Source organism: Flavobacterium cutihirudinis (genome assembly GCF_003385895.1).
Classification (GTDB): domain Bacteria; phylum Bacteroidota; class Bacteroidia; order Flavobacteriales; family Flavobacteriaceae; genus Flavobacterium; species Flavobacterium cutihirudinis.
In genome coordinates, this window is record NZ_QRDQ01000007.1 from 1 (window position 1) to 57,671 (window position 57,671).

At 33.7% G+C, this 57,671-nt stretch carries 43 protein-coding genes and 1 tRNA gene (1 of these 44 running past the window's edge); 12 read left to right on the forward strand and 32 right to left on the reverse strand.

Annotation, left to right across the window (positions count from 1 at the left end):
- Positions 1-94: 94 nt before the first annotated feature.
- From BD847_RS00040 to BD847_RS00050, 3 genes are all read left to right on the forward strand, one after another.
- Positions 95-2,137 carry a DUF5977 domain-containing protein gene (locus BD847_RS00040; RefSeq protein WP_115886240.1) on the forward strand — a complete coding sequence of 681 codons (2,043 nt, stop codon included), beginning with the start codon at positions 95-97 and terminating at the stop codon, positions 2,135-2,137.
- An 84-nt stretch (positions 2,138-2,221) separates the two neighbouring features.
- Complete coding sequence (locus BD847_RS00045; protein WP_115886241.1) at positions 2,222-5,866, forward strand: DUF6443 domain-containing protein; 3,645 nt, start codon at positions 2,222-2,224, stop codon at positions 5,864-5,866.
- Between the two features lie 3 nt (positions 5,867-5,869).
- A complete protein-coding gene (locus BD847_RS00050; protein WP_115886242.1) occupies positions 5,870-6,235 on the forward strand; it encodes a hypothetical protein in 366 nt (121 codons plus the stop codon).
- Between the two features lie 764 nt (positions 6,236-6,999).
- On the opposite strand, the gene BD847_RS00055 is transcribed toward BD847_RS00050, so the two are convergent.
- The 13 genes from BD847_RS00055 to BD847_RS00115 all read right to left on the reverse strand — a co-directional run bounded on the left by BD847_RS00055 (position 7,000) and on the right by BD847_RS00115 (position 18,847).
- Positions 7,000-8,136: a type II secretion system F family protein gene (locus BD847_RS00055; protein WP_115886243.1), complete on the reverse strand. Its 1,137-nt coding sequence runs from the start codon at positions 8,134-8,136 to the stop codon at positions 7,000-7,002.
- Positions 8,126-8,602: a PulJ/GspJ family protein gene (locus tag BD847_RS00060; protein ID WP_115886244.1), complete on the reverse strand. Its 477-nt coding sequence runs from the start codon at positions 8,600-8,602 to the stop codon at positions 8,126-8,128. The genes BD847_RS00055 and BD847_RS00060 overlap by 11 nt, the downstream gene beginning before the upstream one ends.
- On the reverse strand, positions 8,584-8,928 hold the full coding sequence (locus BD847_RS00065; RefSeq protein ID WP_115886245.1) for a hypothetical protein: 345 nt from the start codon (positions 8,926-8,928) through the stop codon (positions 8,584-8,586). Before BD847_RS00065 ends, BD847_RS00060 begins: the two co-directional genes overlap by 19 nt.
- Positions 8,916-10,202, reverse strand: coding sequence for a hypothetical protein (locus tag BD847_RS00070; RefSeq protein WP_115886246.1), 1,287 nt, complete (start codon positions 10,200-10,202; stop codon positions 8,916-8,918). Before BD847_RS00070 ends, BD847_RS00065 begins: the two co-directional genes overlap by 13 nt.
- Positions 10,199-10,684, reverse strand: a complete 486-nt coding sequence (locus BD847_RS00075; RefSeq protein WP_115886247.1) for a hypothetical protein — start codon at positions 10,682-10,684, stop codon at positions 10,199-10,201. The genes BD847_RS00070 and BD847_RS00075 overlap by 4 nt, the downstream gene beginning before the upstream one ends.
- A 3-nt stretch (positions 10,685-10,687) precedes the next feature.
- A complete protein-coding gene (locus tag BD847_RS00080) occupies positions 10,688-11,626 on the reverse strand; it encodes a phage tail protein (protein WP_115886248.1) in 939 nt (312 codons plus the stop codon).
- A gap of 48 nt (positions 11,627-11,674) precedes the next feature.
- On the reverse strand, positions 11,675-12,403 hold the full coding sequence (locus BD847_RS00085) for a hypothetical protein (protein WP_115886249.1): 729 nt from the start codon (positions 12,401-12,403) through the stop codon (positions 11,675-11,677).
- A 210-nt stretch (positions 12,404-12,613) separates the two neighbouring features.
- Entirely contained in the window at positions 12,614-13,135 is a 522-nt protein-coding gene (locus BD847_RS00090; RefSeq protein ID WP_115886250.1) for a general secretion pathway protein, read from the reverse strand.
- A 1-nt stretch (position 13,136) separates the two neighbouring features.
- Complete coding sequence (locus BD847_RS00095) at positions 13,137-14,267, reverse strand: general secretion pathway protein (RefSeq protein ID WP_244201529.1); 1,131 nt, start codon at positions 14,265-14,267, stop codon at positions 13,137-13,139.
- 65 nt (positions 14,268-14,332) lie between these two features.
- The gene (locus BD847_RS00100; protein ID WP_115886252.1) at positions 14,333-16,516 is read right to left on the reverse strand and encodes a type II secretion system protein GspD; all 2,184 of its coding nucleotides are present in this window, start codon (positions 16,514-16,516) and stop codon (positions 14,333-14,335) included.
- 35 nt (positions 16,517-16,551) lie between these two features.
- Positions 16,552-17,955, reverse strand: a complete 1,404-nt coding sequence (locus BD847_RS00105; RefSeq protein WP_115886253.1) for a GspE/PulE family protein — start codon at positions 17,953-17,955, stop codon at positions 16,552-16,554.
- Position 17,956: 1 nt separating this feature from the next.
- Positions 17,957-18,364: a general secretion pathway protein gene (locus BD847_RS00110; protein WP_244201530.1), complete on the reverse strand. Its 408-nt coding sequence runs from the start codon at positions 18,362-18,364 to the stop codon at positions 17,957-17,959.
- 72 nt (positions 18,365-18,436) lie between these two features.
- Positions 18,437-18,847, reverse strand: coding sequence for a type IV pilin protein (locus BD847_RS00115; protein WP_394336437.1), 411 nt, complete (start codon positions 18,845-18,847; stop codon positions 18,437-18,439).
- Between the two features lie 436 nt (positions 18,848-19,283).
- Here BD847_RS00115 and BD847_RS00120 point away from each other — a divergent pair, with 436 nt between their 5' ends.
- From BD847_RS00120 to BD847_RS21020, 8 genes are all read left to right on the forward strand, one after another.
- Entirely contained in the window at positions 19,284-23,237 is a 3,954-nt protein-coding gene (locus BD847_RS00120) for a DUF5977 domain-containing protein (protein WP_147298484.1), read from the forward strand.
- Between the two features lie 134 nt (positions 23,238-23,371).
- The gene (locus BD847_RS00125) at positions 23,372-27,511 is read left to right on the forward strand and encodes a DUF6443 domain-containing protein (protein WP_115886256.1); all 4,140 of its coding nucleotides are present in this window, start codon (positions 23,372-23,374) and stop codon (positions 27,509-27,511) included.
- A 7-nt stretch (positions 27,512-27,518) separates the two neighbouring features.
- A complete protein-coding gene (locus BD847_RS00130; RefSeq protein ID WP_115886257.1) occupies positions 27,519-28,019 on the forward strand; it encodes a hypothetical protein in 501 nt (166 codons plus the stop codon).
- 511 nt (positions 28,020-28,530) lie between these two features.
- Positions 28,531-28,803, forward strand: coding sequence for a hypothetical protein (locus BD847_RS00135; RefSeq protein ID WP_244201531.1), 273 nt, complete (start codon positions 28,531-28,533; stop codon positions 28,801-28,803).
- An 832-nt stretch (positions 28,804-29,635) separates the two neighbouring features.
- The gene (locus tag BD847_RS00145) at positions 29,636-33,487 is read left to right on the forward strand and encodes a DUF5977 domain-containing protein (RefSeq protein ID WP_115886259.1); all 3,852 of its coding nucleotides are present in this window, start codon (positions 29,636-29,638) and stop codon (positions 33,485-33,487) included.
- Positions 33,488-33,621: 134 nt separating this feature from the next.
- Positions 33,622-37,650, forward strand: coding sequence for a DUF6443 domain-containing protein (locus BD847_RS20915; protein WP_244201532.1), 4,029 nt, complete (start codon positions 33,622-33,624; stop codon positions 37,648-37,650).
- Entirely contained in the window at positions 37,651-38,289 is a 639-nt protein-coding gene (locus BD847_RS00155) for a hypothetical protein (RefSeq protein WP_115886260.1), read from the forward strand.
- 72 nt (positions 38,290-38,361) lie between these two features.
- A complete protein-coding gene (locus BD847_RS21020; RefSeq protein ID WP_115886261.1) occupies positions 38,362-38,610 on the forward strand; it encodes an RHS repeat domain-containing protein in 249 nt (82 codons plus the stop codon).
- Positions 38,611-38,920: 310 nt separating this feature from the next.
- On the opposite strand, the gene BD847_RS21080 is transcribed toward BD847_RS21020, so the two are convergent.
- The 19 genes from BD847_RS21080 to BD847_RS00255 all read right to left on the reverse strand — a co-directional run bounded on the left by BD847_RS21080 (position 38,921) and on the right by BD847_RS00255 (position 57,008).
- Complete coding sequence (locus tag BD847_RS21080) at positions 38,921-39,622, reverse strand: phage integrase SAM-like domain-containing protein (RefSeq protein WP_394336438.1); 702 nt, start codon at positions 39,620-39,622, stop codon at positions 38,921-38,923.
- Positions 39,623-39,658: 36 nt separating this feature from the next.
- Positions 39,659-40,129 (reverse strand): hypothetical protein, encoded by a 471-nt coding sequence (locus tag BD847_RS00170; RefSeq protein WP_115886262.1) that lies wholly within the window; start codon positions 40,127-40,129, stop codon positions 39,659-39,661.
- A gap of 335 nt (positions 40,130-40,464) precedes the next feature.
- Positions 40,465-40,549 (reverse strand) — tRNA-Ser (locus tag BD847_RS00175).
- Positions 40,550-40,689: 140 nt separating this feature from the next.
- Positions 40,690-41,088, reverse strand: a complete 399-nt coding sequence (locus BD847_RS00180) for an acyl-CoA thioesterase (RefSeq protein WP_115886263.1) — start codon at positions 41,086-41,088, stop codon at positions 40,690-40,692.
- Position 41,089: 1 nt separating this feature from the next.
- Positions 41,090-42,223, reverse strand: coding sequence for a 3,4-dihydroxy-2-butanone-4-phosphate synthase (gene ribB / locus BD847_RS00185; protein ID WP_167443805.1), 1,134 nt, complete (start codon positions 42,221-42,223; stop codon positions 41,090-41,092).
- A gap of 2 nt (positions 42,224-42,225) precedes the next feature.
- Complete coding sequence (locus tag BD847_RS00190; protein WP_115886265.1) at positions 42,226-43,680, reverse strand: LptF/LptG family permease; 1,455 nt, start codon at positions 43,678-43,680, stop codon at positions 42,226-42,228.
- Positions 43,681-43,687: 7 nt separating this feature from the next.
- Positions 43,688-44,380 carry a LolA family protein gene (locus BD847_RS00195; RefSeq protein WP_244201534.1) on the reverse strand — a complete coding sequence of 231 codons (693 nt, stop codon included), beginning with the start codon at positions 44,378-44,380 and terminating at the stop codon, positions 43,688-43,690.
- Between the two features lie 7 nt (positions 44,381-44,387).
- Complete coding sequence (locus BD847_RS00200; RefSeq protein WP_115886267.1) at positions 44,388-46,847, reverse strand: DNA translocase FtsK; 2,460 nt, start codon at positions 46,845-46,847, stop codon at positions 44,388-44,390.
- A 13-nt stretch (positions 46,848-46,860) separates the two neighbouring features.
- Positions 46,861-47,235, reverse strand: a complete 375-nt coding sequence (locus BD847_RS00205) for a diacylglycerol kinase (protein WP_115886268.1) — start codon at positions 47,233-47,235, stop codon at positions 46,861-46,863.
- A gap of 13 nt (positions 47,236-47,248) precedes the next feature.
- Positions 47,249-47,746 (reverse strand): thiol peroxidase, encoded by a 498-nt coding sequence (gene tpx / locus BD847_RS00210; protein WP_115886269.1) that lies wholly within the window; start codon positions 47,744-47,746, stop codon positions 47,249-47,251.
- A gap of 349 nt (positions 47,747-48,095) precedes the next feature.
- Complete coding sequence (locus BD847_RS00215) at positions 48,096-48,353, reverse strand: DUF6952 family protein (protein ID WP_008462029.1); 258 nt, start codon at positions 48,351-48,353, stop codon at positions 48,096-48,098.
- A gap of 110 nt (positions 48,354-48,463) precedes the next feature.
- Entirely contained in the window at positions 48,464-48,772 is a 309-nt protein-coding gene (locus BD847_RS00220; RefSeq protein WP_007805605.1) for a thioredoxin family protein, read from the reverse strand.
- Positions 48,773-48,998: 226 nt separating this feature from the next.
- Positions 48,999-49,637, reverse strand: coding sequence for a peroxiredoxin (locus tag BD847_RS00225; RefSeq protein WP_026985957.1), 639 nt, complete (start codon positions 49,635-49,637; stop codon positions 48,999-49,001).
- A gap of 125 nt (positions 49,638-49,762) precedes the next feature.
- A complete protein-coding gene (locus tag BD847_RS00230) occupies positions 49,763-51,376 on the reverse strand; it encodes a glycoside hydrolase family 3 protein (protein WP_115886270.1) in 1,614 nt (537 codons plus the stop codon).
- A 2-nt stretch (positions 51,377-51,378) separates the two neighbouring features.
- Entirely contained in the window at positions 51,379-51,825 is a 447-nt protein-coding gene (locus tag BD847_RS00235) for a GNAT family N-acetyltransferase (protein WP_115886271.1), read from the reverse strand.
- A 205-nt stretch (positions 51,826-52,030) separates the two neighbouring features.
- Positions 52,031-52,372: a hypothetical protein gene (locus BD847_RS00240; RefSeq protein WP_115886272.1), complete on the reverse strand. Its 342-nt coding sequence runs from the start codon at positions 52,370-52,372 to the stop codon at positions 52,031-52,033.
- Positions 52,373-52,394: 22 nt separating this feature from the next.
- Complete coding sequence (locus tag BD847_RS00245) at positions 52,395-53,936, reverse strand: MFS transporter (protein WP_115886273.1); 1,542 nt, start codon at positions 53,934-53,936, stop codon at positions 52,395-52,397.
- Positions 53,923-55,494, reverse strand: a complete 1,572-nt coding sequence (locus BD847_RS00250) for a glycoside hydrolase family 10 protein (protein WP_115886274.1) — start codon at positions 55,492-55,494, stop codon at positions 53,923-53,925. The genes BD847_RS00245 and BD847_RS00250 overlap by 14 nt, the downstream gene beginning before the upstream one ends.
- 305 nt (positions 55,495-55,799) lie before the next feature.
- Positions 55,800-57,008 carry an anhydro-N-acetylmuramic acid kinase gene (locus BD847_RS00255; protein ID WP_115886275.1) on the reverse strand — a complete coding sequence of 403 codons (1,209 nt, stop codon included), beginning with the start codon at positions 57,006-57,008 and terminating at the stop codon, positions 55,800-55,802.
- Positions 57,009-57,292: 284 nt separating this feature from the next.
- Here BD847_RS00255 and BD847_RS00260 point away from each other — a divergent pair, with 284 nt between their 5' ends.
- Positions 57,293-57,671, forward strand: the 5' end (the start) of a protein-coding gene (locus BD847_RS00260; protein WP_244201535.1) for a hypothetical protein. The gene runs 482 nt beyond the window's last position; the window shows 379 of its 861 coding nt (coding positions 1-379); it begins with the start codon at positions 57,293-57,295; its stop codon lies off the right edge, out of view.

Sequence of the window (57,671 nt, forward strand, 5' to 3'; positions counted from 1 at the left end):
TGGTCAGTTTAAATTGAAAAGTGGTGGTCAGTTTAATCCGAAAGCGGTGGTCACTTTATGCTGAAAAAGCGTGGTCAATTTGACCGTTTTTTCCATGCACACTACCTTATCAACGATATTACCAGAAGTTCTAACTTCAGTTGTTAATTTTTCAAATAAATCTGCTGTTGTTTATTCAAATGTAACAGATTTCGATATAGACCCAATTACTTTGAAAAAAAACGGAAAAAAAGAATTTATTTACAATCAAAAAAATACAAATGAAACTGTTCCTTTAGTTCCTAAAAACCCAACCTTTTATAACAACCCATTGTATACATCTTATGACTGGAGTGATTTGAATAACCTGACTAAAATAGTTAACTATAATTATGTAAATAACTTTTTTTCAATTGGAGGAGAAATTCAATCAACAAAAACATACAAAAGGGATGTTTCCACTGATGAATTAAAGTTAATTAGTAGTACCGATTATACGTATTCAGTCTTAAAATACTATACAAGACCAGAAAATTATGTATTTAATATAAACAAATCCCCCTTTTCACCCTATCCTCCTTTAGCAGGTTATTTACTATCGTCTTATTATACAGCCACAACGAATCCTGCATATAATAAAAACTCAGATAGTAACAGTATGCAATTTATATATTACGGAGGTAAATCAGTATTGAGTAAAACGGTGCTAAAAACTGTTACCAATAAGGAATATGATATAGCAGAAAATGTAACATCAAATGCAGTGACAAATTATTTTTATGATAACCTTCAGCATTGCTATCTTACTAGGACAGAAACTCTAAATAGCAAGAATGAATTAATTAAAAGCAAATTGTATTATCCCGCAGATTTGTTGTCTGCTGGTATACAACAGCCAATTGAAATGCAAAAATTGATAGATAAAAACATAATCGACGAACCTATCAAAACTGAAACTTATTTAAATACTGTTAAAACATCAGAATCAAATACTAAATACGAAGAAAGTACAAGTACAGGGATGGTTTTACAGCCGAAAGAAATTCACGTAACAAAAGGAATTACAAATACCTACCCTTTTAGTGATCAAAACAAGAAAATAACATACACCTTATACGATTCAGATTTAACTAATGGAAAAGGAAATGTTCTAGAAATTAAAAAACCGAACGGAGTTTATAGTTCAACTATTTGGGGATATAATAAAGCACAACCAATAGCTCAAATAGAGAATATAACCTACAATAGTATTCCATCAAGTTTAATTACAAATGCACAAACAGCCTCAAATACTGGAACAGAATCTGATTTGTTAAGTGCATTAACAGCACTACGAAATGATCCTGCTTTATCTAGTGCTATGATAACCACTTATACATACAAGCCTCTTGTAGGAATAAGCACAATCACTGATCCCAATGGAATAACTATATATAATGAATATGATAGTGCCAATAGGTTAGTATATGTAAAAGATAATAATAAGAATATAATAAAAAGTTTTTGCTATAATTTTCAAGGACAGATTGCAGATTGCGGTATCACTATCAGTCCATATACTTATACATATATGAACAAAGAAAAAAAGGTGACTTTTATAAAAAATAATTGCGCTTCTGGTTCAATAGGGACTTCAGTAACATACACAGTTCCTTTGGGGAAATATACTTCAAATATCTCACAAGCCGCAGCAGATGCCCAAGCCCAAAATGAAATCGACCTTAATGGACAAAACAATGCCAATTCATTAGGTACTTGTACTTTTTCAAATACACAACTAACGGTTTATTTTTATAAAAACAATTGTACAACAGGAAAATATGGTTCAAGAGTTGCTTACACAGTGGCCGCAGGAAAATACACTTCTACAAATTCACAAGCTAATGCAGATTCTCAAGCTCAAGCAGAAGCTAACACAAACGGTCAAGCCAATGCAAATTCAGTAGGAACTTGCGATACTTACCGCAGTGTGGCTAAGAGTGGAACTTTTACCCGAAATAATTGCCCTGATGGATCAGGTACTTCAGTAATTTATACCGTGCCAGCAGGCAAATATACTTCTAATGTATCACAAGCAAATGCAGATTCACAGGCACAAGGGGATGTTGCTACTAATGGGCAAGCTTATGCCAATATTAATGGGATTTGTACTGAATAACTTAATCCAATAATAGTTGTAATAAAAACAAAAGAATTAGAAGTAATCGAATTTATACTGGATTTCTCAAAAAAAATATGAACAATGAAAAAAATAATATATCTCTTAGTTTTGTTTCCAATTATAGCCATAGGCCAAGTAGGAAGTCTTATTAGGGAAACGACTTATAAGCAAGCTACATTAATTCCTATTTCGACTCCAACAACTAGTCAGGCTTCAGTAACTATATCCTATTTTGATGGACTAAACAGACCTATACAAGAAATTGCACTTGGACTATCTGGAACTGGAAAAGATATTGTCATACATAAAGAGTATGATGGGTTTGGACGTGAAAGTAGAAAGTATTTGCCTTATGCATCAACGCTTTCCGGGAATACTTCATTTAGGACAAATGCTTTAAGCGAAACAAATGGTTTTTACAATATCGCAAAATATGAAAACACACTCAATCCATATACCGAATTTTTGTTTGAGAATTCCCCGTCGAATAAGGTATTAAAAGTAGCCGCTGCGGGGAATGATTGGAAATTGGATTCTGGGCATGAAATAAAAATGGATTACCAGTACAATATAGTGGGTGAAGTAAAGAAGCATCTCGTTACAACAACTTGGATCGATAGTTTAAAAATATATGTCCCTGCTATATCTCAAACACTGAACTACGACATTAATCAATTAACCAAAACGGTTACTAAAGATGAGAACTGGATATCTACGGATCTTAAGAATCGCACGATTGAGGAGTTTAAAGATAAAGAAGGTAAATTGATTCTGAAAAGAACTTACGACCTGAGCCAAGCACTCGACACTTATTATGCTTATGACGAATATGGTAATTTATCATATGTAATACCACCGCTGGGTAATAGTGCAGTAGATCAGACAACCCTAAATAATTTGTGTTTCCAATATAGATATGATAACTATAATCGTTTAGTTGAGAAAAAAATACCAGGAAAAGACTGGGAATATATTGTTTATGATAAAGCGAATAGAGTAATAATGACTCAAGACTCTAATTTAAGAGTTTCAAACAAATGGTTGTTTATCAAATACGATGCGCTTGACAGACCTGTTTACACGGGTGATTATAAAAACATAACACAAAAGACAAGAATTGCCATACAAAATTTGGCAGACTTGAACACTACTTTATATGAAATCAGACAAGTAACAGAACGTATTATCAATGGAACCAGTATCAATTACAGTAATAATGCTTTTCCAAATCTGCCAGATAGTGACATAAATACTAATATTTTAACCATTAATTATTATGATAATTATAATAATTTCAATTTAAGCGGTGGAGTTTCCGAAACTGCTTATGGAACTACTCCCAATACCAATGTTAAAGGTTTATCTACAGGGAGTAAAATAAGAATTTTAGGAACAACCAATTGGATCACAAATATAAGTTACTATGATGCAAAATACAGACCTATTTACTTATACAGCTATAACGATTATTTAAAAACAACAGATAAAGTTAAAAATAATTTTGACTTTGAAGGCAAGACTATAGCTACGACTTCAACTCACTTAAGAACTAATATAACACCAAATACAAATGTTCAAATAACAAATTCATTCACTTATGATAATGCAGGTAGGCTATTAACTCAAAAACAAATCATCAACAATCAGGCGGAAGAGACAATTGTATCTAATACCTATGATGAATTAGGTCAATTAACAAGTAAGGGAGTCGGCGGAAAAACAACGCAAACTCGTTTACAGAATGTAAATTATACCTATAATATAAGAGGTTGGTTAAAAGGGATAAACGATATAAATACAATGGGAACTGATTTGTTTGCTTTTCAAATCAGTTATAACACTCCAACTTCGGGAACTCCGTTGTTTAATGGAAACATCAGTCAGACCTTTTGGAAAACAGCAAATACTAATACGAGTTTAAGAAATTATAATTATACCTATGATGCCCTTAATCGACTGACCAACGCTATAGATAGCGAAGGATTCTTCACTGAAGGCAATATAGTATACGACAAAAATGGAAATATTATCAATCTAAAACGAAAAGGGGCAATAGTTGCCGTGCCATCCGTTTCTACTCCAGCTAATTTTGGATTTATGGATGATCTGACTTATACCTATACCGGAAACAGGTTGATGAAAGTGGCTGATGCTTCTGCAACGGATCAGTATGGCTTTAAGGATGATGCGGTAAATACAGCGGCTGATACTGTAGATGATTATGCATATGATAATAATGGCAATATGAAATCGGATGCCAATAAAGCTATAACGGCTATAAGTTACAACCATCTGAATCTACCCACACAGATAACTTTGGCTTCAGGCACAATCAATTATGTTTATGATGCTACAGGTGTTAAACAAAGCAAAGTAGTTGGGGCAATCACTACTGATTATGCAGGAGGATTCCAATATGAGAATAACGTATTGCAGTTTTTTCCTCAGCCCGAAGGCTATGTTGCTAATAATTCAGGAACTTTTAACTATATTTACCAGTACAAAGATCATTTGGGGAATGTACGCCTAAGTTATGGAGATAATAACAATGACGGGAGCGTTACAACTACAGAAATTGTAGAAGAAAGTAACTACTACCCGTTTGGTTTAAAGCAGTCAGGATACAATAATGCAATTGTACTGGGAAAAGGAAACAGTACTGGACAAAAGTATAAGTACAACGGAAAGGAACTGCAAGATGAGCTAGGCTTGAATATTACGGCAATGGATTTCAGAATGTACGACAATGCCCTTGGACGATTTTCTGCTCCTGATCCTTTGACCGATCTTTTTACTGGCATTTCTCCGTATGCATTTGCAGAAAATAATCCAATCGTTTTTAGTGACCCATCCGGTTTGTGCCCAGAATGTGAGGAATATTATAAAAACCACAATGAGAAACCTACAAACGGTACTACATATACGAGTGTTGGAGGTGGGGTTTATAAATATTCAAATGGGAACTGGACTAGGCAAGATGGTGAACTGCGTGAAGTTGTAATTGGGGGTAAGAAGAACAATTCTTTTCCTGATTCTTTTCCTGATCGTTATAATGTTTGGTCAGGTTTTAGAATTTTTGGTCCTAAAGTTGTTATAAATTCAGGTGGTTCAAATGGTTCAAGACGTCAAACTGATAGACCAGTTCTTAATTATAAAGAAGATCCTAGATTTATTGCAAAAAAGCATGTTGACTATGTCCCTTCTGTTTCAACTCAAATACTAAATAATGTATCAGATTTATGGAACAGTACTTCAGTTAGATTAATGATTCCGGATAGAATATATTTTAGTGTATCATATAATGCTAATCCATATATAGGTAACTCTACAGAATTTTCTTTGAATTGGATTACTAGAGGTAATGATGCAAGTTTAATTCCATATTCTATAACTACAGTAGCTGGTACAGTTGGAATGATGAATGGTGGTATTGGAATCGGTGCAGGTGGAGGTTACTTCCTTACAACAGATATGAGATCCTTATCCGCAGGTACAGCTTCAAATGCAATGTTAGGCTGGTCTTACACAGGAACTGCTTTTAATGCTGTTGATGGAGGAAGAGTTTCATTAACAGGATCAATAGGAATCAAGGGTACACCTTTTAGTTCAGATGTCATTACTTCTGTAACTGGAGGAGCTTCGGTTGGATTTGGCACACCAGGAGCTGGAGTCTATGGTGGAGTATCTTATTCAACTCCTTCATTTGGAAATAAAACTAAATTTTAAATTATGGATAGAAGAAAAACAGTTTTTTCATTAATGATTTTTTTTGTAACTATTCTTGTTTTCATTTTTATAAATGCATTTATAAAATCACGTCAAGAATATACGAATAAATATGATTTTATTATAGATAAAATAGAAACAGATGCAAAAGGTTATCTAATATTTTCCGATAGCTTGAATAATCAATATTCTTTTGCTAGTTATAATTTTACAGAATTTGACAAATTAGGCATTTCAGTTGGTGATAGAGTTTTTAAAGATAGTTATTCAAAAAATATGACTATTAACAGAAAAATGAAAAATGAGTATAAAACCTATTACATACAAAAGCCAAATGGTATGATTCCTTTTTTACTTTATAGTTATTAACAAATCTAAGGATATTGGTTGTGCTAACGAAAATTAGAATCAAAGTTAAGGGTGGGTATGCCAACTAAAATGGAGACATAGTTGAGGAGGCAAAGAGGTTCTCGCTTGTTATCATAAATCCCAGTAAATACTGGGTATTTCAGCTTTTCAATTCTATGGGTCAACTAACAGGTCAACTTTATTAAGAACCTGCTCGCCGCACGATTACAAATGTACTAAAAATTAGTTTTTAAATTATTTTTATTACTGCAAAAGTAAGGTCAGTAATAAGAGGTTCTGCACTTTTTACTTAGAAATAGAGAGCTTCCTCGTCCAATACAAGAAAATCAGTTAAAGGATAAAAAATTGTAGAGAAAAAAGTCAATTGAAATATTTAAATTGTTTGTGGCGACAGTGTTTAAATTGCAAGAAAATCAACTTAATTTATTAATTGAAGTGAAGCAGATTTTCTCTTTTGTTTGGTAACAATTTATATTATCTCAATGGGAATTATCTTGCTCACAATATTGTAAAACCATTAAATTATAATTTGTCATTAATGGAAGAAAGAGGCTTTATAATTTAAAGATAAAAGATTATTGGAAAGATTGATCAGTCAGATTGTGTTGTTTTGAGTTAATAGCTTATTTGCATTGAATTGTCCCCTATGATTCAATCTGGATTGATCATCTTTCATAATTAACATGTCTTTTTAAAATAAAGGGGCTCATATACAATACTAATTTTAAGCGATAAAATAACTCTAATCATCAATTAGTATATTTTTACCCAATTGCACTACTTAACTGAAACATTGGTAAATACATTGCAACCAATAAAACGGCAACTAAAACTCCAACAAAAAGAATAATAAAAGGTTCAAGAACAGTAGTCATAACTTTAGATTGCTGAATGACTTCCTGATTGTATTGTTCGCTTAGTTGTTTGAAAACGTATTCCGTTTGATTGGTTTCTTCGGCAACTTTTACAAGAGATATAATTCGGTTATCAAAAAGAGGCGTGTTTTTGAGACTATTGCTAAGACTATTTCCTTTTAATACGCTATTTTCCACTTGCTCTAAAGCTTCCTGAAGCGGTACAAAACGAATCATTTTTTTTACCATTTGTATACTATTCAATAATGGCACTTTTGCGGTGGTAAGTAAAGTTACAGCCTGAGTAAATTGTGCCAGATATACTTTTGTCATAAAAGCTCCTAAGACAGGGATTTTTATTAGAAAATAATGAAGAGCCCTTTTATATTTATGATTGTCTTTGAAAAATTGAGTTGAAAAAATAAAAATTAGTATTCCAATAAAAAAATAGAGCCCGTACGTCTTTGTCCATACTGACAACTTTACAATAAATTGCGTTAAAACAGGAAGCTCCATATTGTTTTGTTTGAAAATATCCTGAAACATTGGTACGACATAACTTAACATAAAAATCACAACCAAAACAGCAGTACTTAACACAATAGAAGGATAGGTGAGAGCAGCTATTATAATTCTCTTCTGTTCGTTTTTACGCTCAAAAAAATGGCCTAGTTCTTCGCAAACTTGCGATGTAGTCCCTGTTTCCTCTCCAATTTGAATGGAATAAAATTCGTATTCAGTAAATGATTTTGATTTTTGTAACGCTTCTGAAAAAGGCTTCCCATTTACAACATCAGTTAAGATACTCTGAATTAAATCTTTGTCGTTTTTTTTCTTTAATGATTCAATAATTAATGAAAGTCCTTCTTTAAAACTTACACCTGCTTTTAGTAATACAGCTAGTTCAAGATAGAATGCTTGCTTTTTTTTATTATTAAAGCTCTCACCAAAAAGAGTTATTTCTTTTTTTAAAAGACTTTCTATACTATTCTGATTTTGAGACTGAATAGTTTTTTTAGTGGGTGTGTTTTCTAATTTAAATGCCATTTTCCTGATTCATAAAAAAGGTTAAATCATTTTTTTTTGAAACAAAAATTCGGTAATCCGGTAATTCTGTTTCTGCGTAGATTGATAAAGCATCAATTTGTCCGTTGCTAATTTCTTTTCCTCTCAAAAATGCTTTGTTTGGAGTAATTTTAAGTTTGATTGTATCAAGGTTTCTCAAACTGAAGTTCTCCTGAAAAGAATAGGTTATGGTGTCAATTTCTGAAGTCATGATTAATAACTGTTTAGCTTTGTCATATATTATCATATGTGGCTCATTAAAATCCTGCCAAAGTTTTTGTTCAAAAAGTGCCAGCGTACTGGTTTTTTCAAAATTGCTTTGAATGGTATGAATTTGTTTTTGTACAATACGTAAAACACTAAAAGCCATGCCTACAACTATAGCAGTTATAATCATAACGACAATCATTTCTGATAATGTAAACGATTTTAATTTTCCTGCTGCCATATTATTTGCTGTTTTGCCATTTCTTTTTTTGAAACGTTATTAACTGCCGAAATTGAAAATGTTTTTAATGAAGCGTCAGATTCTAATTCAATTTTGATATCCCAGTTTTTATAATTTTCCCGATAGGGTAATTTAATATTCTTATTTTGCACTTCATATTCCAGTTCGTTTATTCGAGTTTCGACATCGTGGGTGTTTTTTGAAAAGGTATTAAAAACCAGATTGTTCAGTATCAAACTCGCAATAATAAATATGATTACAACCAAAACAGTTGCAACAATTGCTTCAACCAATGTTGCTGACTTTAGTTTTTTTAGTATAACCATTTCAGAACAGTTTTAGGTTGTTTCTCTAAAATTATACCTCCGTATAATTCTGGTATGTTTTCATTTTCAATAGTTGCATTAAAGACATGATTAATAAAAATTGAACCTGATTGGTTTGCTACAAATTGTTTGGTAATTACTGATCCGGAGACAATTCCTTTTATTTCAAAATTTCCATTGCAATAAACTTGGCCTTTAATTCGGGCGTTTTTTTCCAATGTTATTTGAGATCGAAAGTCTGACGATTCTTTAGTTTGATAATAAACAACACTACCTTTAATAGTAGTTCCGGTATTGATAAAGATGTCATTATTTGTAGAAATATCATTTGAGATTGGTTTGCTGCTATCTATACTATCTTGAAATAGTAATAGTGCTGACGGAAATTCCAAATTACAATTTTCACCTACAGTAATTTTTTTTGTTGCAATAGCTTGGAAATTTCCGATTGTTTCAGCTTCAATTTCAATTAAAGGTGCTATTAAAATTAAATCTTTCAATTTAGAAGTATTTTTAACAGTAATAGCAGTTTCTGATTTAATTATGATGTTTCCCGAGATTGCTACGTTATCTAGTATTATGGGGTTTTCAGAATAAAATCCCTTTGTCTTTTCGTTAAAAGAATTAGTAATTTTTTTAGCTGAATTCAAATTAATATAATCGTGTTGATTACTTGGCTTGTATTCTTGAAAGTAAAATTTTATTTCATTTTCAAAAGTTTTAGAAAGAGGAGGGAGCTCAGCGGAACTCTTTTCTATTTTGCCGTAAATCAATTGTGAACCATAATAGTTGTTACCAGCAATATAACCTGATTTTGCTTGCTTAAAAGGTAAATAAGCTATCCCTTTAATTGAAGTTGTACCTACAACACTTAAAGTATTATGACTATCTTGTAAGAAAACAGTTGGTGACTTGTTGGCGTTTAAAAGTGTACCAATTAATGCTGTTTTAATGAATTTTTTTTTTCGAAATTGACTATTAGAAATGCCTTTTTGGAATATACCCCATGTAGACAAATTCGTTTTTATTATTTGCTTGTCTTTTTCTATAAAATTTATAGTGGTAGTATCAGTATTTATTTCTTTTTGTTCTAATAATGACTGAATTCCAATATCAGCAATTTGTATATTTTCTATAGCACCTTTTGACTGTTCTTTCATGTAAATAAAAGTATACGCATATAAAACAATACCTGCTAAAAGCAGTGCAATTAATACAGCAATAAAAACTGTAAATTGTAAGGCACCCGACTTAATTCTAAATTTTAATTTCAATCTTGTAGCATTATAATATTTAAATTGCCTTTATACTTAACATATATCGATTCTTGATCGCCGCTTTTAAGAAAAATTTCATTTTCGGTATCTCCAATTTTCATATAATAATTTTTACTATCAATAATTAGCATGAAAATTTTATTTTTTCCCTTTGTATCAGAGATTAAACCTTTGTAAACAATATTTGGCCAAATCAAAGTTTCTGTCTCTTTCGAAACTTTTATTTTTTTTAATGAAGTCCTTTTTGCAGAAGAAGCTGTTTCGGAATTATATAATTTTCCTAAAAATGGATCTCTATAATTTACATTAATTGGAAATGAATCTTTGTTAGAAATCTTCAAAGGTTTAATAGTGAATTCATGATTACTGTCAGGAATCATTTCATCGACTTTTGTAAAGGAGAAAAATTGAAATATAACGGCTCCCCATACTAATAGAACGAGAGGTAAGAGAATGTATATGTTTTTTTTGTTTTTCATTTTTTAATTTATAGTAAAATTAAAAAGAGTACTTCTTATACTTTGATTGCCAGCTTCATCAAATGATTTTATAAACCAATAATAAGTTCCGGTTGTAAGTGTTTTGTTGTAAGGGCTAGTTCCACCATCCTTAAAATTTAAATTGGTTAATGCAGTATCATTATAAACATAAATACTATCTTTTTCTGTGCTTCCAGGAATAGACGTTCTGTTCCATTGAAAATTTATACTCTTGTTAGTTGTAGAACTCGCATTTGCCGGATTGGAAAGAGTAGGTGTATTTGGCGATTTTGTGTCGATCAAAATTGATCTAACAGAATAAAGAGTTTCTAAGCTCCCATTACTAGCTCTTACTCTCCAGGTAAATGTCCCATCTTCAAATGTGAAATTCAGAAATGTTGCTTCTGAATTTTGTTCTTTTATTAAGCTGTTATCTTTATCTAAAATTTGAAGTTGATAATTTGTTGCACCAATAACAGTATTCCACGAAAGTTTTTGAGTCGTGTTTTTTGAAATGAGATTATTAGATGGCGTTATTAAAACAACAGTATTATTTTGAAAATCATCATTGTTCAAAATCTGAAAACCGTTTTTAGAGTATGCGGTTTCATAAGCACTGTTAACTGCTCTTACTCGCCATTCATATTTTCCAATATTTATTTGTTGTTGATAGGAGTTTTTGGTTACTAAGGTATCCAGAATTATTTGTTGTGGTGCTTCAAAGTTAGGAACTGCAATTTGTATTTGATACTTTTCGGCATCTTTTACACTTTCCCAAGAAAAAGTAACTCCGGATGAAGTCAACGCGGCATTATTTACTGGTGCTGTCAATATCACTTCATCTTTAGATATATCAGGTACTAAAAGTATTTCTTCACAAGAAAAAAGACTTAAGAAAATTGGAAAGAAGAGATAGTATTTATTTAATAAAGTTTTATTCATGACAAATTTTATGAGATTTTTTTAAATTTACTACATAATATGATTAGGCTACATATCAAATAAACTTTTAGATTCTTTCTTTTTACTTATTTTAGATTTTGTTACCCCCGAACAACTGTTATGCTCATCTACTATATCAGCTATATACCATTTACCATGGTCGGAGTTCGCCCAACAAAATTTGCTTACTTGATATGCGACAATTGTTTCAGGGTTGATATCAATAAAATCGACTTTTTTACCGCTCTTGAATAAGGAGATTGTGTATTTTTTGTATTGCGAATTAGATAAATAGTACGCATCAGATTGTCTGATTTTGGTTATTTCATCTGTTGATAGGCTTGTAGCCAGACTAGATATGATTTGCAGGTTTTGGGTGTTCAAGAGTAATTTTGAAATATCATTATTGTAATCAGCATTAATTTCATTAATGAGACCTGCAATATCCAATATTTGTATAGTAACTAATTCAGGTTTAACAGGAAGACTATCTATATAAGCTACTTTCGTTTGATTTTGATTGTATTTGGCTTTTGATTTATAGATTTTATTTAATTTTCGATTATAAGGTACAATGCCAATCTCTACTCTAATATTATTTTCGAGTTTAGCTAAAGCTTTAGGTTCAAATGTATTTTGATTGTATGATAATTTTGATTCTCCAATACTACCCAATTCCACTACTGATGTTGAAAATTTATATTCTTCATTTTTTATTTTAGTTGTTTGACACGCATAGCAGAGTGCTAAAGTCAGGATGGCAATTTTTTTTAGCATAACTATATTTTTTTATTGTTTAAAATTTGTTGTCTTTTAGTATTTTTTTAAATTATTAAACATTCGATAAAACTACAAAAATAGAAGTATAGACTGCAAAGAAAGAATTTAGTTTGCCTCCTGAATATAACTTTAATCAATAATCTAAAACGCACTATTTGAATAAAGAATTGTAGCTAAAGATGTTTATAATTTATTATTTAATAAACTTTAATTATCATTATTTTTTTGCATTATAATTTCTACAGACAACTGGTTTATATTTGTATTATAATTTTTCTTTTTCACAAAATTCAAATGTTTAATTACTCCTAGTGAAGGACTGTTTTCTAGCTTATTTAAAACTATTAAGCTATTATTAAAAGAGCCTTCAAGAGAGAACATATAACTAGTTGTACTAATTCCTTTTTGAGATATAATATGTGGCTCCTGAAAATCTACAATTTTCAAATGGTAATTAGTGCTATACGTCGTTAACTGTTTTAGCAGATCCGTTTGAAAGGATTCAGAAATATTAGCATCATATTTAGACAAAACCTGATCTAATTGTTTTTCTTTTTGAATTAACTGTGCTGTCAGTTTAGGCAAATTATGATCTGCTGTAATTTCTTGCTGTTTGGACTTATACTCGCTGTAATAATCTATGGTATTTGAAATCGCAAACGAATAACTAATATAAAGTAATACCAGAAAACCGAGTAAAAGGCCTTTATTTCTTTTGTCAAGTTTCATATTATTTTAAAGCTATTTTAATTGAAAAAGCTGTTTCATTATCTTCATTTTTGCCAAAATATGTTATCAAAACTTTATCAACCCAGTTTATTTTTTCAATACCCTCGACCCATTCTGTAAAGTCTGTATTAGACAAAGTAGTCCCAGAGACAACAATTGTTTTTTCCTGAGCTGTTATTGGTTCATCATTTTTGACTTTTTTCTCCAAGGGATTAAAAGTCATTTCGTTTAATAAAATAGATGATGGAACTTTGTTAGCAATTTCATTAATTATTAAAGAACTTTGCGAAGTTGTTTTTCCAATAATATTTTTAACCTTTTCTTCTTTCTTAACAATTCTTTCTTTCAATTTAGTCACATCTTCCAGCGAAGATTTATTGATTAACAATGTTTCTGAAGTTTCCTGGGCTAATTTATAATAATGAGTAAAAAACATAAAATTAAAAACCAAAATACCAAGCAATATTCCGGTCATTATTTTTAGTCCTTTACTGAAAAAAGCTTTTTGATTATAATTATTATATAAAGTATCACTATACGATATGATAGAACCTGAATTTAGAGTAGAATTCATAATGAGACGCAGAATTCCTGAAAACGCTAATAATTGTCTATTTTCGATCTGAAGGTCATTTATAGAATAAATAATCGCTTCATCTAACTGGCTTGCCGATATAATTTGTTGCTGTTCTTGCCTTACTATTAATTGATTATTTGTGAAAATTTCTTTTTCATTTGTATAATCAATAATGTCGGCAATGGAACAAACACCAAGACTAATTCCGGCAATTACAATTTTTTGATTATTATATATTGAAATTAAGCTATTTATATATGATTTTCTTGTAATTGCAACAATTGATTTTGTTTTGAGTCTCCATATTTCAAAGTAAAATTCATCCCAGTTAGTATTTGGAAAAGCTTTATGAAGTAGTTTTTCATCAGAAGCATCAATGGCAGAAATCTCTTTTTGAATAACCTGATTGGTATTGATTATTAGGACGAAAGGTAATTTATGATCCCATTTTTCGGCAATTATACCTTTGAATGTAATTCTATCTTTTTTAGTAATTACCAGCCCCTCCTTTTCCTTTTCGACTAAAAGCATAGCAACTTTATCTTCATTATTCAAAGTAAAGTGCTCAATGCCAATATGTTTTTTGCCAAGCAGAAAAGAGGTCATAGATGGTAATGCCATTAGTAGATAACAGTAGGTTTAATTAATACGCTTAACTTTTTCTTAGAATCCTCACGCTTTCTTGAACTGAACAACCATTTAATAATTGGTATTCTTGATAATAAAGGTACTCCTGTTCCTGAATCATTTTTTACAGATTCTTCAAGTCCTCCCAAAACAATTAAATCCTGATCTTTTACTCTGATAATAGAAGTAAATTCTCTTGAGTTAATTCCCGGAGGGGCATCTTTATCAACTTTTTGCCCATTAAAACTTGACTGTATTACTTTAATATCCATTGTAATTTGCCCGTTTCCTGAAACCAGTGGCATAATTGTCACGGATAATTCAGCATCAATAGGCTGGTAATTCTTAACTTCTGATGTTTGCGGAATTTGAGAACCATAATAATTTTGATTTGTTACAACATAATAGGTAGTTTCACCAATTGATAAGTAAGCTTTATGGCCGTTAAGAGTTGATAATCTCGGAGATGAACGAACTTTTAAGTTTCCATTTGTTTCCATAGCTTTCAGACTCATATAAAAATTTGGAACTACTTGGCCAATATTTAGAGAACCAAATCCGCTAAAACCATCAATAATTTTGTTAATTGTCGTTGCACCTAAAGTAATGTCGGCATTAGGAAAAACCGTCCCTTTTGTTGTAACAGGTTTATCTCCAATTCCTGCCTGAATGCCGGTTTCAACGGTAGCACTTCGATTTACTTCTAAAAGCATTACTTCAATTAAAATTACCGGAACTGCTTTATCAATATATTGTATAAAAGATTCAAATCGTTCAACATTTGCTGCTGGACCATTTACTAAGAAGCTATTTAATTCTTTATCGATTTTTATATCTAAGTCCTTTTTAATTTCATCGGGAATAATTGCCAGAATAGATTCTGATGGATTATTGCTATTTGAAGAGGCTGAATTGTATGAGTTATTATTGTAATTATTATTTGGATTTTGATAATTAGAATTAGTTCTTGTATCTGATGAGTTAAAAGAATTATAATTAGAATAATTGTTTGTATTATTTAATCTTCCTGCACTTCTACCTTCTTTTGACGGATCGCTTAAAAGTTCTATAGACCGGTGCATTAAGGCAATTGATTTTATGTTTCGAACTATTAATTGGTCTTTTGTTCCAAAATAATAAATAGCACCACTTTTCCTAAAAGTAAAAGAATTTCCTGATGAAGGTGTGATAATTCCGGCAGGATTATTATTGCTAAATTGTTGTGAACTTGTGTTCATAGAAGAATTGTTCTCTGGTTTAGTCTCGAACAATTTTACCAAAAGTGCATCAAAAGTAATATTCTTTGCTTTTACAGTTCCAGTCCCCGCATTCTCTAAAGGAGAGGAGATAAACATGTCAATATCAAGCTCATGCCCTATATCATATATAATACTTGAAATTGGCGTATTTTCGAAATCCACATCAAGAAGTTTTTTATCGGCATCAACCACAGTAAAGAAAAAATTTGATTTTCTTGGTCGTTGCGGTTTATTCTGTCTTATTGCCCCGTTGGGATCTGCAGTTCCTTCTGCTACAAAATTTCCGTCAGCTTTGTCGAAAATGTAAAAATTATCTCTTGATTTAGTAACACTCAAATTATTAGCGAATGCCAACTTATTTAAAGCTGCATCAAAAGGCATATTTTTAATATAAACTGTCAATAATTGATTTTCTAAACCAGGAGCAAAAACTAAATTTTTAGCGCTTTCATCCATAATTTTTCTAAAAACATCATATAATTTATCATCTTTTAAATTTAAAGAAAGTAAATTATTCGATGCATCATAGACCACATCTATGGTTTTTACAGTTGGAGGCTCAACGGGTTTTTCATATGATTTTACAGATAAAATATTTCCAGTAAAATCAATGGTAAGATTATATTCCTTGCAAAGAAAAATAAGCAAATCACCTACGGTAACATCAGAAAAATTATTGACAATATTAACCTGACTTAAATTTGGAGCAACACTAATATTTAATTTATGAACTTGAGAAATTGCCAATAAAAAACTCGACAATGATGCCTCTTTAATGTTAACATTAATTTTTTCATTTAATCCCGGCGCATCTGCAGAAATTGCTTCTATTTGGTTTTTAAGTTGTCCTATTCTATTTTCCTGAGAAAATGAAAAATTAAAGATAAAGATGAAGATTAGGGCAATTATTTTTTTCATGAACTATTTTTCTGTAAGATTTTTATATGTAAATTTTATAAGAGTAGTGAAAAAACTTCATCAACAGAAGTAATCCCCTCTTTAATTAATAACAATGCATTAAGTTTTAATGTGAAAATATTTTTTTCAGTTAAATACGCATCAATATCAAGCTGATTGTTTTTTATTAAACTTGATAATTCACCATCAACAGGCAAAATCTCATAAATAGCTTTTCTACCTGAATACCCTGTATGATAACAATGCTCACATCCTACAGATACATAATGAAAATCTAAATCTTTTGAAGCTGTAGATCCGGATGGAAAGACGGCAGAAGAAATCTCTTCTTTTTTCTTGCAGAAATTACATAGTTGACGAACCAATCGTTGTGCAACACTCATGTTCAAAGTACTGGCTATTAGAAAAGAAGGAATTCCCATATCAATTAATCTTGAAACCGTTGCCCAAGCTGAATTAGTATGTATTGTTGATAAAACCAGGTGTCCAGTTAATGCGGCACGAATTGCCATATTTGCTGTATTTACATCACGAATTTCTCCAACCATAATAATGTCAGGATCCTGCCTTAAAAAGGTCCTCAAAGTTGCTGCAAAATCGAGCCCTATATTTTCTTTTAATTGAACTTGGTTAATTCCTTCCAGTGTATATTCTATAGGGTCTTCAACAGTTAATATATTGGTGTTAGGTACATTTAATTGTTTTAAAGTAGCATATAGAGTTGTTGTTTTACCAGATCCTGTTGGGCCTGATATAAGAACAATTCCGTTTGGTCGCTTTATATTCTCAAGATAAGTTGTTAATTCTTTTTGTGTAAAACCTAGAGAATTAATATCAATATGATTCGTGTCTTTACTCAAAATACGCAATACAACTTTTTCACCATGCAAAGTTGGTAAAATAGAAACGCGTACATCAAAATCCTGATAATCGGTTGCCATGGTTATACGGCCGTCCTGAGGTAAACGTTTTTCTGAAATATCAAGTTGTGCCCTTATTTTAATTTTATTTACTATTACAGGATATTCTTCAACCGAAATATGAAATTGTTCTTTAAGCTTACCATCTAATCGAAAGCGAACTCGGGCATTCTTTTCATACGGTTCAAAATGAATATCACTGCTTCCGATTTCTTTGGCATTCAGAACAATTTTTTCTAAAAAATCTGCCGAATAATGGATCTCTGAAACACTATTGTTATTTGTTTTTCTGTAATTTGTGCTTAAATAACGATTTATGTTTTCTTTTGAATCTGATTGTAGTTCTACTGGAAAACTAAGTAAAATGCCAAGTTCATTTTGCAAGCTTTCAATATCATCAGAATCGGTTTTTAGTAAAACCGTGTTTTGTCTTTTTCCTATAGGAATAATTCTGTAATAATAAGCTTGTTCTGACTTTACAAGCTGTTGAAGCTCTATCTGAATGTCGAATTGTTCCATTTTAAAAGGCGTATAAAAAGGTATCAGTAAGACAAAAAGTAACTGCGTAAATTGCGCCAAAAAAAAGGGACATATAACCTGCTAATGGAACTGTTTGTTTTTCTTCTTTTCTAATGCTTAATATAAAATGAAGAATGAGGGAAAAAACTAACGCAAAAACAAATAAAATAAAAAAAGATAAAATTGAAAAGCTACAGGATATAAAAACAAAAAATAAAATATCACCAATTCCTATAGTATTTTTAAACTCTAAATTTCTATATCTGACATACAAATAACTCACTCCTAAAATAAGAGTAACAAACGTTAAATTAATTCCGGAATTTAAAATGACAACAGTAAACGGCGTATGATATAATTGAATTGTAAACGTCAAAATACCTACTAAAGGATATAAAAACCAAATCACTAAACGATTCTTAAAATCCTGATAAAGTATAATTGCAAAAACAACAATTAATATAGCTTTTAGGTACCACATCTAATCGTTTATCACTTGTTTTGGAACTCCGTTTTGGTCAATTTCCCAAACGTTAAAAACACCATTTCCATTAAAATCGGTAATAGCTGTAGCTTTAACTTTAAATGCGTTATTATCCGATTGGATAATTTCATATACATAGTTAGCACTACCATTATCTTTTGTAGTTTTTGGTGCTTCAAAATCAATTTCTGTGAAATTTGGACTGTACTTAGAATACATGAAATAGTACTGTTTTTCAGCATTATAAATAGCTTTAAGCTGCACTTGTGCCTCTACACTTTTTGCTTTTGTTATTAAAGGCATTAAATTAGGTAAGGCGATTAAAAGCAATATTCCTATGATTGCCAATACAATCAACATTTCCTGAAGATTGAAGGATGGTAGTTTTTTATATGTATTTTTCTTCAAAGTAAAATATAAATTAATTTTTACAAATATATCTTTTTTATTGAAAAAATAAAGAAAAGTTGTACTTAGTAATCTATGTTAATTTCTTTTCAAAAAAAAATCTTTTTTTTTTCTTATGGAAATGAAACACACAGCAAAATATTACGCATCACGTAGAATAAAGATAGTGACCAGGGGTAATAAAGCATATAGTTATCTATTAAAAAGTTATTTATTCCGAAAAAAATAAGATTAAAAAAAAATGATATAATGAGGAAACCCGTAAAAATTTAACAATTGCATACTATATATTTGATTTTAATATTGATCTTATTGTTTAATAAGAAAAAAATTAACTAGTGTTTAATTTTATAAATCGTGTAAGGCTTTTTTAATTTGAAAAGTTTTGGATTATTAAATACACATAATTACTTGCTAAATAAAGTTAAAATCGCATATGAAAAAAGTACATCTACTATTGTTTTTATTTCTACCAACTTTCTTGATAGGACAAATTATTAAACTTCCAGATATTATAAAACCATCACCTCAGGCTGGTGAAATGACGAAATACATTGACTATCCAATGGATTTGTCTTCAGGATTGGCGTCTACAACTATTCCAATATACACCGTTGATTCTGGGAACCTTTCATTTCCAATTACAATTAGTTATCATGGTTCTGGATTTAAACCAAATGATGATGAAAGCGGAGTAATTGGACTTGGGTGGAATTTGAATGCTTTTGGAATTATCAATAGATCTATTAATAAATACCCTGATGAAAATTATTGGAATTTAATGATTCCTTTAAAAGAAAATATTCAAGGCACTTCTACAAGTGTTTTGGTTGAGGATGCTGATGTGCCGCTCTTATCCAGTATCGCTATACACGACAGGGATACCTCTCCCGATATTTTTTCATATAGTTTGCCAAATGGAGAGGGCGGTAAGTTTGTTTATGGAAGAAATACAGTTTTAAGCGAATTTAAAAAAGCGATTTTACTTCCCTATAAACCCATTAAAGTAGTATCTTATCCAATTGATGCAAGTACTTTGGATTATTATGAAATAGTAGACGAAAACGGAACAACTTATCGATTTGGAAAATCTATAGATAATGTTCAAATCGTTAAAGAATATTTTGCGAATGTAAGTAATTCTTCGCAACAAGGATCGGGAATAACTTCTTGGCTATTAACAGAAATAATATCAGCAAATAAGAAAGATGTAATATCATTTGAATATGATGATGTAAAGGGAAAGTTGAATTCTAATTTTATTGAGAAATATAATGTCCAATATAATACAAATGTATCTTTAGGTACTTATCATACTGGGCCAGGAGAGTATCAATGTGTGCAAAATTCAATTCAGGATGGAATAGAGTATAATTGTAATCAGTATACCCAAAAGAAAATAACAAAAATAATATTCAATTCCGGTTATGTGAAGTTCAGTTATAAAAGTAACTTGTATCCGGATCATTTGTTGGATAAAATAGAAGTTTTTAGTAATGGAGCTGTTAATCCGTTGAAAACTTTCAAGTTTAATCAAACAAAATATCAGAATGCATCAACATCAGCGTCAGCTAAATATTGGTATAAACTAGATGAAATCGGTTTTTACGATGCGGGAAATACAAAAGTTAATAAATATAATTTTGAATATAACACTGCTAGTTTTCCTTTTATTGATGTTTCAGGTAATGCCTCTCCAGGATGGTTGGTGAATACATCATCAATTGATTTCTGGGGGTTTTATAATGGAGCAAGCAATAGTAATTTACTACCTAATAACTATATCTGGTCAGGCATGTGGGGTACAAGAAATTTGTTTGGAAATGCCAACAGATCTGGCAATTATCTTTTCGCGCAGCAAGGAGTTTTGAAAAAAATTATTTTCCCTACTGGTGGGGAACGTAGTTTTATTTATGAAGATAATAAAAATTCTAGTGGAGAAATTGTCGGTGGATTGAGAGTAAAATCAATCATAAATAAAACCAATGAAAAAGAAATCAAAAGAACATATAGTTACACAGGAGTTTCAAGAGCTTTAGATGTGTACTATTTTGAAAAGCATTCTATGAATTCCGTGCAGAATCCTATGGGCTGCAATTATAGTACTAATGAATTTATTGCTTCATCTTCGCCTAATGTTGATATAAATATCAATGGCAGACCTATAATTTATTCAAAGGTAGTTGAATACGATGGAGATGCTATACTAAACAACGGAAGAATTGAACACCTATTTGATACCTCTATTCTCCAAATTTATCCCAAACTTTATTTGCGATCACTTTCCCCTCCATATTTTCCATGGAATTATAGTTTCTATTCTAATCCTTTAAGTATATTTTATTATGATGTAATTTTCGGTAATATTTTTGAAAAAGAAACTAATTTTTATAACGTTTCAGGGGACAAAGTCAAGAGCATAATGAAGAGCTACAAACATTCGTTGAAACAAAATTTAAAAGGGTTTTATTGTTCGCCCCTTGTAAATTACAGTTCAAGTGCTAGCAACAGAAAATCCGGTGCTTTTAATTTTTACAATTATGATATCCAACAGTTAAGCCAAAAACTTGATAGTACTGTGACGATTGAATATTCAGGAGCAACAGGAATTAAATCAAAAGAAGAATATGTATACAATGATGATTTATTTGTAACCCAAAAAACAAGTAGCGCCAGTAACGGTAGTATTTCTAACTTTCAATATAAATACCCGAAAGATTTGGCGGCTCAGAGTCCTTATAATCAAATGGTTGTTAAGAATATAATAGCGCCGGTTATCGAAGAAACAAAATCTTTCAAGGAAAATCAGACTCAGCCATTAAAAGTTCTCAGCACCACAAAGAATTTATATAAAGATTGGGGAAATGAGAATATCCTCCCGGAATTTATTCAGTATTCAAAAGGAACAGGTATTTTGGAAAGTCGTATTCAATATTATGGTTATTATGATAATGGCAATGTAAAAGAAATATCGTTAACTGATGGTTCTCATATTGTTTATTTCTGGGGTTATAGCAAAGAACAACCAATAGCAAAGATAGAGAATGCGACCTATTCACAAATTGCGACTGCTTTAGGAGTAACGACTGCTGTATTGGATACTTACAGTGAGACTAATTTGACTACGATAAACAATTTGCGGACCCTTTTAACTAGTGCGATGGTGACAACATATACCTATGTTCCCTTGGTTGGTATAAAAACCATTACAGATCCCAAGGGTTTGGTAACTTATTACGAGTATGACAATTTCAATCGTTTGCAATTTGTAAAGGACCAGAATTCAAATGTGTTGCAAAGATATTGCTATAATTATCTGGGACAACAGACAGACTGCAATATAGGAACCGCTACGGTAACCACTTATAAGAATGTATTTAAGAGCCAGAGTTTTACTAAACAGGCTTGTGCTGCCGGCTCAGTAGGATCATCTGTTGTGTATTCTGTTCCTGCAGGCATTTATTCATCGACTGTTTCGCAAGCAGCTGCAGATGCCCTGGCTTCTGCTGAGATAACGGCCAATGGTCAAAGTTTTGCAAATGCTACAGGGACTTGCAGTACACCGTTGGCCGCTCCGACTGGATTAACCTTTACCAGTGCGACGGCCTCAACGATAAATTTTTCATGGACGGCGGTTCCGGGAGCTACGTCTTACAAAATATATAAAGGTGGAGAGCTTATGGGTTCGGTAACTACCACCACAGGATCATTATCTCAATTAAATGCCTTAACGTCATATTCGGTTCAGGTATCGGCCTCGAACGGCGTTGTAGACAGTGCTCTATGCTCCTCTTTATCTATGAGTACATTGCCGGGTGTTCCGACGGGATTAGTTTTAACCAGTGCCACTGCGTCAACTCTGAATTTTTCATGGACAGCAGTTTCCGGTGTAACTGACTATAAGATCTACCAAAACGGTAATTATATGGGTACTGTGAATACTACATCGGGATCTCTATCAGGATTAGCAGCTTCAACGGCTTATTCCATTCAGGTATTAGCAACCAAAGGCTCGGTAGATGGCGCCCTATGTCTTTCTGTGTCTATGAGTACAACAGCGGCATTAGCAACGGATGCCTGCAGTTTGGTTTTTGACAGGTTATCGGGAAGCTGTACTCTTTATAAAAATAACACATGGTATTTATCAAGATCGACCTCTGGGACATCCACTGGTACTCTAACAGCTGGAGATACGTTTTATGTCGAGATCAATGATGTTATACAACATTCCAGAACTTTAACCATAACAAGTTCAGTGCGAGGCGTCTTAGCCAATATTTATGTTGAATCCAGTACTAATCCTTCGACGCCCACAATAACGCGTTCAGGGACTTTTACAAAAGTAGGCTCTGAAGTGATAACAATACAATGCGCTACACGACAGGACTAATTGATTGATACTTTGACAATGAGTTTTAATGGGGTTTTTGGAGATGCTGGATTATTAAAAAAATAATTTTATTTAGCAATGCAGCACATGTTTTGTAAAAGGCTCCTAAATTAAATATTAATTAATAAGATTTTATGAAAAAATATATATCGATATTGTTATTGTTTGCTGGTTTGTTTACCCGAGCCCAACAGTTCAGCAATGAAAATTTCATTTACACGGAAGTTCCTCAGAGAGCGATTCAGAGTGGCAACTACAATACGCTTTCCAAGATTGATATCCAAAGAAGCATCAATTATTTTGATGGTCTGGGCCGTCCAAAACAGACTGTAGTTATAAATGGCGGTTCCAATAAATTGGACAATAATTTATTGGACTGGAAAAATAACTGGACATTGGGTAGTGGAAGCGTACCTTTTTTTAATGTTAATGGAGGAGCTGTAGAGAATGTTAGAATAGATGGGGTAAATCCGTTTGGAAAGACGGACCGTTTATGGCGTTGTGTCAATGATGCTGCCAGTGATAATGATGGGGGATGGAATACGACGGATATTCCTATTGATAAAACAAAGGCTTATCGATATGCAGTTTGGGTCAAGCGTACTGGTGGTCAAAACGGGATTACCTATCATGGCACAAAAAATGTAGTAAAATTGGATGGTAGCGCTGATAATAATCCATACTTTTGGTATGGCAATCTTCCCGCACTTGACACATGGTATTTAATGGTTGGAATGATTCACCCTTCAACTTATACAGGTGGTGATTCAGGAATAAGTGGCGTTTATGACATGGCAGGGAATAAAGTATCACTACAAGGTCAAGGACAAGGAAAAAGTACTGATTTTAAATGGAGCAGTACTACTGAGAGTGCTTCATTCAGGAGCTATTTATTTTATTCAACCGATGTCAATGTAAGCCAGTATTTTTACAATCCTGTTCTTCAAAAAATGGATGATACTGATCCGAGTACACCAGGACTCGAAGCTTCTATATCAGGACTGATAAAAGGATTTGAATCGGCAGACGTTGTCACCCATGTAGACTATGATGCATTCGGCAGACAGGACAAAGAGTTTCTTCCTTACGCTGCATCCAATACCTCGGGGCTTATACAAGCCAGCCCTCTTACGGCTCTTGCAAGTCTGTATAATACGCCAAAATATGAGAACACAATCAATTATTTCAGCGAGAAAACATTCGAGGCTTCCCCGCTGAACCGCGTGCTGAAACAGGCTGCACCAGGAAACAGCTGGAAAACGGCCGCTTCTTCCGGTCATGAAGTAAAGCTGGAGTATCAGGCCAATGGTGCTACGGAGGTGAAACTGTTTATGGCGGTAAGCGCTGATAATATGTCTACTTTGGGACTTTACCAGCCTTCTATAACACAAACTACCAATTATGGCTTGGGCCAATTATATAAAACAGTAACAAAAGACGAGAACTGGGTATCGGGCCAGGACAGGACAACCGAGGAGTTTAAGGACAAGGAAGGTCGTGTGGTACTAAAGAGAACTTACAACGGCACTCCACACGACACCTATTATGTTTATGATCAGTATGGCAACCTGAGTTATGTACTTCCTCCTTTGGCAAACGGTGCTTTTGACGATACGACCCTCAATAATTTATGTTATCGTTATAAATACGACCATCGCAACCGCTTGGTGGAGAAGAAACTCCCTGGAAAGGAATGGGAATATATAGTTTATGACAAACTGGACAGGCCAATCCTGACCCAGGATGCCAATCAAAGAGCGACTAATAAATGGCTTTTGACCAAGTACGATGCCTTTAGCAGGCCTGTCTATACGGGGGAATATACAAACGCCATCACCCGAAAAGCCCTCCAGGATCTGGCCAACGCAAGCGTGGCTGCTTTGAATGAGCTGCGTCAGGGAGTCACCACAATCGGGGATGCTACGGCTTATTACAGCAATGCTTCTTTTCCTAATTCGGGTTTCAATTTATATACGGTTAACTATTATGATATTTACGGTTTTGATTTGATTGCCCCCCTGCCTTCGGCTGTTGTCTCTTATGGCATTACCCCAATAAGTACAGCAAAAGGGCTTTCTACGGGAAGCAAGGTAAGGGTGTTGGTGTCGGGAGCTGTCAAATGGATAACCAATGTGATTTATTATGATGTAAAGGGCAGACCTGTTTACAATTACAATTACAACGATTATCTGGGGATTACCGGTACTGTAAAGAGCAGTCTTGATTTTACAGGCAAGGTCTTAGAAACAACAAACACACACCTAAGGGCAGGTGTGACCACCACAGTGGTGGATGGTTTTACTTATGACCATGCAGGAAGGCTCCTGGCACAGAAACAGAAAATAAACAGCCAGACAACTGAGATCATCGCCTCGAATACCTATGATGATCTGGGACAGCTTGTGGTTAAATCCGTTGGTGGAAAAACCAGCCAGAACCGTCTGCAGAATATCGATTACAGCTATAATATAAGGGGATGGCTCAAGGGCATCAATGATGTAAATTCAATAGGTACAGATTTGTTTGCCTTTAAGATCAGTTATGATGTTCCTGTTCCCTCTACTGGCGGTATAGGATTATTCAATGGAAACATCAGCCAGACTTTCTGGAGGACAGCCGGCAGTGATACCAGTCTAAGGAACTATAATTATCAGTACGATCCGTTAAACAGGTTGACTTTTGCCACGGATAATGCAGGAAGGTATAACGAGAATCCGACTTATGATAGAAACGGAAATATAAAGGGACTTACCCGAAATGGAAACACAGTTCGTGGTACAGGCACCTTCGGGGCTATTGATAATCTGGTATATATCTATGATACTTCAAGCAACAAACTGATCAAGATGGAAGAGGCCGTGACAACAAGTACCGAAGGATTTAAAAGTGGAAGCACGGCAGCTGTACAATATACTTATGACAGTAACGGCAATATGAAAACCGATCTCAATAAAGGGATAACAACCCCTATAGTCTACAATTACCTGAACCTGCCTACGGATATTACACTTTCTGGCGGTGTGATCAGTTATGTGTATGATGCCACTGGAGTGAAACAGCGCAAAACTGTGGGGACTATCATTACCGATTATGCAAATGGATACCAATACGAGAACAACGACCTGAAATTCTTCCCTCATCCAGAAGGGTATGTGGCCCACAGTTCAGGAATTTTTAGTTATATTTACCAGTACAAAGATCATTTGGGGAATATACGCCTGAGCTATGGCGATGCCAATGATGACGGCAGTGTCACCAATCTGGAGCTTATAGAGGAGAACAACTATTATCCTTTTGGGTTAAAGCAGTATGGTTATAATGAAGGCGTAGCTCTTGGAAAAGGAAACAGTACTGGACAAAAATATAAGTACAATGGGAAAGAGTTCCAAGACGAGAGTGTTGGAGGGAATCAGCTGAATTTGTATGATTATGGAGCACGTAACTATGACCCTGCACTTGGTAGATTTATGAATTTAGACCCAATGGCTGAAGAACGTAATTGGTTATCACCATATAATTATGTACAAAACAATCCTATTCTAAAGATTGACCCTGACGGAATGTTAGATGGTGATTATTATACGAATGATGGTGATTGGTTAGGTAATGACGACGTTGATGATAAAAAAGTACATGTGGTAAATGATGGAGATTACAAACCTATTGGTGGAGGAAAGACAAAAATTTACAAATCTACTGAATTGAAAGGAGTAACAAATGAAATATTACTTGCATTTGCTTCTGTTATTCATGCAGAATCTGGAGGAAGTAAAGATGAATCTTATGCTATTGGTAATGTAACTATGAATTTTATTGATGCAGGAGGCTCAACACAGCTCCCTACCCTAGATGATGTTGTAATGTATGATAATAAATTTGCTCAAGGAGCAACTCAAGATAACTATACATCATTTATGGGCTTAGGAGATAAAAATTCCAAATTTGCCATGGGAGCAGCAATAAATGCTATAGGGAAATCTCAAGGCATTTCTGGATTTAGTGATTATAGTGGGGGGGCTAATAGTTGGGATGGTATTGATTTAATATCTAGTAAATGGGATAATAGTCATAGAAGTTATAGCTGGAGTGAAGGTTCAAAATCATTACTATCAACATATAAAAAAGAAAATAATGGTGGTGTTGATGTTTCTGCATTTACCTATAAAAAATCAGGTTTTCAAATATCAGCAACTAAAATAATTGGTAATACCCTTTACACTAAATTAGCTACTGGTAGAGGAGAAAAAAAACAAAGCGATAAAAGATTTAATTAATAAACTTATGGATATGCTAAAAAAAATAGTAATTGGAGGTGTGTGTATTTTGACTTTTATTAATTGTAAATACAAAGAAGAAAAAAATATCACTCAACAGAATAAAAACGAAATTGTTTTTAAAAGTTGGTTACGAGATACTTTAAATGTGCTTAAAAATCAAGAGAATTTAGATTATAAAAAAGATATATTAGTAAGCTCAGATTCGTTATCACTTGATATTGTGAAAACATTTGATAAAAAAATCAATCCGAAGAACATTGAAAAGATAAAATCTAAAGAATTAATATACGCATTCGATTTACTAGATAGGAGCCATAATATGCCAGAAGAGGAATTTAAATTAAAACTTGTTATTAGCTCCTATTACTCTGTATCGATGGTTGAGCAACTAAAATATGAATATGATAGTGAAATTAAATTATTTGATGTTATTAAAAAAAATAAAATCGAAAAATATAGATTTGTAAAAGGTAATTTTATTGAGAAAAAGATTTCAAGTTATTAAATCCGATAGCATAAACTTTTATAATTTATACTCACAAAGAGAATCAATAAAGCCATTCCATAATTACGGAGTGGCTTTTGATTTTATAGCAATGTTTAGTGTACCAAAAGGTTTAATTTTAAAGGTACATGCTCCTGCTTCCGCTAGATAAGCCATTAAAAAAAAACTAATCCACATTTTTGAATGCTCCCCTCCCTGTATCGGCTATTTCGATGCCAAATACCAAGATTTTTATTGTCAAATTACCTCCCCCGTTACAATTTATGTACCCAACTTCAAATGATACCAGTCGATGTTTCAATCAAAAATTCTGTAAGTTTTGAATCTTCCCAGAACAGTGTTTCATTTTGGAACACTTATTTAATCATCCAAAAAAATATTTTTGAAAAAAAAGTGCCAAAAAGCTACACTTTTGGAGATTCGTTAGTATTTATTGTAAAGATGCTTGACTAACCTCCTTGTATAGAGTTCTTGTATCTACTAAATAACGAGATACTAACAAACCCAAGAAATGAAATATGAGAATTTAAAGAAATTTATTGTAAGCACCAAAGCAAGTAAAAGCACTATGTACAGATTTTACAAAAAGAATGAAGACTTATTCTTGGAAACTAAAATGAATACTGGAAAAAGATTGTTTCCTGTAGACCACACCAGATATTTTGATTCAGAAATCATGTTTGATGAAAATAAAATATTAAGACAGGAAAATCAATCAATGCGAAATCTTATAGACTGTTTAGCAGATAAAGAGAGTTTACAGCATTTTGGTAGATGGATTTGAGTTTCTTCTTTACCTTAGCTTACAAAGCAGACCGCAACAAGGTCAGCTGTTTTTAAGCATATGCACGGACTAGCTGGGGCGAGCATCTTGCTAGTGAGCCAAATCAAATTATAAAAGCCATTCCATATCGGAGTGTTTTTTGTTATTATAACTTATATGATTAATTATCACAGCTTAAACTTAGCACGAATTTGTTCATAAGTAATAGAAATATTGAAAATCAGAATTCCAGACCAATCTCCGCATAAAAGCCAAATATTTTTAACTCTCTTGATATCCTTCGATTGTTATTTTTTTATTCCGGTCGTGTATGTTTTTTTATTTCTTCAATCAAAACAAGTTGATACAGTATTCTTTTGGATGGTTTCCTTTGAATATAAGTTAAGAAATTACTAAACCATATTTATCGTACAATTTTTTTTGTAATTTTTTTTTAAAGAAATCCTATATTTTATTGGACTACTGAAAAAGTTAATTTAAAAATGTGGAAAACCGTAAGGAGATAACTTTTTAACATATTATGTTTGTTTTCAATTATTATTAAAAATAAATCTATAAAATGAATGATAAGTGTAATCTGCTATTTTTTTTCTTTTTTCCTATTTGTTTTACTTCACTTCTTTTCTTTTTGGAGGAAAAATATAAAATTTACTTTTATAGGTTATTTCTTGCTATTTTAAATAAAAGTCTAGTTTGATTTTATTTTTTTGTAAAGATTTTTATTATAGTTATTTATGTAACAATATCTCTACTATGTGACAAAAAAATCAAAAAAAAACTTTAGCGAAACCATTCTGTAAGTTTCTTTTTTTACTACAAATAATAATTTATTATGAGATTTAGAAATACCATAACATTATTTTGTTTTTTATTGTGCTTTGCTGCAAAAGCCCAAAATTCAAATATTTTTCCAGCAAGCCCAAATTCTTCGGCTCTTATGGAGTATATAAATTTACCCGTTAGTCTAGATACTGGTCTCCCTACAATTAATTACCAATTATTTAGTTTAAAAAATAATTCGTTAGAGGTTCCAGTAACTTTATCCTATCATTCGGCTGGTATAAAAGTAAATGAAGTACCGAGTTGGGTAGGAACGGGTTGGAGCTTAAATGCTGGAGGTGCGGTATCAAGAGTAATTGTTGGTATAGCCGACGAGCTTGATAATGGTTTTATAGGAATAAATCAAAAAGGAAAATTGGTTAATCAGACTTGGGATGCAGTATATGTTAGAAATGCAAATAACAAACTTGTTGATACTGAGCCGGACGTGTTTTATTTTAATTTTTTAAATTTTCAAGGAAAGTTTGTATTTAATGCCGATGGTGATATCGTAATGTTGCCACACAATGATTTAAAGATAATTCCTCCAATAGGACCTAAAAAAGTCAATAATTTTTGGACAATAATTGACAATAATGGTACTAAATATAAATTTGGAACTACTATTAGTTCAATTGAGAAAATAGGACAGTTAATAACCTCAGATACTGGAGGAAATGTAACCACATTTACCATTGCACCTCAAATTTCGGCTTGGTATTTATGCGAAATAGAAAGTGCAACTGGCGACAAAATTATATTTGAATATAAGAATGGCAGTGCCTCGTCATTTGATAATAAGTCAGCGGTTAGAAGTATGAAATATTTTCCTGGATATCCTATAATTAATTCAGTAGAATTTAATACGACAACCAGTACGATATCAAACCCTGTCTATTTAGATAAAATAACTGCACCAAATGGCTATATAAAATTTAATTCACCCACTTTAAGAGAAGATTTACTCAATAGCTATAAAATAGATAATATTCAATTAGTAAATAAAAACGCGGCGGTCTTAAAAAAAATTAACTTCAATCATAGTTATTTCTTATCGTCAGGTTGCAGTCTTCCTGAATGTAAACGATTAAGATTGGATGGTGTTTCTCAACAAACAGGTTTAACTATTGAAAATTTATATCAATTTCAATATAATCAAAGTATAAATTTGCCTAGTAGGACATCTCCAGAAATAGACCATTGGGGTTATTATAATCAAAATGGAGAAACTATCTTGAATACAGGAGATATAACTAATAGAGCTCCAAGTTTTGCTGCAACAAAAGCTAATGTGCTCCAGAAAATAATTTACTCTACTGGTGGAGATGTGAGCTTTGATTTTGAATTAAATGATTTTGATGATAATGGAACAAATGCTCTAACAGGTGGTTTAAGAGTAAGTAAAATAACTGAAAATTTTAATTATGGGACACCAGTTATTAAAGAGTATTTATATAAAAAGGGAAATACATCCGTTAGTAGCGGAACCAGTTATTTAAATCCAAAATATTCATCACAGGGCGTTATTATTAGTGATGACAATACTCATAATTGGAATTCATATAAAATGGTTTCTCACTCATTGAGTCAACTATTTGATCTTAATGGTTCAAACGTTAAGTATCAGGAGATAAAAATACAGAATCCCGATAATAGCTCTGAGATTAATTTTTTTACAAACTTTATTTCTAATCCAGATATTAGAAATCAAATCGATTACAAAAGATATATGGCAGATATTAATAATCTGTACGCTGTTTTAAATACAGATCCATTCGAGGAGCCTTTTTCACCTCCCTCTATTACAAATTTTAATGAAAGAGGTTATTTGACAAAAAAAATTTACAAAAATAATTTAGGTCAAACAGTGTATTTGTTAGATAATACTTATAAAAAAGTAATTCCAACCAATCAATATCAATCATTTGGATTTTCTATTTCAAAATTTGCATCAAATACTAGTGGTACTCAACAGGTATTCAATATTGGTAAATATGCATACAAAAATGATATCTATGTTTTGGATACTAAAAAAGAAATAAAATACGACTTAAATAATATTTTAGTTGGAACAGAAACTTTTACACAATATGGATATTCAACTGAGTTTCCAACTTTAAAGACCAGTGAGGTAGTAACAAACAGTGATAATCGAAAACATAAAACTTTATATAAGTACGCATTTGATTTGCTGACAGAGAGTTTTATGCTGACTTTGAAAGAAAAAAATAATATAAGTAATCCAATAATAGAAAGTAGACTTGTCGATGATGTAGAAATTTTCAACAAAAAGTATTTTTTCGATTACTCCAATGGTTATTTAAATAATGGAAGTATGCCATTGCTACGAGAAATAAAAGAGAGTAAGACAAGTAAAGAAAACAATAACATTGTTTTTGAGAAATATGATATTAATGGACATTTATTGCAATTTAGTAAAGCAGACAATGTACATACATCAATTATATGGGGTTATAATTCTGAATTTCCAATAGCAAAACTTGAGAATATAACATATGATGCAATACCAAGTAATCTGATTTCATCAGTTCAATCAGCATCAAATATGATTAATGAAACCAATTTATTAAACGCATTGACAACTTTGCGTTATGACGCTTCATTGACTAATGCTATGGTTACTACTTACACCTATAAACCCTTAGTAGGTGTGAGTTCGATAACAGATCCAAAAGGTTTGGTAACGTATTATGAGTATGACAATTTCAATCGTTTGCAGTTTGTGAAAGACAAAGATTTGAATGTTTTACAAAGATATTGCTATAATTATCTGGGACAGCAGACAGACTGCAATATAGGAACCGCTACGGTAACCACTTATAAGAATGTGTTTAAGAGCCAGACCTTTACTAAACAGGCCTGTTCAGCGGGTTTGACGGGGTCTTCACATGTGTATAGCGTTCCTGCAGGTATTTATTCCTCCACGATATCACAAGCAGATGCAGATGCCAAGGCTTCTGCTGAGATAGCGGCCAATGGCCAGGGTTTTGCAAATACGAATGGAACTTGCAGTACAGCACCAGTCGTGCCAACAGGATTAGCCTTTACCAGTGCGACGGCCTCAACCATAAATTTTTCATGGACAGCGGTTCCAGGAGCTACGTCTTACAAAATATATAAAGGTGGAGAGCTTATGGGTTCGGTAACTACCACCACAGGATCATTATCTCAATTAAATGCCTTAACGTCATATTCGGTTCAGGTATCGGCCTCGAACGGCGTTGTAGACAGTGCTCTATGCTCCTCTTTATCTATGAGTACATTGCCGGGTGTTCCGACGGGATTAGTTTTAACCAGTGCCACTGCGTCAACTCTGAATTTTTCATGGACAGCAGTTTCCGGTGTAACTGACTATAAGATCTACCAAAACGGTAATTATATGGGTACTGTGAATACTACATCGGGATCTCTATCAGGATTAGCAGCTTCAACGGCTTATTCCATTCAGGTATTAGCAACCAAAGGCTCGGTAGATGGCGCCCTATGTCTTTCTGTGTCTATGAGTACAACAGCGGCATTAGCAACGGATGCCTGCAGTTTGGTTTTTGACAGGTTATCGGGAAGCTGTACTCTTTATAAAAATAACACATGGTATTTATCAAGATCGACCTCTGGGACATCCACTGGTACTCTAACAGCTGGAGATACGTTTTATGTCGAGATCAATGATGTTATACAACATTCCAGAACTTTAACCATAACAAGTTCAGTGCGAGGCGTCTTAGCCAATATTTATGTTGAATCCAGTACTAATCCTTCGACGCCCACAATAACGCGTTCAGGGACTTTTACAAAAGTAGGCTCTGAAGTGATAACAATACAATGCGCTACACGACAGGACTAATTGATTGATACTTTGACAATGAGTTTTAATGGGGTTTTTGGAGATGCTGGATTATTAAAAAAATAATTTTATTTAGCAATGCAGCACATGTTTTGTAAAAGGCTCCTAAATTAAATATTAATTAATAAGATTTTATGAAAAAATATATATCGATATTGTTATTGTTTGCTGGTTTGTTTACCCGAGCCCAACAGTTCAGCAATGAAAATTTCATTTACACGGAAGTTCCTCAGAGAGCGATTCAGAGTGGCAACTACAATACGCTTTCCAAGATTGATATCCAAAGAAGCATCAATTATTTTGATGGTCTGGGCCGTCCAAAACAGACTGTAGTTATAAATGGCGGTTCCAATAAATTGGACAATAATTTATTGGACTGGAAAAATAACTGGACATTGGGTAGTGGAAGCGTACCTTTTTTTAATGTTAATGGAGGAGCTGTAGAGAATGTTAGAATAGATGGGGTAAATCCGTTTGGAAAGACGGACCGTTTATGGCGTTGTGTCAATGATGCTGCCAGTGATAATGATGGGGGATGGAATACGACGGATATTCCTATTGATAAAACAAAGGCTTATCGATATGCAGTTTGGGTCAAGCGTACTGGTGGTCAAAACGGGATTACCTATCATGGCACAAAAAATGTAGTAAAATTGGATGGTAGCGCTGATAATAATCCATACTTTTGGTATGGCAATCTTCCCGCACTTGACACATGGTATTTAATGGTTGGAATGATTCACCCTTCAACTTATACAGGTGGTGATTCAGGAATAAGTGGCGTTTATGACATGGCAGGGAATAAAGTATCACTACAAGGTCAAGGACAAGGAAAAAGTACTGATTTTAAATGGAGCAGTACTACTGAGAGTGCTTCATTCAGGAGCTATTTATTTTATTCAACCGATGTCAATGTAAGCCAGTATTTTTACAATCCTGTTCTTCAAAAAATGGATGATACTGATCCGAGTACACCAGGACTCGAAGCTTCTATATCAGGACTGATAAAAGGATTTGAATCGGCAGACGTTGTCACCCATGTAGACTATGATGCATTCGGCAGACAGGACAAAGAGTTTCTTCCTTACGCTGCATCCAATACCTCGGGGCTTATACAAGCCAGCCCTCTTACGGCTCTTGCAAGTCTGTATAATACGCCAAAATATGAGAACACAATCAATTATTTCAGCGAGAAAACATTCGAGGCTTCCCCGCTGAACCGCGTGCTGAAACAGGCTGCACCAGGAAACAGCTGGAAAACGGCCGCTTCTTCCGGTCATGAAGTAAAGCTGGAGTATCAGGCCAATGGTGCTACGGAGGTGAAACTGTTTATGGCGGTAAGCGCTGATAATATGTCTACTTTGGGACTTTACCAGCCTTCTATAACACAAACTACCAATTATGGCTTGGGCCAATTATATAAAACAGTAACAAAAGACGAGAACTGGGTATCGGGCCAGGACAGGACAACCGAGGAGTTTAAGGACAAGGAAGGTCGTGTGGTACTAAAGAGAACTTACAACGGCACTCCACACGACACCTATTATGTTTATGATCAGTATGGCAACCTGAGTTATGTACTTCCTCCTTTGGCAAACGGTGCTTTTGACGATACGACCCTCAATAATTTATGTTATCGTTATAAATACGACCATCGCAACCGCTTGGTGGAGAAGAAACTCCCTGGAAAGGAATGGGAATATATAGTTTATGACAAACTGGACAGGCCAATCCTGACCCAGGATGCCAATCAAAGAGCGACTAATAAATGGCTTTTGACCAAGTACGATGCCTTTAGCAGGCCTGTCTATACGGGGGAATATACAAACGCCATCACCCGAAAAGCCCTCCAGGATCTGGCCAACGCAAGCGTGGCTGCTTTGAATGAGCTGCGTCAGGGAGTCACCACAATCGGGGATGCTACGGCTTATTACAGCAATGCTTCTTTTCCTAATTCGGGTTTCAATTTATATACGGTTAACTATTATGATATTTACGGTTTTGATTTGATTGCCCCCCTGCCTTCGGCTGTTGTCTCTTATGGCATTACCCCAATAAGTACAGCAAAAGGGCTTTCTACGGGAAGCAAGGTAAGGGTGTTGGTGTCGGGAGCTGTCAAATGGATAACCAATGTGATTTATTATGATGTAAAGGGCAGACCTGTTTACAATTACAATTACAACGATTATCTGGGGATTACCGGTACTGTAAAGAGCAGTCTTGATTTTACAGGCAAGGTCTTAGAAACAACAAACACACACCTAAGGGCAGGTGTGACCACCACAGTGGTGGATGGTTTTACTTATGACCATGCAGGAAGGCTCCTGGCACAGAAACAGAAAATAAACAGCCAGACAACTGAGATCATCGCCTCGAATACCTATGATGATCTGGGACAGCTTGTGGTTAAATCCGTTGGTGGAAAAACCAGCCAGAACCGTCTGCAGAATATCGATTACAGCTATAATATAAGGGGATGGCTCAAGGGCATCAATGATGTAAATTCAATAGGTACAGATTTGTTTGCCTTTAAGATCAGTTATGATGTTCCTGTTCCCTCTACTGGCGGTATAGGATTATTCAATGGAAACATCAGCCAGACTTTCTGGAGGACAGCCGGCAGTGATACCAGTCTAAGGAACTATAATTATCAGTACGATCCGTTAAACAGGTTGACTTTTGCCACGGATAATGCAGGAAGGTATAACGAGAATCCGACTTATGATAGAAACGGAAATATAAAGGGACTTACCCGAAATGGAAACACAGTTCGTGGTACAGGCACCTTCGGGGCTATTGATAATCTGGTATATATCTATGATACTTCAAGCAACAAACTGATCAAGATGGAAGAGGCCGTGACAACAAGTACCGAAGGATTTAAAAGTGGAAGCACGGCAGCTGTACAATATACTTATGACAGTAACGGCAATATGAAAACCGATCTCAATAAAGGGATAACAACCCCTATAGTCTACAATTACCTGAACCTGCCTACGGATATTACACTTCCTGGCGGTGTGATCAGTTATGTGTATGATGCCACTGGAGTGAAACAGCGCAAAACTGTGGGGACTATCATTACCGATTATGCAAATGGATACCAATACGAGAACAACGACCTGAAATTCTTCCCTCATCCAGAAGGGTATGTGGCCCACAGTTCAGGAATTTTTAGTTATATTTACCAGTACAAAGATCATTTGGGGAATATACGCCTGAGCTATGGCGATGCCAATGATGACGGCAGTGTCACCAATCTGGAGCTTATAGAGGAGAACAACTATTATCCTTTTGGGTTAAAGCAGTATGGTTATAATGAAGGCGTAGCTCTTGGAAAAGGAAACAGTACTGGACAAAAATATAAATACAACGGCAAAGAGTTCCAAGACGAGAGTGTTGGAGGGAATCAGCTGAATTTGTATGACTATGGAGCACGTAATTATGACCCTGCACTTGGCAGATGGATGAATATTGACCCGCTGGCGGAAAAATCTAGAAGATTTAATCCATATACTTATGCATTGAATAATCCAGTTTACTTTATTGATCCAGATGGGATGATAGCAACTCCTCCTGATTGGTTTGTTAATAATGAAACTGGAGCTGTTGTGCATGTTGAAGGTCAATCAAAACTTACTCAAGCTACTGCGGACAAAATTGGTGCGGGAGATGCAAAAAAATATGACAGGTTAGGTGCTGATGATATGTTTGGTAAACATAATGAAAAAGCAAATAATATTAGAGAACTAGGAGCTAGCGTGGTTGAAAACCCTGAGAAGTTTATGGAAAAACAAGGATATAAAATAGCTGAAAAGGTAGAAATAAAAGAACGAGATATTACTTCAAAGGGGAGTTTCGGAGAAGAAAATATTCCACTTAATGATAATACAGTAACGAAACTTACTGATGTAAAAGTCACATATGCGAAGCCTAATGAATTAAATAAAAAAACAAATTTTTCATCAGAGACTACAACTGGACCCTGGATAGTCACCACTATAAGTACATATACTCTTACAACACCACATGTTAGAGAATCAACATCACCTTCATCATCAAACAAACTAAATTCTATGATTACAAATGTATTAAAAACATTAAGTGGTATTTTAACAGATCATATTCCATATCAATATTATATTGGACGATTTAAAAAATAAATGATGAAAAAAATAATATTAAGATTAGTGATTGTATCATTTATATTTGTTAGTTGCAATGGTCAAGTTGTAACTAAAAAGGATAATGATACCTACAATAACGCAAGAAAAGAGTTTGATCCAATTATAACTTCGCATTTCCCTAAAAATCTAATTAAATATCCATATACTATCGTAAATAATAAAAATATACGCAAAAATGATGTGTGCTTCATGTTGTATAATTATGAGATTGATACTTTAGAAATTGATTCAACAATGAATAAATATAAATTTATTGCGAGTTATGCCTCTACAGATTCATGTATACTAGTGATTAATAAATTTGAAACACAAGATACATATGAAAACAGGAAAGATATTAAAATAGAGGATACACTTTCACTAAATAAAGAATGTTATAAAAATAAATATCCTGTTCCAAATTTTGCAGTTTTTAATCATACAGATGCAGAGGATTTAAAAATTGAAAATAATTTTAAAATCTATGTGATTGATGCAAAACCGGGAAAATACTTTAAAAATTTTGACGTACTACCTAATCCACAAATGCCTTTAAATTGGCAAAACGGCTATTCAAAAGGAATCGCAATTAATAAAAAAAGGAAAATAGTAATATATTGGGGAATAATTTGGTAGTGTTCCTCCCATCCCCGTTCTCCGAAGAGTTCCTTATAAAACGCAGTGCGAAGGTCTTTGAACCACTAGGCTATAGAGAAAAGGACGTTCTTCCTACATGATAGAAACTTTGTAAAAACTTATAAGTATAAATACAATGGCAAAGAGTTCCAGGATGAGAGTGTTGGAGGTAATAAGCTGAATTTGTACGACTATGGGGCACGTAATTATGATCCTGCACTTGGCAGATGGATGAATATTGACCCGCTGGCAGAGAAGTCTAGAAGATGTAGCCTCGATCTCCGAAGGGTTCCTTTTGAAAAGCTGCGCAAATGTCTCTGACTTTGCGCATTTTTTTTTTATATATAAATTGTAAAGGTTATAAAAGTAACCTGTCTTTTTACGATTACTTCTTAAAAAATAAATAAGTAAGAAAAACCATTGTTTTTGAAAGAGAAAATAATTGAAATGAAAGAAGCATATAGGACTAAATCATGAAGGCTCAGATTTAAATGAAATTATTTCAATATTGTGGTCTTGTTTTAGACAGCTTTAAGCTTTTGAAAAAATTGGGATTTGAACGTTTGTTCAATTACAGCTGATAAACAATTTGCTAACTTCTTTTGCTCGGACATGCATAAGTGGAATTTACCTATACTTGTCCATTAGTTTTTTCATATCTTCTTTGATATTTATGTCCAGCACTTTGGCATAATGCTGCGTCTGCAGGATATTTGCGTGTCCCATCATTGAGGAGACGTTTTCTATTCTGATGCCGTTTCCCAAAGTTACAGTTGTGGCAAAAGTGTGGCGTGCCGTATACCAAGTCAGTTTTTTTTTTGATGCCACATAACACTGCTATTTCTTTCAAATATTCATTCATTTTCTGATTTGAAATGGAGGGCAGAAGCGTTGGCTGGAGCTTTCTGTATTTATTGATTATCCTGTTTGCAGGAGGAAGCAGGGGAACGTTTTCATGCATTGAAGTCTTTGTTCTGTTTGCCAGAATCCAGAAATCATCGTTGTTGTCAGAAACAAGATTCTCGTCTTTCAGGGCAGAGGCGTCCGCTGGTGCATATCCTGTATAGCAGCAGAATATAAAGATATCTTTGGTTTTTACTAATCGTCCTGCAGTAATTTCAGTTGTTTCTATCGTTTTTAATTCTTCAGGAGTCAGATAAACTGCATCTGTTTCGACTACTTTCCCTTCGTACAGATCGAAGGGGTTTTTATCGATTAAGCCTGACTTGAGGGCATAGTTGAAAGCAGTTTTGTACATGCGCATGTACTTTACAGTTGAGTTGTTTCTGATCCCTATATGGCCTTTGAAAGTGCTCTGGTACCTAAGGAACAATTCCAGATTATTGATAAAATTGCCGCTTACAGATTTCTATCCCAAGTCTTCTTTGTGATATTCTTCCCTGATAAAATTCGAAATCAGGTCTTTAGATCGTTCATATTTGCTTAGGGTTGCACGGGATCTTTCATCATGATTAACTTTCCTGCTGAAATAACTGATATGGATTTCGAGAATCCCTAAGACAGTAATTTTGTCATGCGTTTTGCCTTTAAGTTCATTTTTGAACGTACGAAGGGAAAAGCTTTCATCTCTGCGGATCATTTCATTGAATTTTTTCTCAATCGCCAGTTGGAAAGCATCCAGGCTTCTGCGGAGTGTTTTTTCTTCTTCCAGCCTGAGCACCTTTCGGAGCTTGTTTGTAAGAACCCATCTTTCTTTAGTTATATAATGACCTGTTGATATTGTAATTGAGTCATGTTCATGCCAGAGGCGCACATAAACCGGAGATTCGTTTTTCCAGTTCAGCTTTCCAGGTTTTAGAAAAAAATAAATCTTCAGCATGATTGAATTATTTTCAGTTTGGAAAAAAATAAGTTTATTAAAGGTCTGAAAATTTTATCTATTTACCTATTAATGATTATGCAAACGAGACTTTTAAGGTCTTATCTGCAACATTCAAAAAGCGTTTTTCTTGTAAAAATAGGGACACTGATAGGGACACAAAAGTACGCGTTATGGTTCCAGATTTTAGGATGTCTAATTGCAGAAGAAATAATTTGTCCAGTGTTTACAGGGCTTAACAGGGGAGCGAATTGTTTTTGGATGCAGGGTTCGAAAATAAAAGCTCCGCCCAAAAACGTCGAAACCCCCTGTAAACACAGGGGGTTTCTTTTCAGCGGAGAAAGAGGGATTCGAACCCCCGGACCTGTTACAGTCAACAGTTTTCAAGACTGCCGCATTCGACCGCTCTGCCATTTCTCCAGTATGTCGCGATCATTTCGTGATTGCGAGTGCAAATATAGTGCGCTTTTCCGATTATAAAAACTTTTTTACTGATTTTTTTAAGTTAATTTTTAAGTGCTTAATTATCAGTATTTATAAAAAAGCTTTTTTGAGAAAAATTACTCAACTTCGTCCAAAATTGGCACTGATTTCTTGTTTTCGTCAACAGCAACAAACGAGAAAGTTCCTGAAACTACCGTTTCGCGAAGCTCAGAATACATTTGTTCCATAAAAATATCTACATGGATTTTGCAACTTGTTCGTCCAACGCTTACCACTTTTGCAACTAATTCAATTAAAGTTCCAGCAGGAATCGCTTTTTTAAAGTCAATTTGTCCAGTTGAAATTGTTACAACTTTTTTTCGGCTAAATCGGGTTGCGCAAATAAACGCAACTTCATCCATAAGATGCAATGCAGTTCCGCCAAATAAAGTGTCGTAATGATTTGTTGTAATAGGAAAAACAGCTTTAAAAATACGTGTTTCCGATTTTAAAATTCTTTCTTCTACTGTTCCCATATTAGTAATTAACGTATTCTGTAATCTCAAGACCGTAACCAATCATACCCACACGTTTTGTTTGTTCGGTATTCGAAACTAGTCTGATTTTAGAGATATCTATATCATGAAGGATTTGAGCGCCAATTCCGTAATCTTTACTGTCAATAATTACTTTTGGAGCTTTTAATGTTCCGTTTGCTTGTAAATTTTTAAGCTCTGAAATTCTGTTTAAAAGATTCACTGCTGTCATATCCTGATTGATAAAAATAACTGCACCTTTACCATTTTCATTGATTACTTTAAACATATCATCCAACTGCTGTTCTGCATTGTTTGTAAGTGTGCCTAATAAATCATTATTTACCTGAGAAGAGTGGATTCTGGTTAAGATTGGCTCGCCTAAATTCCAAGTTCCTTTAGTTAAAGCAATATGAATTTGTTTGTTTGTAGTTTGTTCGTAAGCTCTTAGTCTAAAAGTTCCAAAACGAGTCTCAATATCGAAATCTTCTTTTTTGACAATTAAACTGTCGTGCTGCATTCTGTAAGCAACTAAATCTTCAATTGAAACTAATTTCAAATCGAATTTTTTAGCTACTTCAATAAGCTGAGGCAAACGAGACATTGTTCCGTCTTCATTCAAAATTTCGCATATTACACCGGCAGGTTTAAATCCGGCCAGACGTGCGAAATCAATTGCAGCCTCTGTGTGCCCTGTTCTTCTTAATACGCCTCCTTGCTTAGCAATTAATGGGAATATATGCCCAGGACGAGCTAAATCATGTGGTTTTGTATTTGGATCTACTAAAGCCTGAACTGTTTTCGAACGGTCTGCAGCAGAAATACCAGTTGTTACGCCGTGACCTTTTAAATCGATGGAAACTGTAAAAGCTGTTTCCATATGATCTGTATTATTCGTAACCATAGCACGAAGATCAAGTTCTTTGCATCGGCTCTCAGTAAGAGGTGTACAAATTAAACCACGACCGTGTGTAGCCATAAAGTTGATCATCTCTGGAGTTACTTTTTCGGCTGCAGCCAAAAAATCACCTTCATTCTCACGATCTTCATCATCGACTACAATGATTACTTTACCTTGACGAATATCCTCTATAGCTTCTTCAATGGTATTAAGTTGTATTTTTGTTGTTGACATAATTATTTTTGATTTTGAGCGGGGAAAAATCGCTCCGAAATTTTTTGAAATAGTTGTGATATTGGCGTTGTAATGGCGTCAAAGTTTATTAAGCCATTATCATTTGTTGCTCGGTATGTTAATAATATTGCCAATGGCGATAAAATAAACGAAGACATCCATGATCCCATAAAAGGAGACATTCCACCTTCTTGGGAAAGTCTTTTTCCAAATGTATTAATGAAATGGAAGGTAATGAAAATCAATACAGCAAAAACGATTGGTAAGCCCAATCCACCTTTTCGTATAATAGCGCCTAGTGGAGCTCCAATAAAAAACATTAAAAAACAAGCAAAAGCAATTACAAACTTTTCATATAAAGCAATTAAATGTTTGTTGATGTCTCTTTGTTTGTCTTTTAAATCCTTTTGGGTTGATTCTATTGAATAAATGTTATTGGTAACATTACTGCCAGCCATTCTAAGAATATCCGATTTCTCTTTATTGGTATAAAGAGAAAGAAGGTTGTTTGGTAATGTTTTTTTCTTTTTACCTGGTTGTTGTTCTATTGGAGAACGTTTGATTCCAACACGTTGGTTGATGTTTTCTGAAAATGATAAAATTTCAGTATTTAGGTTCTTATTTAAAGAATCCAGTGTATAACGAAGTTCATTTACGTTCAACATTCCGTTAGTACTATTGATGCTTTCTTTGTCTTCGTCTACTTTATTAAGTTCCGAAAGATCAATATTTATAATCTGTTTTTTGAAAGCCGCTTTTACAAATGGCAGTTTGGCACGGTCTTCATATTTTTTAGGTGTAACATCCTGATAGTAATAACCATCATTTAAAACTAATTTTAAGATGCTTGATTTCTCGTTACTTATTAGTTTTCCATCTTTTGCTTTGATGACAGTTTTGTTTTCACCAACATTATTCGCTTTTTCGTGAATGGTTACTCCGGTTAAGATGTTTCCGTTTTCGCCTGATTTTTTATTTACCTTAATGTTGTAAAATCCAACGTCATTAAACTGGCCTTCGGCAATAGCCATTGCAGGTTTGGCCTGAGCGATATTTTTTCGAAAGTTAACGAATTTGTATTCCGCGTACGGAATGACATTATTGGCAAACCAAAAAGCAACAATACTCAAAACAAAGATAAATGCGATTAAAATACGCATAGCTCTTTGAAGCGAAATTCCAGAGGATTTCATAGCCGCAAATTCATAATTCTCAGCCAAATTTCCGAAAGTCATAATTGATGCCAATAAAACAGACAACGGTAAAACTAACGGAATAATTCTCGGCATTGAGAATAACAAGAATTTTACAATCAGAATCAAGTCTAGGTCTTTACCAGCAAGTTCTGAGATAAAAAGCCAGACCGTTTGAAGTATGAATATAAAAAAAAGGATTACGAATACCGTAGTAAACGTAATCAGAAATGTTTTTAGTAAGTATTTGTCTAAAATTTTCAACCCGTAATTAATCTAATTTGTTGATGTAGTATTTTGGATATTTGCTCGCTACAAAGGTAAATTGATTTTTTGATAAAGGCTGATTGGTTTTAAAAGAATTAACGGTTAAAGTTGTTTTTGTTCCGTTTTTTCCAGTTTCGATCAAATTGTAAATGTGTTTTGTCTGAACGTCAATACCTAAAAGAATTTCTTTCCTTTGATCTTTTCCACTTGTTGGAACTAATTTTATGTATTGAATTTTTCTTCCTTTGATATTCTGCACAATATCCATATTGTATTTGTATCCGGAATTAAAGAAAGTAAGCATTTTTGAAGGCGTAATAGCGTTATCGTCTTTCTCATTTACTTTCGAAATAGTAACTTCTTCGTCTTCAGGGTTTATAGTGTACGTTTTTTGCCCGTCGAATATTTTAGTAACGCCCATGAAATTCAAAACATATTGATTTCCTTTCATCGTTACATTTCCTTTACTGTCTTGATTAATGTTTTCTTTGGCATTATTCAAAGAGTACTTAAAATCGATAACAATATTGTCGTAACTTTTTATTTTAGTTGTTACTTCGTTCAATAAATCTTTGGCTTTTTTATCCTGAGCCTGAGTCGAAGTGAAACTCAAAAGCAATATTGCAGCTATTTGAAAACACTTTTTAGTCATGTTAGTGATAGAATTGTTTCTGATTTCCTGAATTTTCGTTTTCATGATGGGGTTAATTTTGTTCATTATTAAAAAATTGATCAAGAGCACTTAAATCTAAAATGTTTACGCTTCGAGCTTTACTGCCTTCAAAAGGGCCAACAATTCCTGCGGCTTCTAATTGATCAATCAATCGTCCGGCTCTGTTGTAACCTAATTTTAATTTTCTTTGCAGTAACGAAGCAGAACCTTGCTGTGCATTAACAATAATCTCTGCAGCTTCTCTAAATAAGGTGTCTCTTTCGGAAATATCTATATCAAGATTAATGCCACTTTCTTCTCCAATGAACTCCGGAAGCAAATATGCTGTGGCATACGCTTTTTGTCCGCCAATAAAATCTGTAATTTTTTCAACTTCAGGAGTGTCAATAAATGCGCACTGTACACGCACCACATCGTTTCCATTTGTGTATAGTAAATCTCCTCGTCCAATCAATTGATCAGCACCTTGAGTATCCAAAATTGTTCGAGAGTCAATTTTTGAAGTTACTCTAAAGGCAATTCTGGCAGGGAAATTCGCTTTAATTAAACCTGTAATTACGTTTACAGATGGTCTTTGTGTTGCAATAATCAAGTGGATACCAATAGCACGCGCTAATTGAGCCAAACGCGCAATCGGAATTTCGACTTCTTTTCCGGCGGTCATAATTAAATCGGCAAACTCATCGACAACCAAAACAATGTAAGGTAAAAATCGGTGGCCGGCTTCAGGATTTAATTTTCTTGCTTTGAATTTGTCATTGTATTCTTTAATGTTACGAACCATCGCATCTTTCAATAAAGAATAACGATTGTCCATTTCAGTACAAAGCGAATTTAAAGTATTGACAACTTTTGCATTATCTGTAATAATAGCATCTTCCGTATCAGGAAGTTTCGCTAAATAATGTCTTTCAATTTTGTTGAAAAGCGTAAGCTCCACTTTTTTCGGGTCAACCAAAACAAATTTTACTTCTGCCGGATGTTTTTTGTACAAAAGAGAAGTCAAAACCGCGTTTAATCCAACCGATTTTCCTTGTCCAGTTGCACCAGCCATCAATAAGTGAGGCATTTTGGCTAAATCGACAACAAAAGTTTCGTTTGAAATAGTTTTTCCTAAGGCAATTGGCAACTCCATTTCAGCTTCTTGGAACTTTGCGGCTCCAATAACACTTTTCATAGAAACCATAGTTGGGTTTTTGTTCGGAACCTCAATACCAATTGTTCCTTTTCCTGGAATTGGAGCAATAATACGAATTCCTAAAGCTGATAAAGACAAAGCAATATCATCTTCTAAACTTTTAATTTTAGAAATTCTGATTCCGGCTTCTGGTACAATTTCATATAAAGTTACCGATGGTCCAACGGTTGCTTTAATCTGTGCAATTTCAATTTTATAGTTACGTAAAGTATCTACAATCTTGTTTTTATTTTCTTCTAATTCTTCTTGATTAATCGTAATTCCGCCAGTCGAATATTCTTTCAATAAATCGATGGTTGGGAATTTGTAATTCGAAAGATCTAAAGTTGGGTCAAACAAACCAAAATCGGCAACTAGGCGAGAAGCAAGATTTTCTTCAATAATATCTTCTTCTTCTGCTTTTTCAATCACAAATTCTTCAGTATGAACTGGAGTTGTGACTGTAACGGGATTGATGTTCATTTGAACAGGTTTTAAAACCGGGTTCAAATCAATTTCTGATGAATGTGAAATGGTTGGTTTTAAAGCTTCTTTATTGATTTCGAATTGAGAATCAACTGTTTTTAAATGAATATTGTCCAATTCAGGATCTTCTTCCTCAATTGCAAATTCTTCTAAGTTATAAGCGCTTTCTGGCTGTTGCGGTTGTTGAGCAGGTTTAATCGACTCTAATTCTGAATTGAATTCTTTTTTAGTGGAATCAAAATAGGACTGAATTTTTTCAGGCGATACTTTTATTTTGAAAATCAAATAAACGATCAAGCCGAAAAGCAATGTTAATAAAGTTCCTGTTTTTCCGATATAATCCTGAAGGAAAAGATTCAATTCATAACCAATTGTTCCTCCTAATTCTGGTGCCGAAGTAGCGAAAAAACCAAATAGTATTGAAACAACAATCATTGCAAATAAATCCCAGAACCAAGTGTTTTTTAGTTTTTTGGTCGAAAGTTCTAATGAAAGAAATAATCCGGTTAGAAAAAATAAACGGACAAAAATAAAAGAAGCAATCCCAAAGCCTCTGTAAACAATAAGATCTGCAAGATAGGCACCAAATTTCCCGAGCCAGTTTTGTACAACTTCCTCCCGGTTTCCAAGGCTATTGACAGCGCTTTGGTCTGTTTGCCATTGTCCATTAACATAAAACGAGATAAATGCAACTAATAATGCGATTGAAAAAAGTATTAGAAGACATCCCAAAACAAACTTTTGCTGTTTGGTTAATTTCCAAGACCTAATGCTTTCGACTTTTGATTCCGTTTTTTTGTCTGCAGTTTCTTTTTTTGTTTTTGCCATTCTTGCGTTCCGCCTATATAAATTTTGGGATATAAATAATTAAGCCAATTGCTATTGCAGTCATTGCGGCAAAAAATACCGCTCCGGCAGCAATATCTTTAATAAACCCGATTCGTCTGCTGTAATCTGGATGAATAAAATCAGCAATTTTTTCAACTGCTGTGTTCAATCCTTCAACGCTTAAAACTAAGCCAATTGCCAATGTTTGGCAAAGCCATTCGGTTTGTGAAATATGAAAATAAAACCCAGCAATAGTCATGATAATTCCCAAAGAGAATTGAACCATAATGCTGTGTTCTGTTTTAATTAATTTTACAGCCCCGTTAAAAGCATAGGTCATGCTTTTTAACCGGCCTGTAACAAATGTATTATCTTTTTGAAACTCCATTTAAAGGAAAATATTATAGTGCTGCTAAAGCCGCTTCGTAATTTGGTTCGTTTGCAATTTCTGCAACTTGTTCTGTGTGAGTGATTGTTCCGTCAGCGTCAACAACAATAATTGCTCTTGAGTGTAAACCAGCTAAAGGTCCGTCAACGATTTCTAAACCGTTTGCTTTACCAAAACTTCCTTCTTGAAAATCAGATAAATTAACTACATTTTCTAAACCTTCAGCACCACAAAAACGTTTTTGAGCGAAAGGCAAATCTCTGGAAATACATAAAACAGTTGTGTTTTCTAATCCGCTTGCGCTTGCATTGAAAGTTCTAACAGATGTTGCGCAAGTTCCTGTGTCAACACTTGGAAAAATGTTTAAAACTAATTTTTTACCAGCAAAAGTGCTTAATGAAGCAACTGATAAATCGTTTTGAACTAATTTGAAATCAGCAAGTTTTGATCCAACTGCTGGTAATTCGCCTGATGTATGAACTGGATTTCCTCCTAAAGTTATTGTAGCCATGATTTTTGTTTAAATTAATGAGGTTCAAAAGTAAGGATTAATATTTGAATCTAAAAGTATTTGTTATGGGTTTAAGGAGAGATTAAGGAGGTGAATTTTTATCTTGGTTTGCGCATAGATTGAACGCGGATGACACGGATTTGCTTACGCAAAAGCGCGGATCTAAACGTTTTTTTTTTTGTTACATACGTAATGATAAAGAGAAATAAATCCGTTTAGATCCGCGACTTCACGAAGTGAATCCGTGTCATCCGCGTACCATTTACCACACTACAAAAAAAAGCGTCTCCAAATAGAAACGCTTTCTCAGTCATGTTTTTTTTGTTTTTTATTTGAAAAAGAGGTCGATTTATTTATCGATTGAACCTAAAACACGTTTCATAAACGTATTTAAAGCTTCTTTTTTATCTGTTCCTTGCGCTACAAGTTTTTGTACTTCTAGTGCGCCGTACATGTTTGAAATCAATTCGCCGATAACATCTAATTCTTCATCTTTTAGAGAAGGAATTTCCGTCATAGCTTCTAGAACTTCAATCGTTTCAATGATATAATCCTGATCGTTTTCTTCGATGAATTGTGTTAAATGCTTTATTACAGGTAATTTCATAATTTAGACTTCTTAGATTTTTAGACATTCTTAGACTTCTTAGACCTTTTCAAAGTTTGTAGACAACATCTAAGGAGTCTAAAAATCTAAGCCAGTCTAACGATCTAAATTTATGCTATAGCGTTTACAAGATCGATTAAAACTTCTTGTTTGTTGGTTTGCGTTTCGCCAACTAATTGTCCGTTTACGAAAGTTGCGAATGTTGGCAAGTTGCTCACATTAGCTAATTTTCTTGATTCAGGAGAATTTTCTGCATCAACCAAAACAAAAGTGATAGCTTCATTTTCTGTTGCTAATTTTTTGAATTTTGGTTTCATAATACGGCAATTTCCACACCATGAAGCTGAATATTGTACTACTACTTTTTCGTTTTTAGCAACTAAATCTGCTAACGTATCTTCGTTTAAGTCGATTAACATTTGTTTGTTTTTTAAGGTTCAAAGTGGCAAAGAGACAAAGGGACAAAGTTTTTGGACTTCGTAAAATGTCACAACTAAAAAGATTTGTTGTTCAAACTTTACCGTATGTTTTTAAGAAATATTGAAGTAGCAAAGGTTCAAGAGTATAAAGTTTTAAAACTTTGTAGAAAGCAACAAAAAACCTTTGTCACTTTGTAACTCTGAACCTTTGTACCTTTATAAAAAATTAGTTTGCGCTTAAGTATTCAGCAGTGCTTAATCTATCAGCAGACATAGCTTCTTTACCAGCTTCCCAGTTTGCAGGACAAACTTCACCTTTAGTTTGGATGTGTGTGTAAGCGTCAACCATTCTTAGGTATTCGTTTACGTTACGTCCTAATGGCATATCGTTAACACTTTCGTGGAAGATTTTTCCAGTTTCGTCAATTAGGTAAGTAGCTCTGTAAGTTACGTTTGAACCTTCGATGATAACTGAATCAGTTTCTTCGCTGTATTCTGTAGAATCAATATCTAAAATTCCTAAAATGTTAGATAAGTTACGGTTTGTATCAGCCAAGATTGGGTAAGTTACACCTTCAATTCCACCATTGTTTTTTGGCGTGTTTAACCAAGCAAAGTGAACTTCGTTAGTATCGCAAGAAGCACCAATTACGATAGTATTTCTTTTTTCGAATTCTGGTAATGCAGCTTGAAAGGCGTGTAATTCAGTTGGGCAAACAAAAGTGAAATCTTTTGGGTACCAAAACAATAATACTTTTTTGTTGTTGTTTACTGCTTCTTCAAAAATGTTGATTTTTAAATTATCACCCATTTCTGAGATAGCATCTACTGCAATACTTGGGAATTTTTTTCCTACTAAAGACATATTTTTCGTTTTACGTTAAAAATTTATTTCTGGTGCAAAAGTAGTCTATAAGTAAGGTTGCTTACAATAAGTTGTGATTATAAAAATTTATAAGTTGATAAGTTTTGACTATTTAAAGTTTTAACTTATTGGATATCAATATTTACTGGAAGAATTCCATTTGAAGAAATTTTTTCTAAAAATTGAATTCCTGCAGTTTTTTGAAATTCCTCAAAATCCTGATACGCCTGAATTAATCCTGAAGCCTTTTTAAGATTCGGAATAATTGGTAAAACGTACGGATTTCCGAAAACGTAAACGATACATTTTTTGGTTTGAAGTAAATCTGAAAGCAGTTCTAAAACTTCATTGTCAATTTCGAAATTATTCATTGGTTTTGCCTTTGGAACAAACAATGAAATAATAATGGTTTCGAAATTTTCTAATTCTTTTTTGATGGAGGAAATATCTGAAACTTCTAGGTTTTCAAAAGCAAATTCTGGTGAAATCAGTTTTGCATTTAAAGTTTTAAAGAAAGTGTTTTCGGTATTTTTATATAAACTCAGTTTGGCAAGTTTGTTGTTTTTCTGTGCTTCAAAAGCTAATTCTGAATTTGAATTGTCAATAATAGTAGTAATAGCATTTTGAGCAACTTGAAGATTTAATTCAGATGCTTTTTTGAAATTTAATTCGCCCGAAGCAGCAGTATTTCCAGAAAGAATTCCGGCTTTTTCTTTCGCTTTCATGATTCGGGTAAAGCTTTCTTCGATGCGTTCTGGTGAAGCATTTTTAAGGATTTCTTCAATTCCTTCCGGAACATTTTCGGCGAAGCATAAAACATCATTTCCTGCGTTGAAAGCTTCCCATTCTAAATGCCCTTTGGTTTCGTATAATTTAGAAACGCTATGCATATTTAAAGCATCAGAAATCACCAAACCATCATAGCCTAATTTGTCACGCAATAAATCCTGAATAACTGCTTTTGATAAAGTGGCCGATGTATCTTTTCCGTCATTTAAACTCGGAACAGCCAAATGTCCAATCATAATCGAATCAACATTGTTTTCGATTCCTTTAATGAATGGATATAATTCGTTTTCCATCAATTCTTCCAAAGTTTCCTTTAAAACCGGCAATCCTAAATGCGAATCAACATTCGTATTTCCGTGTCCAGGAAAATGTTTCAGACAGCCTAAAACACCAACTTCCGACATTCCTTTTAAATATTCAATCGAAAAATCGGCTACTTTTTCTTTGTTTTCACCAAAAGAGCGATAGCCAATAACCGGATTATTTGGATTATTATTAATGTCTGCCAAAGGCGATAAATTGTACTGAATTCCAGCTGCTTTTAAATCCAATCCAATTTGTTTTCCAACTTCAAAAATCAACTCCGATTTAGTTGTAGGCAAAGCGCCAAGTGTAATTGCATACGGATATTGTGGTGTTTTTTCGATACGCATTGCCAATCCCCATTCTGCATCAATACTGATTAAAAGTGGAGTAGAAGCGGCTTTTTGATAACGAGCAACTAATGCTTTTATTTTTTCGTAGCTGTCATCATTAAAAACAACTTTTTTCTTGCTTTCATAATTCGTTGCCGCGCTCGCACGACTGTGGAAAAAGGTCAGTCCGCCAATATTGTGTTCTTTAATAAGACGTTCGGTTTCTTGAATATTTTCTTCAGTATCATTTATAAAAACAGCAGGGAAAAAGAATTGTCCCACTTTTTGGCGTAATGCTTCGGCAGTAATTTTCATTATTATAGAGTCTTTTTCATGCAAACACTATTATCCATTTCTTCGTAAGGCGGATAATTTGGAATGATGGTATAATTTAATTTTTGATATAAGTTGATGGCTTCCGGCTGGTTTTTGCCAGTTTCCAAAATAGTATAAGTATAACCCACTTCTTTGGCCCAGATTTCTAATTCGGCTAAAACTTTTGATGCAATTCCTTTTTTCCTGTAATCTGGATGAACATACATTCGTTTGATTTCTGTTTTGTCGCTTTCTTTTTCGCGGAAAGCGCCACAACCAACAGGAATGTTATTTTCGTAATAAACAACAGCATGCTTTATTTTATCGGTTTTATTAAACTGATTGTAAAAAGCATGATCGTCTCCGTCTCTAATTGCTAAATCTTTGTCTAATAAAGCAACGAGATTTATAAAATCGATATCGTCTGAATTGGTTCGTTTTATGCTCATGATTTAGAATGCTTAGATTAGTGCCGTTTAGTTTTTTAACACATAGAAATATAGTGTTTAGTTCTTGGAAAAGGCGTTTCACTTTATTTAAATACATCCCGAAGCTTCGGGACTATGTGTTGAGAAACGAGTTTCTCTTTTTTATTCTTTTCACACAATCCCGATAGCTATCGGGACTATGTTTCTATGTGTTAAAAAAAATGTTTTATTTCAGTTTTGCCTTTTTTTGCTTAGCCAATTGTTTTTTTGTTTCAATTGCCTTTTCCAATCGGTTTTTAAAACGGAAAAGTTTTGGCAAACCTTCCAAGCGATCTACAAGTGTAATTTCTTCATAAACCAAAATTGCTTTTTCTAAAACCCTGATTTCGTTTTCTAGATCAAGTTGGTTTTTGTAGATCGTTGCTAAACGATCGTAAGGATGATTTCCTTTAAAGCTTTCCGCGACATTTTCCTCATACAATTCAATTGCTTTTTCTAGATTTTCGATTTTTTCGAACTCAGCTCCTTTCAAGTTGCGTTCGGTCTGCAAATTTTCATTGATTTCCATAGGTAAAAGTTTGATTTGGGGTTTAAACTTCTTCTGCTTTTTTCCCAAAATCTTTCGGGAAAATTAAAAAACGGGATAAAATAATACCTGGAATTGTGGCAATTAAAACCCAAATAAAGAAGTTTCCATAGCCTAAATATTCCTGAACGTAACCGCTCAACATTCCGGGAAGCATCATTCCCATTGCCATAAATCCGGTTGCAATTGCGTAATGCGCTGTTTTTGATTCTCCTTCGGCAACATGAATTAAGTACATCATAAAGGCAGAAAATCCGAAGCCATAACCAAATTGTTCAATTACAACAACAGCATAAATGTAATAAATTGAAGCCGGATGAAAATGTGCGAGTAAAATGAATCCAATTATTGGTAAATGCATCGTTAAAATCATTGGAAGCATCCATTTCGTTAATCCTTCTTTTGAAATAGCTATTCCTCCAAGAATTCCGCCTAACATTAAAGCAATTAAGCCACAAGTTCCATATATTAGTCCAATAGATTCAGTGTCAAGCCCCATTCCACCAACATCGATAGTTTTTTGATTTCCTTTAGAGTCGATTAGACTTTTTATAAAATCAATTCGTGCTTTGTTTGCAGTTTCATATTCCTGTTTATCGTCTTTCTTAACTTCTTCCAATAGCTTTTTTTGATCTCTCATTTCTGCTAATATTGGAAGATTTGAATATAGCGACTGCAATTCTGTTGCAGATAATTTTTCTCCTTTTATAACTTTCGAATTATATAAATCAAGTGCTTTTACCTGACTTTCATCAGAAGCTAATTCTACCAGTTCATATTTTAACGGATCTATCAAAAAGGGTGTCAGCATTTTCATTAGCTGTGATTCTCCTAATCGAAATAATAAGATAAAAGCAATGACAATCAATATTTGTTTTTTCTTAAAAAAGCTGGCAAATACACTTGCAAAATTTTGTTTGTTGGTTGCAGCTGGTTTTTCGCCCGCATTTATTTCTGTTTTTGGAGTCGCAAAAAAGTTGTAGACCGTTATAAAAGTCATTAACAAACCAACAGAAACCATTGTGTACGACCAGGCTTTTGTATTATCACTATATTTCTGTTCCAAATAACCTGCAAAAAGTACAACCAGTCCGTTTCCGGCTAGCATTGAAAGTCTATAAAAAGTACTTCTAATTCCGATAAAAAAAGATTGTTTATCTTCGGGTAAAACCAATAAATAAAAACCATCGCTCGCAATATCATTTGAGGCCGAAGCAAAAGCGGCAACCCAGAATATAGCTAAAGTAATAATGAAAAATCCCTTCGCAGGAATCGTAAATCCCACTAATAAAAAGGCAATTGAAATTAGCAATTGCATCGATAAGAACCATTTTCGTTTCGTTCCTGTTAATTCAATAAACGGGCTCCATAATGGTTTAATAACCCATGGCAGATATAATAAACTAGTGTAGAGACCGATATCTTTATTTGAAATGCCAAGATTCTTGTACATTAAAACTGAAACCGAAATGATTATGGCATAAGGTAATCCGGAAGCAAAGTTTAGAAACGGAATCCAGAACCAAGGTTTATTATCTATTTTCATTAGGTTGATTTGGTGTATAGTTTTTAAATGGCTTTTTTAGGTCTATAGCAGTTGGCGTGCTTTCGTTGGCGTAATAATCAATAAAAGTGAAAGCGCAAGCTTTATAAAGATTCAGTTTTCCGGCAGCAATTGAAAAAGTGATTTGTCCATCAACTTCTTTTACGGTCACTTTTTCTACAATTTTTGTGGCATCATTAATATCGATTTTTGAAATGTGTTCACCTCCATAAACTACCATATAACGCACGTTTGTATTCAGCGGACTTTTTACCGTAAAAGTGTATTTGATACTGTCTTTAGAATATTCCGCTATTTGTGGCGTGTCGATAATCACGTGTTTTAAATTCGGAACTGCAGCAGGAAGCGCTGGATATTGATATTGATTTTCTTCAAGATGACGAACCACGTCAAAGTTTTTGTTCATGAACCATTTAGAGCTGAAATAAGCACTTCCGGAAACATTTTTAAAGGTTCTCAAAAAGTCAATTTGAGTTGGAATTTCCTGCATAAAATTCCAGCTTTTATCGCCATCGGCTCTAATTTTATATGTAGCGTGACCAATATAAATGGCGGTATTATTAGAGTTTTCAGACCACCATTTTACTAATTTTGAATAAGAAGCTCTGGTGTTATTCATGCTCCAATACAATTGTGGCAAGATATAATCGATCCATTTTTGATCCATCCATAAAATTGGATCAGCGTATAAATCGTCGTAATTTGATGTTGATGCAGTTTCAGAACCTCTCGGATCCTGTGTTTTGTTTCGCCAAACCCCAAACGGACTAATTCCGAATTGAACCCACGGTTTACTGGCTTTTATAGTTGTTGAAATCGTGTGTACAAAGTTGCTCACGTTTGCGCGACGCCAATCGGCAAGGCTTAAACCTGCTCCATATTTTTTGTAAGATGCAGAGTCGTTAAATGTTTTTCCGGGGATGGTATATGGATAAAAATAATCATCAAAATGAATCGCGTCGATGTCGTATTTGTCAACTACTTCTTTTACGACTTTCGTCAAATGCGCCTGAACTTCCGGCAATGCAGGATCATAATAATATTTTCCGCCATATTCAATCATCCATTCCGGATGTTTGAAAAGATCGTGTCCTGGGCTTAAAAGGTTTTTGTTCAAATCGAAAGTCGCGCGATACGGATTCAGCCACGCATGAAATTCAAATCCGCGGTTATGCGCTTGCTCGATCATCCACGCTAGCGTATCATAATAAGGATTTGGAGCCAAACCTTCTTTTCCTGTCAAAAATCTTGACCAAGGCGCAAATTCAGAAGGATAAATCGCATCACCAACACTTCGAACCTGAACAATAACGGCGTTAAAATTTAGTTTTTTGTAGTTTTCCAGAATCTCAAGATAATCTGCTTTTTCTTTTTCAACGTTGTCAGCAGCTGTTTTTGGCCAGTCAATATTTACAACAGTTGCAATCCACACACCTCTGAATTCGTTTTTAGGATGCAGTATTTTTTCCTGTGAAGTGGATTTCCATCCAAAGAAAAACAAAAATATAATAGAGTATAGTAAGTGCTGATTTTTATGCATTTCAATCTTTTATTAACAAAAACCAAAAATAGTTTCTTTTGCCACGAATTACACGAATTTTCACAAATTATTTTTTAAAGGAATAATTAAAAAGAAAAAATAGTGCAATTTGCGTAAGTAATGGTATTTTTTTTTAGCCGCGAATTACACGAATTTTCACGAATTGTTTTTTATACAGTCAGAAAAAATTAGTGGAAATTCGTGTAATTCGTGGCAACTTTTTTATAGCCACAGATTAAAGGATTTTATAGATTAATCTTTTTAATCATTTATCCCGATAGCTATCGGGAGTGGCAAAAAAATATTTAGCTTGGAAATGAAATTTTCCCCATTGTTACCGATGGAATTCCTTTTTTTGAACCAAAATTATAATTTCCTCCCGCAACCGTTTCATTCGCCAAAACGGCAAATAAAACCGCTTCTTTTGCATCGCCTGAAATTCCGAGAACGTCGCTTTTTTCGAATTTACAAGACAATAATTCCTGTAACCAACTCACCAATAACGGATTCCTCGCGCCGCCGCCCGACATATAAACTGTAAACTCTTCGATTGGTGTTTTAGTATTTTGTACAACAAACAAAACCGCTTCGGCAATCGTTTCGGCGCTTAGGCGCGTTAAAGTGGCCAACAAATCTGGTGCCGAAATACTTTCTAAACCTAATTTTACCAAAGCCGAATTCACAAATTCATGGTTGAATAATTCCTGACCAATGGTTTTTGGGAAGCTTTTCTGGAAGAAAGCGTCACTTTTTAATTCGCTTAAAAGTGCTTGATTTACAGTTCCGCTTTTAGCGATTTCAGCATCTTTATCGAAACTTTTTTCAGGGAAAAACTGTTTGGTGAAAATATCAATTAAAGTATTTGCGGTTCCCGTATCGGTTACAAAAACTTCTTCCGCGTTTTGTGAGGCTGGCAAATAAGTAAAATTTGCAATTCCTCCCATGTTAAGCATAATTCGGTTTTCGCCTTTTTTGCTGAATAACAAATAATCGCCATAAACGGCCAAAGGCGCGCCTTCACCGCCCGCTGCAACGTGTTTTTGTCTGAAATCAGATAACGTTATAATTCCGGTTTTTACCGCAATATGATCGCCGTCGCCAATTTGCAAAGTCGCATTGGGGAATTTTTCCTGCTGATGTAAAAACTTTGGCGCGTGTAAAACCGTTTGTCCGTGTGATGCGATTAAATCAATTTCGCTTGCGGGAATATTCCATTTTGAAAGACAATCGTTAATCATTCCGGCGTGCAAATCGGCAATCCATGCGTTTAGCAAAACCAAATGCTGAAAATCGATTGTTTTTTTAGCAAACACTTTTCTGATTTCGGTTTTAATGTCTTCGCTGTAATCGATGGTTTCAAACTGCTCGATTTTTACAACTGTATTTTCGCCTTCGCCCGAAACTTCACAAAGCGCCAAGTCAAGTCCGTCAAGCGAAGTTCCGGACATTAAACCGATTATTTTTCGGGTTTCTTTTTGAGCTATTTTGTAAAGGGCGGTTATATTTTTATTCATTTTGATGGAATGCTTTTTTGATAATGCTAAAATGGGATTTATTTGGGGATAAATTTAGAGAAAGTTGGGGATTTTTTGTTTTGAGTAGAATAATATAAATCTTGCTTTTCATTGATATAAAATTACTTTGGAGAATCTATGTAGTTCTTTGTTCATGATTTTAAGAAATTATTAGAGCGCTTAAATATTTTAAATACGGTTTTCCATAATGGAAAGATGTTCTTTAAAAGTATATTTACATTGAAAAAAATCAAATAATCTTTATCAAAATAATTAGAACAAGTATGATATTCAATATTTATTACATCAATTTCCCTAAAGTTTATGAAATAAAAATGATGCTTAGTAATGTAGTATCTTTAAGCAAAGAGATAACTAAGGATAAAATCACGGAAGGAGATGCGTCTTTAAAAGCAAAATTTGGACTAAATTTTATGGAAATGTTTAAACTAGGTGATGTTGAATCAGGTGGAAACATTAAAGGTTCAAATTCGAAAAAAGTTTTAGAAACTTTTGAAATTAAGACAACTAAATCTGTTATTTTGGATGATGTTGTAAAAAGTAGCAACACAATTACTTCTTTCGAAAAAATTGAAGAAGGAGAGCTTGTCAAATTAGACAATATAAAACTTTCCCTTGAAAATGAAATTGAACTAAGGATGG

Bases quoted from the DNA above. Each gene is read 5' to 3' on its own strand.
- BD847_RS00040 (WP_115886240.1), top strand. From the start codon at position 95: ATGCACACTACCTTATCAACGATATTACCAGAAGTTCTAACTTCAGTT.
- BD847_RS00045 (WP_115886241.1), top strand. From the start codon at position 2,222: ATGAAAAAAATAATATATCTCTTAGTTTTGTTTCCAATTATAGCCATA.
- BD847_RS00050 (WP_115886242.1), top strand. From the start codon at position 5,870: ATGGATAGAAGAAAAACAGTTTTTTCATTAATGATTTTTTTTGTAACT.
- BD847_RS00055 (WP_115886243.1), bottom strand. From the start codon at position 8,136: ATGGCATTTAAATTAGAAAACACACCCACTAAAAAAACTATTCAGTCT.
- BD847_RS00060 (WP_115886244.1), bottom strand. From the start codon at position 8,602: ATGGCAGCAGGAAAATTAAAATCGTTTACATTATCAGAAATGATTGTC.
- BD847_RS00065 (WP_115886245.1), bottom strand. From the start codon at position 8,928: ATGGTTATACTAAAAAAACTAAAGTCAGCAACATTGGTTGAAGCAATT.
- BD847_RS00075 (WP_115886247.1), bottom strand. From the start codon at position 10,684: ATGAAAAACAAAAAAAACATATACATTCTCTTACCTCTCGTTCTATTA.
- BD847_RS00080 (WP_115886248.1), bottom strand. From the start codon at position 11,626: ATGAATAAAACTTTATTAAATAAATACTATCTCTTCTTTCCAATTTTC.
- BD847_RS00085 (WP_115886249.1), bottom strand. From the start codon at position 12,403: ATGCTAAAAAAAATTGCCATCCTGACTTTAGCACTCTGCTATGCGTGT.
- BD847_RS00090 (WP_115886250.1), bottom strand. From the start codon at position 13,135: ATGAAACTTGACAAAAGAAATAAAGGCCTTTTACTCGGTTTTCTGGTA.
- BD847_RS00100 (WP_115886252.1), bottom strand. From the start codon at position 16,516: ATGAAAAAAATAATTGCCCTAATCTTCATCTTTATCTTTAATTTTTCA.
- BD847_RS00105 (WP_115886253.1), bottom strand. From the start codon at position 17,955: ATGGAACAATTCGACATTCAGATAGAGCTTCAACAGCTTGTAAAGTCA.
- BD847_RS00120 (WP_147298484.1), top strand. From the start codon at position 19,284: ATGAAAAAAGTACATCTACTATTGTTTTTATTTCTACCAACTTTCTTG.
- BD847_RS00125 (WP_115886256.1), top strand. From the start codon at position 23,372: ATGAAAAAATATATATCGATATTGTTATTGTTTGCTGGTTTGTTTACC.
- BD847_RS00130 (WP_115886257.1), top strand. From the start codon at position 27,519: ATGGATATGCTAAAAAAAATAGTAATTGGAGGTGTGTGTATTTTGACT.
- BD847_RS00135 (WP_244201531.1), top strand. From the start codon at position 28,531: ATGAAATATGAGAATTTAAAGAAATTTATTGTAAGCACCAAAGCAAGT.
- BD847_RS00145 (WP_115886259.1), top strand. From the start codon at position 29,636: ATGAGATTTAGAAATACCATAACATTATTTTGTTTTTTATTGTGCTTT.
- BD847_RS20915 (WP_244201532.1), top strand. From the start codon at position 33,622: ATGAAAAAATATATATCGATATTGTTATTGTTTGCTGGTTTGTTTACC.
- BD847_RS00155 (WP_115886260.1), top strand. From the start codon at position 37,651: ATGATGAAAAAAATAATATTAAGATTAGTGATTGTATCATTTATATTT.
- BD847_RS00170 (WP_115886262.1), bottom strand. From the start codon at position 40,129: ATGCTGAAGATTTATTTTTTTCTAAAACCTGGAAAGCTGAACTGGAAA.
- BD847_RS00180 (WP_115886263.1), bottom strand. From the start codon at position 41,088: ATGGGAACAGTAGAAGAAAGAATTTTAAAATCGGAAACACGTATTTTT.
- ribB (WP_167443805.1), bottom strand. From the start codon at position 42,223: ATGTCAACAACAAAAATACAACTTAATACCATTGAAGAAGCTATAGAG.
- BD847_RS00195 (WP_244201534.1), bottom strand. From the start codon at position 44,380: ATGAAAACGAAAATTCAGGAAATCAGAAACAATTCTATCACTAACATG.
- BD847_RS00200 (WP_115886267.1), bottom strand. From the start codon at position 46,847: ATGGCAAAAACAAAAAAAGAAACTGCAGACAAAAAAACGGAATCAAAA.
- BD847_RS00205 (WP_115886268.1), bottom strand. From the start codon at position 47,235: ATGGAGTTTCAAAAAGATAATACATTTGTTACAGGCCGGTTAAAAAGC.
- tpx (WP_115886269.1), bottom strand. From the start codon at position 47,746: ATGGCTACAATAACTTTAGGAGGAAATCCAGTTCATACATCAGGCGAA.
- BD847_RS00215 (WP_008462029.1), bottom strand. From the start codon at position 48,353: ATGAAATTACCTGTAATAAAGCATTTAACACAATTCATCGAAGAAAAC.
- BD847_RS00220 (WP_007805605.1), bottom strand. From the start codon at position 48,772: ATGTTAATCGACTTAAACGAAGATACGTTAGCAGATTTAGTTGCTAAA.
- BD847_RS00225 (WP_026985957.1), bottom strand. From the start codon at position 49,637: ATGTCTTTAGTAGGAAAAAAATTCCCAAGTATTGCAGTAGATGCTATC.
- BD847_RS00230 (WP_115886270.1), bottom strand. From the start codon at position 51,376: ATGAAAATTACTGCCGAAGCATTACGCCAAAAAGTGGGACAATTCTTT.
- BD847_RS00235 (WP_115886271.1), bottom strand. From the start codon at position 51,825: ATGAGCATAAAACGAACCAATTCAGACGATATCGATTTTATAAATCTC.
- BD847_RS00240 (WP_115886272.1), bottom strand. From the start codon at position 52,372: ATGGAAATCAATGAAAATTTGCAGACCGAACGCAACTTGAAAGGAGCT.
- BD847_RS00245 (WP_115886273.1), bottom strand. From the start codon at position 53,936: ATGAAAATAGATAATAAACCTTGGTTCTGGATTCCGTTTCTAAACTTT.
- BD847_RS00250 (WP_115886274.1), bottom strand. From the start codon at position 55,494: ATGCATAAAAATCAGCACTTACTATACTCTATTATATTTTTGTTTTTC.
- BD847_RS00255 (WP_115886275.1), bottom strand. From the start codon at position 57,008: ATGAATAAAAATATAACCGCCCTTTACAAAATAGCTCAAAAAGAAACC.